Source organism: Amphritea opalescens (assembly GCF_003957515.1).
In the GTDB taxonomy this organism is placed as follows: Bacteria; Pseudomonadota; Gammaproteobacteria; order Pseudomonadales; family Balneatricaceae; genus Amphritea; species Amphritea opalescens.
Window position 1 is genome coordinate 288357 of record NZ_RQXW01000001.1, and the last position, 57671, is coordinate 346027.

Sequence of the window (57671 nt, forward strand, 5' to 3'; positions counted from 1 at the left end):
CTCTATTGAGAGTTCGGGGGTATTAGACAACTATACTGTTACTCAAATATCCACAGCTGCGGCCAATTTTCCTGACATTCCAGTCGTTGTAAATAATGGCAAAATAATATTGCCAAGTGACAAGAAAGAACTCAAAGAAGTGCTTCACTTTTTATTAGAAGATATATATAAAGGGCCATTGTCTGGTAGCGATTACTTAACTAACTCTAAACGTGTTCGGTAGCATGCTAACAAGTCACTACACTCGGAAATGTTACTCGCCTCTCTCTCAAAATTTTGATGAGTGAGGCGTTAGCAGCCAAAATTGACACAGCAATAGTCAATAATTTGATTAATTAGTTAAGAAGACTATATCTTATGGGTTTTTTAAAAAGAGTATTTATTAAAAAAATTGTTGACGACCTTATTTCAATAAATGGGACTGAATTCGAATATTTCTGTAAGCCAGTTTTTGAAATTATAACTGGTGAATCGTCCATTCATAAAGGCAGTAATCTTTTTGCCAAGCCTATTAGTCGCACAGTTGATTTCTCAAATAATAATTTCGAAGTTGTTGGGCAATGTGGTACAGATAATAACTATTTTGATGTTTTTGGAAAAAATTTTGATGACCTGATAAAGTTAAAAGTAGAAAGTACGAAGCCTATCAAGGATGTTTTATCAGCGTTAAAAAATAGCGTTCAATGTTCAAAAATCATCCTTTTTGCTAATCAAGAGGCAAAAGGAGGTAGACTTGATAGTGTAAACAAAGTTATTCGGCATATTGGGATTGAAAAGGATGTGGTGATATTTGACTCAGAGGGTATCGCACAAATTATTGCTGATAATATTGGTAATCAAAAATTTATTTTGTCGTTAATTGACTATCTACCTACAGCTAGTCAGATCTACTCCGCGATTTCTATGCAAAACGATCTTCCTACATTGCCATCTGACTTTATAACTAGGGAAGATGAATCTCCTATTTTAGAATTGGTAAGCAGGAATAAAGTTTCTATTATTCATGGCGTAAGCGGAATTGGTAAAAGCAAGATTGCACTTGGAATTGCTCACAAACTTAAGGGTGAATTTGACTCAATATTATGGGTGAATTTAGGTGAAAATGAAGATTTAAACTTCAAGTCAGTTAAAGTTGGTGACTTTGATAAGAATCTAAACTTAGCTAATCTCTGCGCCACATACAAAACTCTTGTCATTCTCGACAATTTCTCAGGTAACGTTTCTGATGTTGAGGTTGAATTTGAAAAAATTTCTAGAGCTGAAAGTAGAGTACTAATTACTTCACTGGGAAGGTCTGCGAGAAGGGAGATCTGTTTTCATCTGTCGGAAATGAATATCGAGGAATCGAAAAAATTTATAAATAGAAATATAGATATTGATAGTAAACATGTTGACGAAATTGTTGATCATATAGGAGGCCACCCTCTCTGTTTGGAACTTGTGTGTCAGATAATCAGAGAGGAAGAATATAGTAGCTCAGAATTAGATAATTTCCTTGTAGAAATATCTCAAATATCGGAAGAAGTTGTTAGAGGTAAATCCCAGACAATATCAGATCTGGTAATTGGAAAGTATTCAGAAAAGTTTCACAGAGAGTTTGCTTTAATCTCTCTAATAGATTCTGAGCAAATTAGCAATTTTATCTTTAATAAGATTCTCGGAATGAAGGCGATCAGGAATCTTGAAAAGTTGTCTCTAATAATTCGTTCAGGAATTAATCATTCTAGTATTCATTCTGTTGTTCTGCTTTCGATTAATAATTTGTCCAATCTTTCACATGAAAGAGAGCAGTTGAAAGATGAGATTTGCGAAGTTCTTTTGGTAGAAAATGAGTTTAAGAGATCTAGTTATTATAGTTTTTGCGTAATGCATAATAAGCTTTTAAATGAACTGTACAAGCAAGATTTAAGTGATATAAATCGAAAAGCTTTGTTATATGCAATAATTCAAACTACAGATAACTTAGTTTTCAAATCTGATCTGATAGATGAGGTTGAAAAATTCGATCTAAGCCATAACAACATGGAAGATCTGCTTTTGCTGATAGAGAAGCTAGAGTTAAGGTTGATATCAGTAGATAGAAAGCAGAATGAAGACGAATATCAGTTTGAAGCAGAACAGGTAATTAAAAAGCTAGATGAAATCAACTTGAATCTTACTGATAAATCAAACATAAGATTACTTGTTGAGCACCACATCGCAAAAATCTACTTCTGGAAAGGCGACGCTGCTACTGCGAAAAGATTATTTACAGATTTACTATGTAAGTTCCCAAATAGTGAGCAGTGTATGCTGCAACTGGCAAGAATTTACGATAACGAAAAATCATATGATAAGGTTGAGAAATACGTTGAAACTTTTTTGAGTAATATCAATCCAGAACAATCGTATTCAGTTGTTCTTTCTTTTTACGATTTAATATCTAACTCACAGTACACGTCTTGCAGAGAAAAATATATACAGAACCGAGTTGAGGACTTTGTTTCAGATATATCTGCAACATTGCGATCCTCGTTTGACCATCCATACAGAGTACTCAGTTCTCTATCAAGTTATCTTGGATATAATTTGCCAGAAGCGTTTGAGTCCCTTTGCTCAAACTTACCTGCTCCTGATAATGTAATTGAAAATAAAAAGCTTATGATGGCGTATGCTGATATACAGATGTCTTTATATCGTTTATATAAGTACAGTCAGCGCCAAGATAGAGAACAAAAACTAAATGAAACTTCTAAGCTTGCAGAGCAATACTATATAGAATGTCAGCCAGCTAATGATTTCGATAACCTAAAAGTTGCGAAGTTTTTTATCGAGATAGAGAAATACAAAAAGGCGAGATATTATCTTAATAAGATTGAAAAAAAAGACCCTTTTTATTATCAGAACGCTGCCAAGCAACTTAGGGGAGTTAATGATGACAAGGGGGCGATTATCGCTATTGATGAGGCAATCACAGGGGCTCAACGTGGTGATTGTAAAACTTGGTTTCTGTCGAGCTTTTTGAACGATAAAGCAGAAATACTTAATAGGTCAGACACGGATAAAGCCCTCGAAGTACTTGCTGAAGCAATCGAGAAGCAAAATAACCCTAAAACGAAGAAAGCTTGGCAAGCTAAGGCTGATCGATGGGCGGAACGCTGCTAACAAAGCGCTGTACTCGGAAAGATTATTCGCGGCGCTCCCAATTTTCCTGTGAACGCGGCGTTATGTGCGCTTGAACTATAGCCAACATAGGGAAACGTGATGACTCATTATTTTGGTTCTTGTCTGTGTGGCAATGCAAAATTTGAAGTGCAAGGACATTTCGATGGCTTTTACCTCTGTCATTGTAAGTATTGTCAAAAGGATACCGGGTCTGCTCATGCGGCCAACTTATTGTCGAAGTCAGCTAAGTTGACTTGGTTGGCGGGTTCCGATTCTGTGACTACCTTCACGCTTGCAGGTACTCGCCACAAAAAAAGTTTTTGTAAGGTTTGCGGTTCAGCCTTGCCAAGCACTCATGACACAGGTCTTTTAGTTATTCCCGCTGGGTGTTTGGACACGGAAGTATCAATCTCGCCAACAGCTCATATCTTTACCTCTAGCAAAGCTGTTTGGGACGAGGGGTTAGGGGACGTGCCAGAGTTCGAGGGGCTGCCAGAGTGAGCAGCTATCACATAATGGAGTTACCTGTGGTGTAGCGGCTGCCCACTTGCTGCCCTTTAACGTCTAACTTTAAACAGAGCGACGATGCCAGCCTTTCAACGCTAATCATCGTCTCTCTGTATTGGTCGGCCGTTGAGTTCGGTCAACCGGTTAGGTGTTCGCGGCGATAATGTCCCGTAACACCATCGGCAAGATGCCTTTATGACGTATTTGATCCAGTTCCGATGAGGTATCTACACGGGAAAGCAGTTCTATTGTCTGCGATGATCCATCCGCACGGCGAATCGTCAGCGCCACAGAGCCCCTCGGTTCTAGTGTATTGATACCCTTCAAATCAAAGGTTTCTGAGCCATCCAGATTGAGAGAGGCGCGCGTGACCCCTTGCGGCAGTTGCAGTGGTAAAACACCCATGCCGACTAGATTGGATTTATGTATCCGTTCAAAGCTTTCAGCAATAATCGCCTTAACGCCCAGCAAAGCAGGCCCTTTAGCGGCCCAATCCCGTGACGATCCTGTGCCATAGAGTTTGCCGCCAAACACCAGAGTAGGAGTGCCTTCTTCACGGTAACGCGCAGCAGCATCGTAAATCGACATTTGTGCGGGTTCACCTTCAGACGGGTGGTAGCTAGTGACCGCGCCAGTGGTGCCAGGTAGCATCAGGTTTCTAGCTTTACCATTACCAAAAATACTGCGTAGCATCACGTGGTGGTTGCCTCGGCGTGCGCCGAGTGATGTCAGGTCGCTCTCGGCAACACCTTGTGAGATCAGGTACTCGCCAGGAGGGGAGTCGGGACGTATACGGCTCACCGGTGAAATATGGTCGGTGGTTGTATTGTCATCACACATCACCAGCATGCGCGCCCCAGAGATATTGTTTAACGCGTCCTCGGGTGGCTCCACTGAGAAACCATCAAAGAAAGAGATTTCTTGGATGTAGGTTGAATCGGGATCCCAGTCATAAACGGGGCCGGTCGGCGATGCCAATTTCTGCCATGTATCAGGACCGTCGAGAGAGTTCTCATAGGTTTCTCTGAAGGCTTTCGGGTCCATGCATGCATGCATGGTCTGAGTGATTTCGGCGTTGCTCGGCCAGATATCTTTAAGGAAAACATCGTTTCCTTTTGCATCCTGACCGATGGGCTGAGTACTCACATCGATATTGACGTTGCCCGCAATGGCCATGGCAACCACCAGCGGTGGTGACATCAGGAAGTTGGTATCAACATCTGGATGTACGCGGCCTTCAAAGTTCCGGTTACCGGATAAAACAGAGGCGGCGATAATATCGTGGTCCTGCAATGCTTTTTCAATACTCGGTGCCAGAGGGCCAGAATTGCCCACGCAGGTTGTACAGCCATAACCGGCGGTATTAAAGCCCAGTGCATCCAAGTGCTGTTGTAGTCCCGCCTTGGTTAAAAAGTCGGTTGCAACCGGTGACCCCGGTGCCAAGGATGTTTTAACGCCATCTGGGACTGTCATTCCAAGCTCATTAGCTTTCTTGGCAAGCAAACCCGCCGCAATCAATAAGCCCGGATTCGATGTATTGGTGCAGGAGGTAATCGCGGCAATCACAATATCGCCGTCTTTTAACGCCCGTTGAGGTAAGGGGACGTAAATACCGGCGTCGTCTGCTTTCATCGGCGTCACGTTAACCACTTCAGGTTTGCGATCGCCTTCGGCCGCCGCTTGTCTGAAAACATTGCCAAGCTCAGCCAGCGGTAGTCTGTCTTGAGGTCTTTTAGGACCGGCCACCGATGTCTCAACCGTGGAGAGATCCAGCTGAAGAAGATCTGTGTAGCAAGGTAGGGACTGGCCTGGTGTCCAAGTCATGTTTTGTGCTTTATAAAAAGCCAGTGGCAGATCGCCATCACGACCTGTTGCTCTCAGATACTCGGCAGAGACTTCATCAAATGGGAAGAATCCCATAGTGGCGCCATATTCAGGCGACATGTTGGCGACGGTTGCACGGTCAGGCAGGGAGAGGTTGGCACAGCCTTCACCAATGTATTCAACAAACTTGCCTACAACACCGCCCGGATAGTTTCGCAACATTTCAGTGATCGTCAGCACCAAGTCCGTCGCCGTGACGCCTTCTCTTAATGCGCCGGTGAGTTCAACGCCCACCACTTCGGGTGCCAGCATCTGCATCGGTTGGCCAAGCATCGATGCTCCGGCTTCAATGCCGCCAACGCCCCAGCCCACAATACCTAAGGCGTTCGCCATTGGCGTATGGCTATCCATACCAATGAGTGTATCCGGTGCCATCAGTCCTTTGATGTTGAGGTAGCCCTGTGCCAGATACTCTAGGTTAACCTGATGCACAATGCCGGTTTGTGGGGGAATAATTCTGATGGTGTCGAATGCCTGCGCACCCCATTTAAGAAAGGCATAACGTTCTACGTTTCTGGCGGCCTCCAGCTCTCCATTGATTCTGAGAGAAGCAGGGCTGCCGGTATTGTCCATTGTTACCGTATGATCGATTACAAGATCTGCGCGGACTAGAGGTTCAATGATCGCGGGGTCCATGCCCATGCGTTGAACGGCTGAACGCATCGCAGCAAAATCCACAATGGCGGGTGTGCCACTCAGATCATGCATCAGCACGCGACCGGCCGTAAAAGGGATTTCGATCGGCTTTTTGCCTTGAGCTTCTGTCCAGCTTCCTAGCGCCTGAACCTGCTCAGCGGTGACGCCGTTTTGGCCCACATTTCGCGCGATACCTTCTAGGATAGGGCGAAGAGAAAAGGGCAGATCATCAAGGTTTATACCAAATCGTTCAGCGGTATCTGGAAGGCTATGGTAGCTATGCGCCGTTCCGGGAAGTGTTTTAATGGAACGGGATGGATCAAAATCGATAGGACTTGTCATATTTTATACCTCACGCAGATGGGACATTGATGAACCTATAACCTGTTTGGCACGAGCCGCCGATCATTGTTGGAGCGACTCGATCTTCTTATGGGTCATATATTCAGTCGTCAAACGAACCGCTATTACCTGCTGTATCAATGGTTACTTTATTAGAATTGTCGACAATTCTAGAGGATAAGTAGCTTAAAGCAAGATTATTGGCCGTTATTTTGTCTTAATTACATACAATCTAAGACTATTGGCTAGTGTCCGCCGCCTGTTTTGGGAATGTGTTAAGGCTTAGTTCCTTTGCGCTATGCGAAATGACGGGGCTGCTGAGTTGAATGAATAAAGGGGCATCGGCTGACTCAACGCTAGGTAGCGAGCGATCTCGTGCCCTGATCAGTTCAAGCGAGTGCGGGGGAGGCTGGGTGCAGGTCGATCGTGCAACTTTCTCTGCCTGAGTGATGGGTTAGTGCCTATTAATTGTCTGTTGGTTGCTACAGAGATACTCACCCTAGCCGTGCCCGATGGTTTCGACGGTTCGAGTTCTTCTGAAGTGGGCCAGAATCTAGCCATGATTGATGCTGTCTGAGTGATTGATGCAAACACCGTAGAAAAAGCCCGTTAAATCGCTGTATAATGTAAGGCGATTGAACCACTCTGGCCAACTCTGAAAATTAAGTATCCGCCTAATGGATTGATGTACTTAGTTAAAGAAGGCCTGCCATATTTGCAAAATAAACATGGATGCCTACCACCAATGTATACCATCTGAAACACGTTAATTTTGCTATTATTTATTTTATTTATATCGACTATAGGCTTAATTTAAATTGTTTTTATTGAGCTGTTTATAACTTTCCTTATAATCTGTCGCCGATTCATAATTAGAATTAACTGAGACGAGACGCCTGACGCTATGAGTTACTACTCTGACTACCTAGAAGAAATAGAGATTCGTAAAAACGACCTTGGCCTGCATCCTAAACCGATTGATAGCGCTGAGCTACTTTCTGAAATCATTGCCCAGATTAAAGACGTTGGTAATGAGCATCGCGAAGAATCTTTGAACTTCTTCATCTACAACACGCTACCGGGTACTACGCCAGCGGCTGTTGTTAAAGCGGCTTTTCTGAAAGACATCGCTCTGGGTAAAGAAACTGTTGCAGAGATCTCTCCTGAATTTGCACTTGAGCAACTATCTCACATGAAAGGCGGTCCTTCTGTTGAAGTACTGCTGGATATCGCGCTGTCTGACGATGCTCAGGCGGCTGCTGCGGGTGAAGTTCTGAAGTCTCAGGTATTCCTGTATGACGCAGACTATGCTCGTCTGGCTGACGCTTTCAAAGCGGGCAACGCCATCGCTAAAGAGCTTCTGGAAAGTTACTCCAAAGCTGAATTCTTCACCAAGTTAGATGACATCCCAGAGAAGATTAAAGTCATTACCTATATTGCTGCTGAAGGTGATATCTCTACAGATTTACTCTCTCCGGGTAATCAATCGCACTCCCGTGCTGACCGTGAACTACACGGCCTGTGCATGATCTCGCCAGAAGCTCAGCAGGAAATCGCTGAGATGGGCAAGCAAAACCCTGATGCTAAAGTGATGCTGATCGCTGAAAAAGGCACCATGGGTGTTGGCTCTTCCCGTATGTCAGGTGTTAACAACGTGGCACTGTGGGCGGGTGAAAAAACCTCTCCATACATCCCATTCATCAACAACCGTCCGGTCGTTGCAGGTACTAACGGTATCGCGCCTATCTTCCTGACAACGGTTGGTGTAACCGGTGGTATCGGTCTTGATCTGAAAAACTGGGTTAAGAAAACCGACGCGAATGGCGAAGTTGTTCGTAACGAAAGCGGCGATCCAGTACTGGAACAAGCCTACTCAGTCGCGACAGGTACCGTTCTGACGATCGATACTAAAGCTAAGAAGTTGTACAACGGCGATGAGGAACTGGTTGATATCTCTGATGCTTTCACACCACAAAAAGTGGAATTCATGAAAGCTGGCGGTTCTTACGCGGTCACCTTCGGTAAGAAGCTGCAAACGTTCGCTGCTGAAACCTTGGGTGTTGAAGCGCCTGCTGTTTACGCGCCATCTAAAGAGATCTCTAACGAAGGTCAAGGCCTGACCGCTGTTGAGAAGATCTTCAACCGCAACGCAGTAGGTGTTGCCTCTAAGACGCCTTTGCACACAGGCTCTGATGTTCGCGTTAAAGTAAATATCGTCGGTTCTCAGGATACGACTGGTCCTATGACCTGTCAGGAACTGGAAGCGATGGCAGCTTCTACTATCTCTACTAGCGTTGATGGTGCTTTCCAATCCGGTTGTCACACTGCCTCTGTATGGGATAACAAAGCGAAGGCAAACACGCCTAAGCTGATGGCGTTCATGAACGCGTTTGGCGTTATCACCGCACGTGACCCGAAACATGTTTACCTTTCAATGACTGACGTTATTCACAAAGTATTGAATGACATTACCGTTGACGACCGCGCAATTATCATCGGTGGTGACTCTCACACCCGTATGTCTAAGGGTGTGGCGTTCGGTGCTGACTCCGGTACGGTTGCGATCGCACTGGCAACAGGTGAAGCGGCTATGCCAATCCCTGAGTCTGTCAAGGTTACCTTCAAAGGTAAGATGCAGCCTCACATGGATTTCCGTGACATCGTACATGCGACTCAAGCACAAATGCTGAAGACGTTTGGTGGTGAAAACGTATTCCAGGGTCGTGTTATTGAAGTACAGATCGGTACGCTGTTGGCTGACCAAGCCTTTACTTTCACTGACTGGACTGCAGAAATGAAAGCGAAAGCTTCTATCTGTATCTCTACTGACGACACGCTGATCCAGTCTCTGGAACTGGCTAAGTCCCGTATCCAGATCATGATCGATAAAGGTATGGATAACGAAGCGGCTATGCTGCAAGGTCTGATTGACCTGGCAGACAAGCGTATCGCTGAAGTGAAATCCGGCGAAGCGCCAGCTCTGGCTCCGGATGACAACGCTAAGTATTACGCTGAGCTTGTTGTTGATCTAGACGTTATCAATGAGCCAATGATTGCTGACCCAGACGTTAACAACGAAGACGTTTCTAAGCGTTACACCCACGATGTGATTCGTCCTGCGTCATACTACGATGGCCGTAAGGTTGATCTAGGCTTCGTTGGTTCTTGTATGGTTCACAAAGGCGATATGCAGATCATCGCTGCAATGCTGCGTAACCTAGAGAAGAAAGGTCCTGTTACCTTTAAAGCGCCATTGGTTGTTGCGCCACCGACTTACAACATCGTTGACGAACTGAAAGCCGAAGGTGATTGGGCGCTGCTGGAGAAATTCGCTGGCTTCGAATTCTCTGATGCGCATCCAAAAGAAGCAGCACGTACCAAGTACGAAAATATCATGTACCTGGAACGTCCTGGATGTAACCTGTGTATGGGTAACCAAGAAAAAGCAGAGCCGGGTGACACCGTGCTGGCTACCTCTACCCGCCTGTTCCAAGGCCGTGTTGTTGAAGATGCCGAAGGGAAGAAAGGTGAGTCGCTGTTGGGTTCTACCCCAATGGTTGTGCTGTCTTGTGTCCTAGGTCGCTTCCCAACACTGGAAGAGTACAAAGAAGCGGTTGAAGGTATCGATCTGACTACTTTCACGCCGCCGACTCACGACTTGAGTGTCGCGCATACTATCCCTGCCGCACGTATCTAATTATTGATAAGGTGCTAACAGAAAAGCCCTGATTCTTCAGGGCTTTTTTATGTCTGCGGGTTGGCTTTTCGTGCTGATTCCTGCCGATTAAGGTCTCATTAGCCGCGCTTTTCGCCAAACGTACAGCACGTCGTTTTGTGGCAGATATCGATTGTGTTCCATCCATCAGGATGACCTTCATCGATATAAACTGGCGAACGGCTTTAGCGCGCTATCTCTCTGCTACAAGTGATGTCAGAAGGTTTTTAGCTCAGTTTTTACTTCAGAACTTTCTGCTAACTTTCCGCTAACTATCTGCGCCATCTCTATCGGCAATCAGGGGCAAAAAAAATCCGATGTTGATATCAACATCGGATTTTTATCAGGCCTTTTTATCATTCACATGCTTAAGTGAACAGCATGCTATCAATAGGCGATTTAACGGTTAAGCCGTGACGATAACGTTTGACGCTTTATCGATATAGGAGTCGATTTGATCGAAGTTCAGATAGCGATAAACATCAGCCGCCATGCTGTCGATCTTAGTCGCGTATTCCATATATTCGTCAACCGATGGGATCTTACCAAGCAGTGCGGCTACCGCTGCCAGTTCAGCAGAAGAGAGGTAGACGTTAGCGCCATTACCCAAACGGTTCGGGAAGTTACGGGTAGAGGTTGATACCACGGTTGTGTTATCGCCTACACGCGCTTGGTTACCCATACAGAGGGAGCAACCAGGCATCTCGATACGTGCGCCGGCTCTACCGAAGATGTTGTAGTAGCCTTCCTCAGTCAGCTGAGCAGCATCCATTTTGGTAGGCGGTGCAATCCACATACGGGTTGGGATGGTTGCGCCAGATGCTTCCAGCAGTTTACCCGCAGCACGGAAGTGGCCGATGTTAGTCATGCAGGAACCGAGGAAGACTTCATCGATATGTGTGCCAGCAACATCAGACAGCAGCTTAACGTCATCAGGATCGTTAGGGCAGGCCAGGATAGGCTCTTTAACGTCATCTAGATTGATTTCAATGACCGCTGCATACTCAGCATCGGCATCGGCTTCCATCAGTGTTGGGTTAGCTAGCCACTCTTGCATACCTTTGATACGACGCTCGATGGTACGCGGATCGCCGTAACCTTCAGAGATCATCCACTTCAACATGGTGATGTTAGAGTTGAGGTATTCTTTGATCGGTGCTTCGCCGAGCTTGATAGAACAAGCCGCCGCGGAACGTTCTGCGGCAGAGTCAGACAGTTCGAACGCCTGCTCAACTTTCAGATCTGGCAGACCTTCAATTTCAAGAATACGACCGGAGAAGATGTTTTTCTTACCGGCTTTAGCAACGGTCAGCAGACCCTGCTTGATGGCGTAGTAAGGGATGGCGTTAACCAAGTCACGCAGGGTAATACCCGGCTGTAGTGTGGTGCCCTTAAAGCGAACCAAGACAGACTCCGGCATATCCAAAGGCATAACACCGGTGGCCGCCGCAAAGGCAACCAGACCAGAACCCGCGGGGAAAGAGATACCGATAGGGAAACGGGTGTGGGAGTCACCACCGGTACCGACAGTATCGGGCAGCAGCATACGGTTCAGCCAAGAGTGAATAACACCGTCACCAGGGCGCAGTGAAACACCGCCACGGTTCATGATGAAATCAGGTAGGGTGTGGTGGGTCTGAACGTCAATGGGCTTAGGATAAGCCGCCGTGTGACAGAATGACTGCATGGTTAGGTCAGCAGAGAAGCCCAAACAAGCTAAGTCTTTCAATTCGTCACGGGTCATCGGACCGGTGGTATCCTGAGAGCCAACCGTGGTCATCTTAGGTTCGCAGTAGGTGCCAGGACGGACGCCATCAACGCCGCAGGCTTTACCCACCATTTTCTGCGCCAGTGAGAAACCTTTGCCGGTATCGACAGGTTGCTCCGGTTTGCGGAATAGATCGACAGGGCCTAGGCCTAAGGCTTCACGGGCGCGTTCAGTCAGACCGCGACCGATGATCAGAGGGATACGGCCACCGGCACGTACTTCGTCCAGAATAACCGGTGTTTTAAGACTGAATTCACTCAGTAATTCACCGGTTTCAGCGTTTTTAGCGACGCCTTCGTATGGGTAAACGTCAACGACGTCGCCCATGTTCATTTTTTCAACATCCATTTCGATCGGCAGGGCGCCAGCATCTTCCATGGTGTTGAAGAAAATAGGCGCAATCTTGCCACCGAAGCAGTAACCGCCAGCACGTTTGTTGGGTACGTGTGGAATATCGTCGCCGAAGAACCAGAGTACAGAGTTAGTGGCTGATTTACGTGAAGAACCGGTACCCACAACATCACCGACATAGGCAACTGGATGGCCTTTAGCTTTAACCTCTTCGATCTGTTTCAGAGGACCAACGCTACCCGGTGTAACAGGCTCGATACCATCACGTTCCATTTTCAGCATGGCATTTGCGTGCAGTGGAATGTCGGGACGGGTAAAGGCATCTGGAGCAGGAGAGAGGTCGTCGGTGTTGGTTTCGCCGGTGACCTTAAAGACGGTAACGGTGATTTTCTCAGGCAGTTCTGGCTTAGTGGTAAACCACTCACCGGCGGCCCATGATTCCATGACTTGCTTAGCAAAGGTGTTGCCGGCATCTGCTTTATCTTTGACATCATGGAAAGCATCAAACATCAGCAGCGTGTGCGACAGGGCTTTAACGGCTGTCGGTGCTAACGCTTCTTCATCGAGAGCCGCAATCAATGGTTGGATATTGTAACCACCCAGCATCGTACCGAGTAGTTCAACGGCTTTAACTTTGTCAATCAGTGGGGATTCGGCTTCGCCCTTAGCGATAGCGGCCAAGAAGCCTGCTTTAACGTAAGCGGCTTGGTCAACACCGGCGGGAACGCGGTTTTCTAACAGTTCTAGGATAAATGCTTCTTCGCCAGCGGGGGGATTCTTCAATAGCTCAACCAGTGCAGCGGTTTGATCTGCATCCAGCGGTTTGGCTGGCACGCCTTCTTGGGCGCGTTCTTCTACATGTTTACGATAAGCTTCAAGCACGATATACACCTCATCTGTTATCTCTACCAGAGGGTACTTCTGTGTGACGATCTGGCAGTCGATCGACATAGAAGACGTCGATCTTAAATTGGCGGGGTAAATTCTAGCCTAAACCGGCTATATAGTTAAGATTTATAGGTATTCTTGCAGCTAATACTTTCTGTTTAGTCTGGCCTATGCTAGGGCTAAGTGGATGTATTGGCGAGTGGATTCGATATTTTTCACTTCATGATGTAGATCAAGCTTAGCGCGCTATCCTGAGTCAAGGGGTATTGATTTATGTATCATGCCTCAATAGTCAATCAGATCTTGATGGCTGCATTTATTAATATGTTTCATTTAGCATTATCGTTTGTATCGGGTTAGTCCGGCTGTTGTACGTTTTAGCCGGAGCTGATTCATCTAAGCAGTATGAGGACAGGCTTGTGAATTCACCTATTTGGGCTGCCGTTTCCGGTTGGGAACTGAACGCTGAGCTTGAAGGGCCAAATGCCCTGAATATCGAAACCCTCTTTATCGCGCTAGAAGGTAAAGGGCTGATCTACGATGGACCTCATAAGTCGATATTGTTGCAGCACTACAATCGTTTTGTTGCCGCTAATCCGAACAATCTTCGTCATCAGGTGCAGCGGGTTTATCTGGCGATCTTATGCCATGACTCAGATGAGTTGGTCGGCGCATTAGTCGATCTATTGATAACCCTTGATGGGCGCGGTAAGGCTTTACAGCAGCGGTTATTAGAGCAGGGTGAATCACTATTGAGTGAAGCTGACCTTGCGCTGTTTAAGGATAGTGTTGCGCAGGGCGACAACCAACAGTTGTTGTCGTTGAATAAGCCGAAGTCGGTGCTGTGCAACGGTGATTTTTCGCTTCATTAAATTGAATTTACTATTTTGGCTTAACGGAGTGGGCGGTCGTGGGAGTATCTCATATCAAACTGGCTAAGCGGACAGTCAACAGCGTTCTTCAGCTGAGTATTGTTGGTTTCGAGTTGCAATCGAAGACCGCGATAGAGCTGTTTTTTATGCAACATCAGCACTTATATACGCTGGTGCCCGTCGATCATGCTGAGGTGTTGGTTTTTGATATGGAACACCCAGCGGTTAAACCATTGGTTGAACAGTACCGCGGCCTGCGACCGATCGTTGCCGTGACCGCTACTGAACAGCAGTTCCCCGGATTTGTGACCCTGCGTAAACCCCTTGAGGGCAAGCGGCTGTTACAAGCGATTCAGCAGGCCTTTGATCTCTTTTCGCCCGATAAACCACTCGATAAGCAACCCGATAAGCCGCAGAGCTTGCGTCGCAGTGTCAGTAGCGAAGGCGAAAAAGCATTTCAAGCGTATCAAAAGCGTTTAGCTGCCGAGCGTCAGGCGATCGCCGACTATCAGGCGAGCAGTACCGATCACGAACTCAGCGTCGCTGATATACGCCAGCGTTTTCAGCTGAACCCCGATGACAGATCGAGCCGCCACGCGCTTGCTGATGGTAATGATTCGCCGTCTGAAGCTGTTAACTTAGAGGCTTCTGCTAACGCTGATCATCCGGTCATCACACCGGCAACGGACATTGCACCTGAATCCGCATCTGAATCCACACCGCTGTCTGCTTCCGATACTGATATCGAGATTGAATATAAAGCCGAGGGTGAAACACCGGATCATCAGTCGGTGGATAGCAAACCGAAACTGACCTATCAGATGGTCTATGAATGCTGCGGTAATGCACCGGACGTTGATTTGGCTGAGCCTGATCAGCGCCGTCGAGTGTTCTTCAAAAAAGATTCCACACTGTTAGCTATTTTGCTTGAGGTGGTTAACGAAGGTAAGGCACGTAGTTTGCCCGTCGAAGTGGTCGGGTTGCCGGGGACATTAACCTATCTACCAGAACCCCAGCAATTTATGTTTGATTTTAGTGACGACCTTTGGATACCACTGGCGCTCACGCGTTTTGGTTATCAGGAGTTGACGTTAAGTGTGTGTCCCGATCTTGAGGTTGATCGTGCGAGTGTCACGGTGATCAACCGAGATGAGTTGATCTGGAAGCTGGCGTTATGGACATCAAAGGGCCGGCTGGACCGTATGATTGATCCGCAGCGGCCTTATCAGTTGAGCGGGTCTGTGGATATTGATCGACTCTTGCCGATTCCCCATCTTGCCACGATGGCTAAACTGTGGGGGCGACATCGTTTATCGGCGATTGAAGTCATTAAAGCGCTGAAAATTCATCAGCGTTATGTGTTTGCCTTTATGACGGCGGCCTATGCCTTGGGCGCGCTCGAGTAATCATTGTTTTTAGAGCCGCCCACAGACCGTTGTTATCACGGTGGTGAGGGCTTTTATTATTAATCTGTGTCGGAGAGATTTGGGTGGGAGATTATAATCAGGACTCTATTCGTTATATCGCAATTACCCCAAGCGGAGCCTACTTTGCAACCTTAAACTCGGCCTCGGATGATGCGCGGGCCATGTTGTTGCAGCTGCTATCGACCGATTTTGAACTGCTTTATTCGCTGGAGTTGGTTGCCGAGCTTGCCGATCTGGATGAAACGCAAGCGATGGGATTGTTTCAACAGTTACTCGACCGTGGTTTTGTGGCCCTATCTGAGACGCCGCCTGAGATTCAGCGGGGGCCGCTTGAGGACATTCTGCCCGCGCTGTTACAGCAGGTATCCAGTAGCGGTAAGGCGTTATTGGCCGATGATCAGGGTTTTTGTCTTTCATCGGCCGGTTACTCGGTTGAGCAGTCGGAAACCTTAGCAGCTCTGGCGGCCGATCTGCTGTCACTGCAGGAGCGGCATAAACATATTCTGACTAGCGATCTAGGGCTGGCAGGGGATTCCTGGGGTGTTATGAATGCCGCGGGGCAGAGTCAGGTCGGTTGTTGGGTTGTTTATATCGGGCATCAGCGCTTTACGCTGGTGATCGCCGATATGCCTAAACTAAACCAACAAGCATTTGCTGAAATTTTAGCGAGCCTAGCGCGTCGCTATCTGGACTATTAATCATTGGAATTTAATAAGCTTCCATAACGGAAGCCTTTACGGAAGGAGTTTTTCTATGCGTTCTGAGATGCTTACCTCTATTTTGAGTGATCTCAACGGCACTTCAGCAGATATTGAAGCGTCAGCCGTCATCTCGACAGATGGGTTGATGATTGCTGCGTTGCTGCCATCGAGTATGGATGAAGACCGCGTCGGTGCGATGAGTGCTGCCATGCTGTCATTGGGCGAACGCACCGCCAAAGAGCTTGCCCGTGGTGAGCTTGAGCAGGTCTTGGTGAAAGGGGATGAGGGTTATATTTTAATGACCCACGCAAACCAAGATTCAGTACTGACGGTGGTGGCGAAGCCAAATGCACGTTTGGGATTGATTTTTCTAGACGTGAAACGGGCGGCAGAAGCCATCGGTAAGATCCTTTAATTGTTAATCTTAGGCGCTTAATCATGGATGAAACCGATATCAAGGATGATAACGGAGCCTGAGTGAAGAAGGCAGGAAGTATGTCTGAACAAGATACTGGTGAGACAGGTACCGTCGAGATTACCTATTTTGATGGTACTAAGCGCACGGCAACGGTTGTTGATCGAGAGGTGCCTTACCCCGATGGCAAGTTGATTGTGTCTCGTACTGATCCGAAGGGTGTGATTACCCATGCGAATCAGGCGTTTATTGATATGTCCGGTTACTGTGAAAGTGAGTTGATCGGCGCTAACCACTATATTCTCCGTCACCCTGATATGCCGGCGGTCGCTTTTAAAGACCTCTGGGATACCATTGGGCGAGGTGAAAAGTGGCATGGCTATGTTAAAAACCTCTGTAAAGATGGCTCATATTACTGGGTGAAAGCCACGGTTATTCCGAATGTTCGTAATGGCCAGTTAGTTGGTTACACCTCTGTGCGCCGTAAACCCTCTCGACGTAAGATCGAAGAGAGTGAAGCGCTGTATAAAACCCTGTTGGCTGAGGAGTGAAGACGATGACATTCAATCTTTCGGTCAGCCCGGATTTTGCGCCTGACCATATTTCAGGTTGGTATTTTTTCAATACCTGGTTGCAGCGCACACTCGATATCGGCATTCATTTAGAGCTTTATGATAGCTTTGATGCGCAACGCAAAGACATTCGCGCGGATAAGTTTGATCTCATCTATGCCAACCCCTACGACGCTTCGATGTTAGTCAGGGAGTTGGGGTTTCAAGCCGTGGCACGGCCAGCCAGTCAGCCTGATGAAACCGTGATTGCGGTTAATGCCGAGTCTGATTTTCATTCGGTTGAAGATCTTGTCGAAGGCTGTCGCGTTGCCACCACCGATGATCCTGACGTGCATACGATGGGGATGATCATGTTGGAATCTGCTGATTTAGATAGCAGCAACGTCGAGATCAAGCAGCATAGTAGCTATGTCGTGGGCGCTAAAAACCTGTTAAATGGTGACGCGGATGTCGGTTTCTTTTTAAAGGATGCCTATGATGAGCTATCTGAACTGATTCGTTCCCGTATGCGAGTCTTGGTGCGTAGTGAAATCAGTGTGGTGCACCATAGTTTACTAGTGGGACCTCGGATGGCGGAACATATTCCGGCACTGCAGACCGCGCTGCTAACCATGCAGGATGACGCCAAGGGCAAAGGTGTGCTTGAAAGCATGGGTATCTCCTCTTGGGAGCCGATGGATGTCGAGCAGACCGAGTTTATGATCGATCTCATCGATACCCTGATAGACTAGTCAATGCGCCCCGCTTGGGGCGTATTTTTAACGACAGTTTACCCATGAGTGCTACCCTGTTCGTATCAGGCAGGTTGTGCTTGTTGTCTTCTCTGTAATACCTTGTTTCTGTAATACCTCGTTTCTCTGTAATATCTTGTTTTTCCTCTGCTTTACTTTTCTTAGTGCTGTTTTAGATTAGGCATCAGCTCACCATGATCGGCTATGCCGTTAATCGAAAGTTCACGGCTATACCTCACGAAGGCGTATAATGATGCTTCAATCATCCGTCTGTTCTATCGATATAAAGAGAAAATAGTTAACAGATGGCTAAGTAATATTGTACCGTTGTTCTCGCCCCGTCTTTGCAGATGAGTGAGATTAGCGCTGGAAATCCAGTGCTAACCTGACTTTTTTGAGGATAAAAGATGAAAACTATCATAGTAGTAGGAGGCGGGGCGGGCGGTCTCGAGTTAGCCACCCAACTGGGTCATAAGTTGGGTAAAAAGAAACGCGCCAGAATTGTTTTAGTCGACCGTAATCGCAGTCATATTTGGAAACCCTTGTTACACGAGGTCGCGACCGGCTCATTAGATATGAGTAGTGACGGCGTGGTCTATCGTGCCCATTGTGCGGCACATCATTATGAGTTTCAGTTGGGCACCATGATCGGGCTCGATCGGGTGGCGAAAAGTATCCGCTTAGAATCCCTAAAGGATGATGAGGGTAAGGAGGTCTTGCCGGAAAGGGAGCTTACCTTCGATACGCTGGTCATGGCCGTAGGCAGCGTGAGTAATGATTTCGGTACCCCAGGCGTCGCTCAACATAGTTACTTTCTCGATTCCCATCAGCAAGCGGAACGCTTTCATCGGGCGCTGTTAAACCAGTTTATGCGGATCAATCAAAGCGCGGCGGATACCGAACTGCGGCTAGCCATTGTGGGCGGTGGCGCGACCGGTGTTGAGTTGGCGGCAGAGTTAAATCATGTGGCCGATCTCTTTAAGTTTTATGGTATGCCGGAGATGTCCGCGAAACGCTTGAAGGTCGAGTTGATCGAAGCGGGGCCGCGCATCCTGCCAGCGTTACCTCAACGGATTGCACTGGCCGCTAAAAAAGAGCTGAGTGGTTTAGGTATTACCATTCATGAAAATGTCAGAGTCACCGAAGCCACAGAGGAAGGTTTTATCACCGGCGATGGCCAATTGATTGCGGCGGACCTTCAGGTATGGGCTGCAGGTGTGAAAGCGCCGGACTTTATTAAAACCATCGATCTATTTGAGACCAACCGCAATGGTCAGATCGTGGTGAAACCTAGTTTACAAAGCAGCGTCGATGATGCGGTTTATGTTATCGGTGATTGCTGTGCCTGTGAGCAGCCAGATGGCAGCTGGGTGCCACCACGCGCGCAGTCGGCTCATCAGATGGCGTCATTGGTGTATAAGAATATTCTTCTTGAGGCGCAGGGTAAGCCGTTACAGAACTACCTGTATAAAGATCATGGCTCACTGGTGAACCTGAGTCGCTATAGCACCGTGGGGAGCTTGATGGGCAACCTCACGAATGGTTCTATGTTTGTTGAAGGGCGTATCGCGCGGTTGGTGTATATCTCACTTTACCGTATGCATCAGGTGGCGATACATGGCTGGTTGAAGGCCTCGGCTATCTATTTTGCGCAGAAGATTGGCGGTACCGTTAAGCCTAAAATGAAGCTTCACTAAGATTAGTGATGGGTCGTTAATGCCGCGGTTGGCAGGATAATAAAAAACCCGGATCAGTTAGACTGGTCCGGGTTTTTTAGTGCTTAAGCGTTATCCGTTAAGAGTCAACGGATAACGGTTTAGGCGCGAGTCGATTAAGACAGAGCAGCCAACGCAGCGTTCAGCGTTTTACTTGGGCGCATGACTTTCTTAACTTCTTCGCGGTTAGCGTGGTAGTAACCACCCAAATTAGCAGGTGTACCCTGAACAGCACTCAGCTCGGCAACGATCTGAGCTTCGTTGTCAGTCAGTGTTTTCGCCAGTGGTGCGAACATAGCGGCCAGCTCTGGATCTTCAGTCTGAGCGGCAACGGCTTGCGCCCAGTACATACCGAGATAGAAGTGGCTGCCACGGTTGTCCAGTTCACCGGTTTTACGTGAAGGAGACTTGTTGTTCTCCAGCAGTTTGCCAGTGGCTGAATCCAGTGTTTTCGCTAGGATGTCGGCACGCTTGTTACCTTCTTTGATGCCCATCTCTTCCAGAGAGACAGCCAGAGCAAGGAATTCACCAAGAGAGTCCCAACGCAGATGGTTTTCTTCTTCAACCTGTTGTACGTGCTTAGGCGCAGAACCACCAGCACCGGTTTCATACATACCGCCGCCTTTCAGCATCGGTACGATGGACAGCATTTTAGCGGACGTACCCAGTTCCATAATAGGGAACAGATCGGTCAGGTAATCACGTAAAACGTTACCGGTAACAGAGATAGTGTCGTTACCACGGATCATGCGGTCCATACTGTAACGAATCGCTTGGTTGTAAGTTTTGATTGTAATATCAAGACCGTCGGTATCGTGGTCTTTCAAGTACAGGTTAACTTTCTTGATCAACTCAGCATCGTGGGCACGTTTGTAATCCAACCAGAAGACAGTCGGCATACCAGATTGACGGGCACGGGTAACGGCCAGTTTAACCCAGTCACGCACAGCGTCGTCTTTGGTTTGGCAAGCACGCCAGATATCACCTTTCTCAACATCGTGTTGCATCAACACAGTGCCGTCAGCAGCAACAACACGCATAATGCCGTCTGCCATCATTTCGAACGTTTTGTCGTGAGAACCGTACTCTTCTGCTTTACGTGCCATCAAACCAACGTTAGGGACAGTACCCATAGTGGTTGGATCGAATGCGCCGTTGGTTTTACAGAAGTTGATCATTTCCTGATAGATACGGGCGTAGGTGCTTTCAGGCATCACGGCTTTAGTATCTTTTGGCTTGCCATCAGGGCCCCACATTTTGCCGCCATTACGGATCATGGCTGGCATAGACGCATCAACGATAACGTCAGAAGGGACGTGCAGGTTGGTGATACCTTTAACAGAATCAACCATCGCCATTTCAGGGCGGTGCTCTAAGCACTCATGGATCGCTTCTTCGATCTCTTCACGCTTAGAGGTAGGCAGTGTTGCGATTTTGTCGTAGACGCTGCTGATACCGTTGTTAGGGTTAACGCCCAGTTCTTCAAACAGATCGCCGTATTTATCAAACAGCTCTTTGTAGAATACGGTAACCGCGTGACCGAAGACGATCGGGTGAGACACCTTCATCATGGTGGCTTTAACGTGCAGAGACCACATCACACCGGTCTCTTTAGCGTCTTGCATCGTTTCTTCAAAGAACGCGCGCAGGGCTTTACAGCTCATGAGCATGCTGTCGAGAATCTCGCCCTTTTCTAGGCTCAGTTCTTTCTTAACTTCAACATTACCGGCCTGATCAACGAACTCAAGACGGACATCGCCGGCTTGATCCATCGTGATTGACTGTTCGCTATGGAAGAAGTCACCTTCACGCATGTAATCCGCATGGGTGCGTGAAGCTTTGCTCCACTTGCCCATAGAGTGTGGGAATTTACGGACAAAGGCTTTAACAGCGCTTGGCGCACGACGGTCAGAGTTACCTTCACGTAGAACAGGGTTTACTGCAGAACCGAGGATTTTAGAGTAACGAGCCTGAATGGCTTTATCTTCTTCGGTTTCAGGCGCTTCAGGGTAGGTAGGGATATCACAGCCCTGTGCTTGAAGTTCTGCGATGCAGGCTTTCAGTTGAGGGATTGAAGCAGAGATATTGGGTAGCTTGATGATGTTAGCGTGTGGGTCTTGAGTTAATGCCCCCAAGAATTTCAATCCATCTTCAGCTTTTTGTTCTTCGGTCAGCTTTTCGGGGAATGCCGAGAGAATACGGCTTGCTAGAGATATGTCGCTAATTTTAACGTCGATGCCGGCCGCTTTGGTAAATGTTCTTACAATTGGTAACAAAGAACAGGTTGCCAGTGAGGGTGCTTCGTCGGTCAGGGTCCAGTAAATAGTGTGATTCGTGGTAGTCATTGTATCCCCTTGTCATTTGGCTGGTAGCCAGAGGCTTAACAGAACAGCTTATGGCTATTCGTTACATCTTTGCGTAAGCCCGTAATTAATTATTCCGCGGGCGCATTATACGTCAAAAAATTACTAATACTGAAGTAGTTAGCACGATTCAGGGGGAAGATATCGACTAAAAGATAGTATGAATGTAGTTTTATTACCGTTGAGAGAAGAATTAATGACTGTTTTTCAACGCGAGCATAAAAAAAGGGATCCGTAGATCCCTTGTTCTTTTCGTGATGTTAATTAGCGATTAGGCAAAACATCTTTCAGTTTGTTGTGCATGTCCAACAGCGTTTTTTCGGTGGTTTCCCAATCGATACAGGCATCGGTAATGGATACGCCGTATTGTAGGTCCGCTGGATTCGCGGTCATTTTCTGGTTGCCCCAGCCAAGATTCGATTCAACCATCAGACCAACGATCGATTTATTGCCTTCAATAATCTGATTGGTGGCGTTTTCGACCACCAGCGGTTGCAGTGCTGGATCTTTGTTGGAGTTAGCATGGCTGCAGTCGATCATAATGTTTTGCTTCAGACCGGCTTTCTCTAATGCCTGTTCGCAGAGGGCCACATGCACAGAATCATAATTAGGCTCGCCATTACCGCCACGTAAGACAACATGGCCATATTTGTTACCCCGAGTACGAACGATGGAGACTTGCCCCTGTTCATTAATACCGAGAAAACTATGGGGATGGGCGACCGACTCGAGTGCGTTGATTGCCACGGTGAGACCGCCATCGGTACCATTTTTAAGGCCCACGGCACCGGAAAGCCCGCTGGACATCTCGCGGTGTGTTTGAGATTCGGTGGTGCGCGCACCAATAGCCGACCAAGCAATCAGATCTTGGATATACTGTGGTGAGATCGGATCAAGTGCTTCGGTTGCCAATGGCAGGCCAGCTTCAGCTAGTTGTAACAGGAGTTCACGGCCAATATGTAAACCCTCTTCAATTTGAAAAGAGTCATCCATACGGGGATCGTTAATCAGGCCTTTCCAGCCGACGGTGGTACGAGGTTTCTCAAAATAGACGCGCATAACCAGATAGAGAGTGTCCTGTACCTGCTCAGCAAGCTGCTTTAGCTTCTGACCATATTCGATAGCCGCTTTGGTATCGTGAATAGAGCAAGGGCCTACCACGATAAATAGCCGCTTATCTTCACCTTTCAGAATGTTCTTAATCGTTTGGCGACTTTCCATCACGGAAGTGGCCGCAGATTCTGATAGGGCTAATTTTGCTTTAAGCTGATCAGGCGTGATCAGTACATTATTACTCTCAATATTGAGGTTTTCGACTCGGTTATCAGACATCTCAATTTCCTAAAGTGCACAGCCTTTACTCTGTACACCCGTTAGCGCGTTCGTAAAGGAGGTACGTTGTAACATATTCAGGGGAAAGGTTTAAGTGCTGGTGGTCGCTATCGGATGATACAATTCGAATAAATAGAGAGAGTTTTGATCTGGCGAAGAATTCTGGCTATATTTCGGCAAGTTTTTCGCTATTTCACGCGGCGTTGAGCGAACTCCTCCGTTATCATGCTGTCCACTATCTGTTCGATCCGACTTACACATTAAGAGGTTACTGTGCCTGTAGTATTTCAATCCTTCGTCTTGCCACGATTAGGCGCCAGCATGGTCGCCGCGCTAATGTTGTTTCTGCTTCAGTTGAGTGCGCCGGTTCAGGCGGGTTTATTCGATAACGCCAACCCCTTTGCATCGCAAAAAGGCCCACTGCCGGTAGAGCAGGTGTATCTGCTCGACAGTGAACAGGTCGACGGGCAGGTCAAACTGATCTGGACCATTCAAGATGGCTACTACCTTTACCGCGACAAAATAGAACTGAGCTATGGCACCGAAGTGGCCGAGCTTAATCGTAGCTATTCTGATGCGGTCCAAAAAGATGATCCTTTATTTGGCCAAGTTTGGGTGTATCACAACCAAGCGTTAGTGAATCTGGATCTCACCAGCACCACCGGCCAACCGGTCGATAGCAAAATTTCCATTACCTATCAGGGCTGTTGGGATGGGGGCATTTGCTACCCACCGGTAACTACCACCGTTGACCTAAAGCAGCTGCCAGTGAGCACCGCAGCGGTGACGCCAGCGACTGATACAGCGCAGGTTAGTACAGCACCGGCGACCTATGCGCCCTTAGCGCAGAGCGAGCAGGATCGTTTTGCCGCTATGATCTCCGGCAGTAGTCTGTTGTTAACCTTGGGGGCCTTTTTTGTCGCCGGGCTCGCCTTAGCGCTGACCCCCTGTGTCTTTCCTATGATTCCTATTCTGTCGAGTATTATTGCCGGGCAGGGCCACCGCACCACGGCGATGCACGGCTTTATGCTATCGCTGGTGTATGTGTTGGCGGTGGCGGTCACCTATACCATCGCTGGAGTGATTGCTGGGCTGTTCGGTGAAAACCTTCAGGCAGCCTTCCAGAATGCCTGGATTATCGGCTTGTTTAGTTTTGTCTTTGTGCTGCTGTCGCTGTCGATGTTTGGTTTCTACGAGCTGCAACTGCCCAATGCCCTACAAAGCCGTTTAAACAACCTCAGTAACAGTCAAAAAGGTGGTTCTGTGATGGGGGTTGCGATCATGGGCCTGTTATCCGCCTTGATTGTTGGTCCCTGTATGGCGGCACCGTTGGCGGGGGCGTTGATCTATATCGGCCAGACCGGCGATCCGTTACTCGGTGGCGCCGCGCTGTTCAGCCTGAGCATGGGGATGGGCGTGCCCTTACTGATTGTCGGCGCATCGGCGGGTAAGTTGTTGCCTAAGGCAGGCGTGTGGATGGAGAGCGTTAAAGCTGGCTTTGGAGTGATGTTGCTGTTGCTGGCGGTGTGGATGCTGGATCGAGTGATCGACGATAGTATCGCGCTGCTGCTGTATGCGGTTATCTTGCTGGTGGCGGCGGTGTATATGAAAGCCTTGGATCGATTACAGGATGAGGCTCGAGGCTGGCGTGTGTTCTGGAAAGGTATCGGCGTGGTGTTGCTGTTATATGGCACCTTGCTCTTTGTGGGCGGTATGACCGGCGGCACCAGCTTGTTACAACCGCTGAAACATATTGCCGTGGCAGGGTCTGCTCAAGCGTCGACGGAGATGCACTTTGTGAAGGTGACCAACAAGAGCCAACTGGATCAGTTGTTAGCGGAAGCCAAAGCGCAAAATAAGCCGGTGCTGCTCGACTTCTATGCCGATTGGTGTGTGGCCTGTGTCGAGCTGGATCTGTTTACCTTTTCGGATGCAGGTGTACAGCAGGGGCTGAGCGGCTTCTCACGCATCAAAGTGGATGTCACCGCTAATGATGATGACGCAAAAGAGTTAAGCCGTGATTATAGTGTGATAGGCCCGCCTGCGTTGATCTTCTATGATCGTGCGGGCACATTGCAGGCGAATATGACCCTTATCGGGGTGATCGAGCCAGAGGTATTTATCAACCATATCGCTCGACTGCGTTAACAGTGGTTAGTGAGATTGTTAGTGAGGTTCTTTGTGCATAAGGCGCTATCAATCGCGAAGCAAAAAGCGAAATAAGCGACATAAAAAAAGGCTGATGCGTAAGCATCAGCCTTTTTTGTTGGGACCATTTGTTAGGCTTAACAACCTAACGCTGTCCTTTAAGCGAAGGTCATTTCCGGCACGTTGTCCGGCACAATCAATTTACCTTCGGTCTTCTCGATAATCTCTTCGACCGACACACCTGGTGCCCGCTCTTTCAGATGGAAAGCACCATCTTCAATTTCGAGGTAGGCGAGGTCGGTCAAGACTTTCTTAATGCAACCACGGCCAGTCAGTGGCAATGAGCATTCGGTCAATAGTTTCGATTCGCCATGCTTAGATGCGTGGGTCATGGTGACGATAATATTATCCGCACCGGCCACGAGATCCATTGCACCGCCCATGCCTTTAATCAGCTTGCCGGGAATCATCCACGAGGCGATATTGCCGTTCACATCCACTTCAAATGCGCCCAACACGGTGAGATCAACGTGTCCGCCACGAATCATGGCAAAGGATTCCGCTGAGGAGAAAATCGATGCACCTGTAGCAGCGGTAACCGTCTGCTTACCGGCGTTAATCATATCCGCATCAATTTCATCTTCGGTTGGGAAGGGACCCATACCCAGCAAGCCATTTTCGGATTGCAGCATTACTTCAATCCCCGCAGGGACATAGTTTGCAACGAGTGTAGGGATACCGATGCCCAGGTTTACGTAAAAACCATCCTGAAGCTCGCGTGCTACACGCTGAGCCATCTGTTCACGAGAGAGTGCCATTGTTTTTCCTCTTCTCCCTAATAGCCGTTATAACGCGACAGCTATTTGGAATACATTATTATTGTTTAGCCCTGACGTACGGTACGTTGCTCAATACGCTTCTCGAAGGTGCCTTTAATCACCCGATTGACGTAGATGCCGGGGGTGTGAATCTCGCTAGGGTTCAACTCGCCGGGTTCGACGATCTCTTCCACTTCAACCACGGTGATTTTGCCTGCTGTCGCGGCCATCGGATTAAAGTTCTGAGCGGTGTCGCGGTAAACCACGTTACCGTAAGTGTCGGCTTTCCAACCTTTAACAATGGCGAAGTCACCGGTAATGGATTCTTCCATAATGTAGTGACGGCCGTTAAATGCGCGTACTTCTTTACCATCACCTACTGGTGTGCCGTAGCCTGTTGCGGTGTAGAACGCAGGGATACCAGCGCCGCCAGCGCGCATCTTCTCGGCCAAGGTGCCTTGGGGTGTCAGTTCAACCTCAAGCTCGCCTGCCAGCAGCTGTTTTTCAAACAGTGCGTTTTCGCCAACGTAAGAGGAGATCATTTTTTTGATTTGACGATCAACCAGCAGAATACCCAGACCGAAGTCATCGATACCGCAGTTGTTAGATACAATCGTGAGGTCTTTGGTGCCCATCGTTCTGATCTGCTTGATCAGATTTTCAGGGATACCGCAAAGGCCGAAGCCGCCTGCGATAACGGTCATGCCGTCTTCCAGGCCTGCCATCGCTTCTTCGTAGCTATTTACTACCTTGTTGAAACCCGACATGTGTGCAACTCCGCATTAGCTGTTGTTGTTATAGGCAGGTACCCGGCTGGGACAATTCTGTTGCCAGAACTCCGGGTACCTGATGCAACCATTCTGACCCATATCGGCTGGCCTAAAAAGGTCAATCGAGTGGATCGGTGGGTTAAGTCTCATATACTGGCTATTATTTAGCAAATTTAATAATTTAAACTATTTATAAGATTTCTTTATAAATAGACTGTAAATTACCCTTTATCGAGAGAATAGAGTACATAAACGCGGTGAGATATGGCCAATATTACCCTTAAACAGTTGAAAGCCTTTGTGGCGGTTGCCCGCACCCAGAGCTTTACCGAAGCCTGTATACAGGTGCATCTGTCGCAACCGGCGTTGAGCATCGCCATTAAAAACCTCGAAGAGGAGGTTGGAGGTGCGCTCTTTAGCCGCACCACTCGGGCGATTGCGCTCACGCCGGAAGGGGAGGAGTTCTATCCGGTCGCCCGTAAAATATTGCAGGACTGTGATCTGGCCCTAGAAGATCTTAGCCAGCGGTTTGCCCTCAATCGAGGCCGAGTGGTGTTAGCGGCTATGCCATCGTTTGCCAGTAGCTTGTTACCGGGGCTGATCAGTGAGTATCGCACCCTCTATCCCGGTGTTAGTGTCACCGTGAATGATGTGATCGCCGAAGACGTGGTGGATACGGTACGCAATGGCCAAGTGGAGGTAGGCATTACCTTTGACCCTGGCCGTTCTGAAGATCTCTCTTTTATGCCCCTGTTTGATGATCGTTTCGTGGCGGTTGTTCCTGCACAACACACCTTGGCTGAGCATGACAAAGTCTCGTGGCAGGCACTGCTGAATAATGACTTTATCGCCTTGCAGCGGCCCTCCAGTATCCGTTTATTGATCGAAGCCAAGTTGCGCCAGTTAGGGATGCAGATGTCGCCGGAGTTTGAAACCCATCAGTTGGCCACCATCGGGCGCATGGTGGTCACCGGTTTAGGGGTGAGTGCAGTGCCGTCACTCTGTATTCAGCAGATGCGGGAGCAGGGCGCCGTCTGTCGTGAACTCCATACGCCGGTGATGTCCCGCCCAGTGGGCATCGTCACCCGCAAACGCTATCCACTTTCAACCGCCGCACGCAGCTTGGTTGATATTATTCAGGCATCGGCGGAGGAGCTTGCCCAAGAAGTGAGGTTGACTTGATTGGAGTGGTGATATGACCTAACGCTTTGATTTAACGGCATGCGACTATTAAAATTTAGGCAGGTTTATGGCAGGGACGTAGCCTCCATAGTGTCATCCATGGGGCTGATTAAGAGATTGCTTTGGTTTCTGCCATCTGCCCTTGATTGTGCGAAACTACGTCATCATAACGTTATGATGCTACAATGTTATAACGCTATCTAACCAAAGGTGATTTATGAGTACTTTATCCAAACGTTCGACTGTTTATTTCGAGCCTTCAATCCATAACGCTTTAAAACTCAAAGCGGCGTCTTCTAACACGTCAGTCTCTGAGCTTATCGATGAAGCTGTACGGCTGCTGATGCGCGAAGATCAAGAGGACCTCACCGCCGTGAGACAGCGAGCGAATGAGCCTGAAATATCTTACGAAGAACTGTTAAACAGTTTGGAAGCCGATGGAAAAATATAAAATCACTTTCAAGAAGTCTGTCACTAAGGACTTCAAGGCACTTCCTAAAGCTGATATTAAAAAAATATTGGCAAGAATCGACTCATTAGCTACAAACCCTAGAAGAGAAGGTGCGATCAAGTTAAGTGGTCAAGATCTATATCGTATTCGCCAAGGGCTTTACAGAATCATTTATGAAATCAGAGATAAAGAGCTTGTGGTACTGGTTATAAAGGTCGGCCATCGTTCGGATGTATATCAACGGAGTTAACCCGCATGACAACAAGGGCGATTAAAAAGGCAAAACCCATTGCTGCTTGTTCGCTTGGAACAGATGTCCGCAAGCACTGGTGTAGCGAGGCACGCCCTCGTGCCGATAAGCGTATGAAGCGATAACCTAATTCATGCATCCTTGCTCTCTCTATGGCGCCCAATCAAGGGTCTAATCAAGAGTTTAATCAATGACCGAACGATAAGCCTCGATAATGTGGCTCACATCCACGGTGCTGCCCTGTTGCATCCGTTGGTAGTGATTTAGCGTTGTCTGTAAATAGCGCTGAATGATGCCTTGTTGCTCCTCTGAATGGGCCTGCCATAGTCTGTCACCCACTGGACTGATAGGTCTACCGGCATTGCTGTCAGCTGACACCAGTATGATTTCGTAAAAGCGATGGTTCTCTTCGATCAAAGCTTCATCTTTCAAGCTGAAATTGAGTTCGATCAACGTCTGACGCAGGGCAAATTGATGGTGCACGGGGCAGAGTAGAAAATCGAGGCTCAAGCCTGCATGTGTTTGTTGAATGGCGCTAACAAACTGCTTAATAAGATCACCACCTACCCCCGCAATAATGATCAGTTGCCTGCTGCTGTGCTGTTCTAATGGCAATGCCGCGACATCAAGGCAGTGGGTAGTCCAGTTATCAGCGAGATCGGGGTAATGCTGTTGCAGTCGGTTTTCTAATTCAGTGATCAGTGCGGGGACGATATCCACAAAATGGATCTGAGCGCCGCTGTGTGAGAGTAGGGCAGCACCGAGATGGCCATGGTCACAACAGCAATCCCAGATATGGCTGTAGCCGGGTGTTACCATCCGTTCAATCTGGGTTAATCGTTTACTGAGTTTCAAGAAAGGGCCAGAGTTAGGTGAAAATGTGTATTGTAATGTCTTTCTGCTGTGTAGAGCACGCTACATTAGGTAAAAAAATAGCCCCGTACTGTGTACGCAGTCGAGGCTCTATCATTATTTAGTAATTATTTATTTCTGTATTTATTTGTCACTAATTTCGTGCAGAAAAGTTCTTGCTGCTTCTTTCCCTTTGAGTGAAAAACCAACTTCATGTCCCTGCTTATCTTTGATCACTAATAAATTTGAATCAGGCCAAAAGCTTCTTATTACCTTATCATCAGAGATCGATAAAATATTATCGCGGTGTATCTTATATTGGAGGTTGTATTGGTAGCTTCTGCTATCCCACTTGACCATATACGCACCATTATCAGTTATAAAAAAGACCCCCGAAAGTTGAGCTTCTTTACGATCATACATCACTGTAAATTCTTTGAAGTATACTTTTTCAGATCCATCTTTCACAACATCGAGTGCAATAGGTTCAAACACTGGAGTGTGCACAGGTCCGCTCATTGTTAGCATTGGACCAGGACCAGGGGCTGAACAAGCAGAGATTCCAATTACTGTGGCAGATATTAATAATATTTTTGAAAGTGCGTTCATTCGATCTCCTTATCTATGGGGAATTAAATTTAATGGCCAAGGTCTCATTTTACTTAGCTAAACTCAGCCCAAATCGGCGCGTGATCGGAAGGTTTTTCCATGCCGCGGATATCGTAATCGATATTGGCGTCGGTACAGCGCTGATAGAGTGAGTCGGTTGCCAGTACCGCATCGATACGCAGGCCGCGTTTAGGTTCGTCATCAAACCCCTTGCTGCGGTAATCAAACCAGCTAAACAGGTTGTCGGTATCGGGATGGATTTTACGGAAGGTGTCTTTGAGACCCCAGCCGAGTAAACGAGCTAACCATTCACGTTCTTCCGGTTGGAAGCTGGTTTTACCTGATTTGAGCCAGCGTTTACGGTTAACTTCACCGATGCCGATATCGATCTCTTGCGGGGAGATATTCAGGTCGCCCATCACCACCAAAGGCTGTTCGGGATCGCAGTGCTGTTCAAGATAGTCTTGTAGATCGTTATAGTATTTGCGCTTTGCGGGGTATTTGGTTTCATGGGCAATGTTTTCACCCTGAGGGAAATAACCGTTTAGCACCTTGACCCGAGTACCGTCGATATCGTATTCACCGATGATCATCCGTTTCTGGGCGTCGCTATCATCGCCGGGGAAGCCTTTCTCGATGCTGACCGGTGGCAGTTTGGAGATCAGACAGACACCGTAATGGCCCTTTTGGCCGTGAAACTCCACATGATAGCCCAGTGAGGTAATCATCTCTTGGGGGAACTCGTCATCATGTACTTTGGTTTCTTGAATGCCGATGACGTCGGGCTGATGTTTGTCGATCAGGGCTTTAATTTGATGTGGGCGGGCGCGCAGGCCATTGGTGTTAAATGAGATCAGTTTCATGCTACATCCAAAAGAAAATCGATAAGAGGTGCTAGATGGCGCCTACGTTAACCTTCAGGTAAAAAAAGTGCAATCGTGGGCGATTGAAAAACCCTATTACCAATTTTGTTGATCTTTATTGGCATCATGGCCCCACAGCAGGTAGATTAGGGCCCATATTGTGTTATCCGGCAGCGCCTGGTTTTGTCGCTCTGTCTGTTTAGTTAATTGTTATCAGTGTTAAGGGGATTTCTGTGGCAGAATTTGATTTTGATCTGTTTGTAATTGGGGCTGGCTCCGGCGGTGTGCGGGCTGGACGTATGGCGGCGGCGAAGGGTGTTCGCGTCGGTATGGCTGAAGATCGTTACTTAGGTGGCACCTGTGTCAACGTGGGCTGTGTGCCTAAGAAGCTGTTCGTGTATGGCTCTCACTTTACAGAAGATTTCGAAAACGCGGCTGGATTTGGTTGGACCGTAGGTAAAGCAACCTTTGATTGGCCAACCCTGCGAGACAACAAAACCAAAGAGATCGAACGTTTAAACGGTATTTACCGCAATATGCTGGTGAATTCCGGCGTTAATCTGCTGGATGGTCGCGCTAAAATCACTGGGCCGAACAGTGTTGAGGTTGCGGGTAAAGAATATACCGCCGAACGCATTTTGATCGCCACCGGTGGCTGGCCCTTTGTACCTGAGTTCCCAGGTAGCGAGTATGTGATTAGCTCCAACGAAGTGTTCTACCTCGATGAGTTTCCAAAGCGGGCGATTGTGGTCGGCGGTGGTTATATTGCCGTTGAGTTTGCCGGTATTTTTGCTGGTTTAGGCGCTGAAACATCACTGATCTATCGGGGCGATATGTTCCTGCGTGGTTTTGATCAGGAAGTGCGTGAGTTTACCGCTGAAGAAGTCGCGAAGAAAAATGTATCACTGCGTTTCAATAATAATATTGAGAAGATTGAGAAGCAGGCCGATGGTTCATTGTTGGCATCACTGACCGATGGCACTACCTTGGCAGCCGACACCATTATGTACGCGACTGGCCGTGTGCCGAATGTGATGGATCTCGGGTTGGAAAATATTAACCTAGAGCAAAAATCCAACGGTGCGATCGTTGTTAACGATCAGTTCCAGACCGCTGAACCCTCTGTCTATGCGATCGGTGATGTGATCGACCGTGTACAGCTGACACCGGTTGCACTGGCCGAAGGGATGGCATTAGTGCGTAATCTCTATGAAGGTAAGCAGCAACAGGTCGACTACGATCTGATTGCTACGGCGGTTTTCTGTCAGCCTAATATCGGTACGGTTGGCCTGTCTGAAGAAAAAAGTCGTGAACTCTATGAGAATGTCGATGTCTATTCTTCTAAGTTCAGAGCAATGAAACATACCCTTAGCGGTAGCGATGAGAAAACCTTCATGAAGATGTTGGTTGATCGCGATACTGACAAGGTGCTTGGGGTTCATATGGTTGGCCCCGACGCTGGCGAAATCATTCAAGGCATTGCAATTGCCTTGAAGGCGGGTGCTACTAAAGCGGTATTTGATTCCACTATTGGTATACACCCCACCGCTGCCGAAGAGTTTGTAACAATGCGTGAGCCCGTAAGTTAAGTGACCTTCATCGACTATTGCCCCGGCTGCTCTGCAGACCGGGGATTTTTTTTGCTTAAAAAAGAGAATAGGGTTGAACGATAGAGGTGAAAGATAGGGTGAAGAAAAGCAGTGAACGTCGATGCGTTAGGTCTATCTCACAGAGGTGAGATGCTCAGCTAGCGATTTGAACGTTATTACGACCCGCTTCTTTCGCTTTGTAAAGGGCCGCATCCGCGCGGGCGATGAGGTCTTCCGGTGATTCTTCTCTGTCCAGTCGCGCCACGCCGAAAGAGGCGGTGACCGAGCTAATGACTTCGCCGCTTTTCTTCTGTTTGATGCGAATAGCCGCGATACGGTGACGAACTTTTTCGGCCAACGCGCAGGCATCCTCAATACTCATGCCGGGCAGCAGCATAGAGAACTCTTCACCACCAAAGCGAACGGGCACCAATGGTTCAGTACATTCCTCTTTGATCAGTTTGGCAACATATTGCAGCACCTTATCGCCCATTTGATGGCCATAGGTATCATTAAACTTTTTAAAGAAGTCGATATCCACCATGATCAGCGTGACATCGGGGTTAGGATTTTCGGCGAGCTGGTTGATCTCCATATCGAAGACGCGACGGTTAAATAGACCGGTTAGGGGGTCGATAGTGGCGTCTCGGCGAGACTTATCTAACTCCTGTTTTAGGCTGCTAATTTCTGCCTGCGCATGATCGATCTTTGTCTGAAACTGGCGGGTGCTTTCGCTGATGGTTTCGGTGTTGCTGGCTAGGTTTTGGATAATGCTTTCGAGGGACTGATCGTCGTTACCCTTTTTCAAGGCGGCTAAGCTTTCTTGCAGCACCTCATTATAGGCTTCGGTATCCTGCACGGTCGTTGATGCAGAGCTTTCTAGATCACCCATCACCGACAAGAGTGCGCGTTGAACTACTTCGGCGTTTTCGGTTTCATCCTTAATGAGGAATTCACTAAAAAGCTGCTCACTGACACGGTTTGGACAGGTACCATAGATCTCCAGCACTTTATCCATCTGTTGATTGAGCTTGGGTAGTGTTTGGGAGACATAAGCATACCAAAGGGCGTAATTCAGAGGCGTAGGCGGAATGACGTTTTTCACCATGAGAGGAATGACCTGGCGAAGGTATTCTGTAGCTTGGTGGGAATTATCGGCGAACTTCATAGAACCTCATTTTGTCTATCTCGCTAAAACCTAGGATGTAACGTGGCCTAAACAATAACACTATTTTATCCGTCGGTAGTACTTTGATCTATCTGTGCTCATCGAATCTTGCTTAAATTTCGCGGGCAGTTCAAGTTAGCTCGGTTTTTGGCATCTTTTTTTTGAGCCTGTTTGATGGCTCAGGGACGACGGATTTAAGCCGTTGTTTCTTTGATGCGCAGTACTCAATCGGGAGGCATTGGTTGAGTAATCCGCGATGAAACAACTATTCTTTTTATGCAGTATGTTTAAATAGATAACGTTTGGCAGTGTATTCAGGGGTTGTTATGTCACCGATTTACGGACTTCATTTTCATAATATTAAGGGTGATCTCTTTGGCGGGTTAACCGCGGCGGTGGTTGCATTGCCCTTGGCCTTAGCGTTTGGTGTGTCCTCGGGTGCCGGTGCTATCGCGGGCTTGTATGGTGCGGTGTTTGTCGGTTTATTTGCTGCGCTCTTTGGTGGCACCCCGAGTCAGGTGTCTGGCCCAACGGGGCCGATGACCGTCGTGATGGCGTCGGTATTTACCCAGTTTGTGGCGTTGGACCCGGTCAATGGCGCTTACTATGCGTTTACCGTTGTGATGATGGGGGGGCTGTTGCAGACGTTGTTTGGTCTGCTGAGGTTGGGGAAATATGTCACCCTCGTGCCGTTTCCGGTGATTTCCGGATTTATGACCGGTATCGGCATCATTATCATCTTGTTAGAACTCGGGCCGATGTTTGGCTATCCATCCTCGTCTAATACCGTCGAGGCGTTAGAGCAGATTCCCCATTATATTACAGACGCTAATCTCGCCGCTCTGTTGCTAGGCAGCGTGACGTTGGGGATCGTGCTTTTTTGTCCGAACAAAATTGGTGATGTTATCCCGCCAACCTTGCTCGCACTAGTGGTCGGCACTCTGATCTATCAACTGTTTCATGGTGAGACCGATTTAGCGGTGATTGGTCATATCCCTACCGGTATGCCTAGCTTGATGCTGCCAACATTTTCACTCTCGATTCTCAGTGATATGTTGTTTGCCGCCCTCATGTTGGCGGTACTGGGCTCTATCGATTCGCTGTTAACCTCGCTGGTGGCGGATAATATGACCAAGGTGCAGCATGATTCTGATCGTGAACTAATCGGTCAGGGCATCGGTAATATGGTGGCGGGGCTTTTTGGTGGCTTGCCCGGCGCGGGAGCCACCATGCGCACCGTTGTGAATATCAAAGCGGGAGGGCGAACACCGCTGTCGGGTGGTTTTCACGCCTTGATACTGATCATTATTTTATTGGGCGCTGCGCCCTTAGCTGAAGATATCCCCCATGCGGTATTGGCGGGTATCCTGATCAAAGTGGGACTGGATATTATCGATTGGCGCTTCCTCTCTCGGTTGCATCGGGCGCCTCTGTTTGTCGCGGCATTAATGTTACTGGTGTTGGGATTAACGGTGATGGTGAATCTGGTGACCGCGGTGTTTGTCGGGATGTTTATTGCCAATGTGGTAACGGTGAAAGGCCTTGCCGATCATCAACTGGACAGCATCCGCGTGATCGATAGTCATGCCGGTAAAGATGAGCAGTTAACACCGCGTGAACGGGCATTGTTAGCTGAAACCCGTGGCCGAGTGATTCTGTATCAGTTTGATGGCCCGGTCAGCTATGCCGCGTCGAAAGGGCTAGCGGCAAAACTTCAGGGGCGTCGCCCCCATGATGCCCTGTTGATGGATTTTACGCGGGTGCCTTTGATCGATGTGTCAACGGCATTAGCGATCGAAGATATGATTGTGGAGGCGCAGACCCTAGGTAGGGATGTGCATATGATCGGCCTGAACCCTATCGTTAAAGATATCTTGCAACGCTTTAGAGTGCTTGATCTCATTCCACCGAACTGTTGTCACCATACCCGGGAAGCGGGGCTAGAAATGGCCTATGCCATGGTGTTTCGTGATGAACTTAGCTGACACTCAGACTGATCAGATGCTGAAAAGGGGTTAGCGCCTGTTTAAAATCGGCCAGCCGGTTGGCGGGCAGTTGTGCGGTGATTTGAATGCCGGTGCTAAAGCAGCGTTCACAATCGCTTAATTTAAACTGGCTAATGAGTTGTTCAAGGTCGCCGGTGAGTTCGTAGGGGGCGACGAGAACGATTTGCTGGGTTGGGGTGACCGTTTCAGTGGGTAGCGTTTGTAAGGCTTCCTGTACGGCTTGAGAGTAAGCTCGCGCGATACCGCCGGTACCGAGTTTGATACCCCCAAAGTAACGGGTCACGACGGCGCAGATATTCCCCATATGGCTGTGACAGAGAACATTCAGCATCGGCTGCCCAGCGGTGCCTTTAGGTTCTCCGTCATCGCTAGCGTTCCATTGATGGGCATCATTGGGGGCGCCGGCGATATAGCTCCAGCAGTGATGGTTTGCTTTGGGCTCTCTTGCCCGCACCGAGGCGATAAATTGGCTGGCGCTGTCGCGGTCAGTCACCGGCTGAATATCACAGATAAACCGACTCTTACGCACTTCGATTTCAGATCGCTGAGGTGCGGCTGGGCGACGATAGTCCATGTGCAAATATCCGTTACAAACGGGCTGGTTGGCTGCCGAGCCACAGGTGGATACCGCCGAACCAACTATGTTCACTAAAGAGACGATTAAGCTCAGTTTCTAGTGCCTTCAAGTCAATCGACTGGTTTTCTTCAGAGTTCAGCAGCATGAGTTCAATTTCAACCGCATCTCGGCGGTAAAACAGCGCCAAGCGGTTAATGCTGAGTTCTGGGTGGCCAGCTTGATCGAGAATCTCCCAGAGAATACCGCTGATTTCGGTTCTGAAGGGTAAGCTCATCGACAGGTCGTGGCCCTCTTCATCATCATAGGTATCGATATGAAAGATAACGTGGCCGATATCGTCAAATTGTGTCATTAACCGAGAAACCGCTTTGTCGCCGATAAAGTGGCCTTCTGAGGCGCTCAGGTGAGGGGCTACCTGAAGGTGCATCTCTAACTGGCTCTGACTACCCATGCTACGACTTTTAAAGCTGTGGACGCTTAGAACGCCCTCTACGCCCATGATGGCATCGGTGTAGGCTTTGATCTCTTCTTCAGGCAGCGCGGTGTCGACCAGTTCGAGAATGCTTTTCCAGGTGAGATCCCAGCCGACTTTAGCAATGATCAGTGCGACACCGATGGCGGCGACGGAGTCGAGCCAGCTAATGCCGGCCATCGCGCCGGCGACACCGAAAAATACCACGATGGACGAGAAGGCGTCGGTGCGGCTATGCCAAGCATTGGCGATAATTAGATCTGATTTGATCCGTTTGCCCACGGTGAGGGTATAGCGATAGATCAGTTCTTTGGCTGCCACCGAGATAGCGGCAATGACTAAGGCTGGCCACTCAGGGAGTTGTAATACTTCGTTGCGAATCAGGGTAAGCAGACTGTCATAAGCCATAGCGCCGGCGACAGCGACCAGTACGCAACCTAGAATAACGGTGCCAATAGTCTCGAAGCGAGCATGACCCCAAGGGTGTTCTTCATCCGGCTCTTGATGGGAGTATCGAATAATCCAGACCACCAGAATATCGGTGACCAGATCAGAGAGAGAGTGGATACCATCGGCGATCAATGCAGTGGAATGTGCCATCATTCCGAAAACAATTTTTAGTACCCCGAGTATGGTATCGATAATAGAACCGATGATGGTAATACGCTGGGCTTGTGACTGGTGGCTACGGGATTCAGGCATGGTGAAAACGAGTCCGATTTTTGACGAGGGCAATATGGTAAGTGGAACCGCTTGAATTGGCTAGTTGAAAGATATTATTTATAAATTTATTTATCAAAAAAAGGTTGACTTCTTTTCGTCACAGCAATGACGCGGAATTGAAACCTTTCTGGGATAAAAATCAGTAACCGCTGGGTTGAATGAGTTTTATCTAATATAAGTCATTGAAAAATAGGCAATAAAACATCTGGTTAAAAAATAACCATATTGTCTGGATCGGCTTGAATTCGGGAGTCGAGGAGAGGATAAAGCAGGGTACCCACAATGTTATCCACAATTAATGTGAGTAGATTGAGACAGCCCTTTGGTTATCTATAATCTGGCGGTTGTCCCCAAGGTCTGAGGACCCTATTATGGCCCCTCGCTAATCAAAAAAGGAGTAGGTAGAGATGGAAGGTGGCAATGCACTTTCGCTGTTATTACCGATAGCACTGTTTGTCATTATGTTGGGTATGGGGCTGACGTTGACGCTGGGGGATTTTATCCGTTTACGTTCTCGTCCGGTGGCGATTATCGCCGGTCTTTTACTGCAGTTGGTGTTACTCCCTTTGCTGGCGTGGCTGGTGGTGATGTTAATGGACCTGCCGGTGTTATTGGCAGCGGGATTATTGATCGTCTCTTTTGCGCCGGGTGGTGCGACCTCCAATATGATTAGCTACCTGTGTCGTGCCGATACGGCGCTGTCGATATCCTTAACGGCGATCACCAGCTTGATCATTCCGTTCTCACTGCCTTGGCTTACTTGGTTAACCCTTGAGTATCTGCTGGGGGAAGGGGTGCTGGTGGCGTTGCCGGTGTTGACCACCATTATGAAGCTAGTGGTGGTTACATTGGTGCCGGTGACGCTGGGGGTGGTGATCAATCATCGCTGGCCGCTACTGTGCGCGCAACTGCAACGGCCGATAAAAGTGCTGTCACTGGTGTTTATGGTGATCGTGGTGGTGATGATTAGCTGGGCGAATCGGCAGGTGTTACCGCAACTGTTGCCGGTATTAAGCCCTGCGATTATTTTGTTGGCGAGTAGTGCGATGATCTTGGCAGGGGTGTTGGCCCGCTATCTGTTGGGGCTGAGTACCGCCACGGCGCTCACGCTGAGTATCGAGACCGGCATCCAGAATGCGGGGACGGCCTTGATGGTTACCGGGGCGTTGCTGCAACAGCCGGAGATGTCGTTAGCCGTCTTGTTGTACGGCATCCTGATGCAGATACCGGCACTGCTGTTGGTGGTGTGGCGTAACTGGCCACTCAGACGTCCGTCAGTGTTAGTCGATACCCAATAATTTATGGGTTTGCAGGCTTAGCTTCCACTGGGGGTGCTGTAGGCAGAATTGAATCGTGTCCCGCGTATTCATCGGCTGCATAGGACCATCCATCGGCTGGAGATAGAAGTGGCTAAACGCGAGTGACTGAAACTGCTCAGGCTGGGCTAAGGGTTGGGGATATACCAGTTTCAGTTCATCGCCGCTTAACTGCACGAGTTCCGCATCGGCCTTAGGGCTGACGCAGATCCAGTCGATAGAGGCTGGGACCGCTAAGGTGCCATTGGTTTCGACCGCTATCTCAAAGTCTTCTTGATGCAGGGCGTCGATAAGGGCTGTGTCTAGCTGTAACAGTGGCTCACCTCCCGTACAGACAACGTAAGGCTTGCCCTGCTGTGTGTCTGGCAGTTCAGGCCAGAAGCTTCTTACCGCCTTTGCCAGCGCCTCAGCGGAGTTAAACTTACCACCATTCTGACCATCGGTTCCGACAAAATCGGTGTCACAAAAATCACAGACGGCTTTATGCCGATCCTGTTCTCGCCCAGACCACAGATTACAACCGCTAAAACGACAGAATACCGCCGGCCGACCGGCCTGTGCGCCTTCGCCTTGAAGGGTGTAAAACATCTCTTTAACGCTGTAAATTTTGCTCACTGAACTGCCCCGATCTGCTGAATGCGGCTAGTCTACACAGTGGTTAATGAAGTTTAAATAACAACTTGAGAAAGGATGAGAAAATGATCAAGAGATTATCCCAGATTGAGACCTTATCTTGCATGTGAGTGCAGCGCGATACGCAGCGTTTGGCTGTTCTTCGATTGGTCTTTAGTTGATCTTTGGCTGCTCGTTGGATTGGAGCTCAACCGGTCGGCGACCGGCTGAGATCTAGCGGGTTGTTTTAAGGGCGTTGTGCTTCACCGCCAAAGGCTTCGGTCAGGGCCGGAATCAAGCGGGTGAGTTCCAGAGACATCTGCACAAAATCAGCATCAAACTGGGCAAAAGCCTCTTCAGGGCTGTCTTGATCCATTTTTTCTTTCAGTTGATCCGATAACTTAATGCGCTTGATACACAGGTCATCTTGCAGGATAAAGTTCAGGCTTTCTTGCCACTCTAGGGCCAGCTTAACCACCCGTTTGCCCGCTTCAAGGTGATGGCGAATCTCGTCGCTTTCGAGATCCTGTCCTTTACAGCGAATAATACCGGTTTCAACGGCACTGTCTCTGAGCTCGCATTCGTCCAGTAGTTCTAGACCGGTGTAACGCTCCTGTGGTTGCTCCAGCCAGGTCGACATTACCGCCGATGGGGATTGATTCACATCAGGCAGAACCACCGGCAGAGAGCCCAGTAGGCTGCGCAGGTGGCTAAGCAGTTCTTCGGCGCGTTTATGGCTGCTGGCATCAACAATCAATAAGTTATGCTCTGGCGCGATTAATGCCCAGGTTGTTTGATACTTACTGAATGCACGGGGGAGCAGGTCGAGCACAATTTCATCTTTGAGCTGATCCTTCTCTTTTTTATAGACCTTACGCGCCTGCTCGTCCTCGATCAGCTTAACCTTGTTATCGAGTTGCTGACGAATGACTTGAGAGGGAATGATTTTATCTTCTTTCTGCGCGGCGATAAGCATAAAGCCATTGCCGGCATGGACGAGCATTTCGGAAAGGTCGCCACTCGGGCTTACCCAGCCAAAACGGCTCAGTTCTTGGCTACCGCAGGGGGTGAAGGCTTTCTCGCCGAGTTTTTCTTCAAGGGCTTCTGGGGTATAGGTAAACGGCTGTGTGAAACGGTAAAAAATGGCATTTTTGAACCACATGAGATGAGCCCTTAGTAACAGATAAAAATGAGACGCTATTGTAAAGCGATATCCACGCGAACAGAACCCATCGGCATATAATCGGTGCCCAATCCACGATTGAATGGATAAGGAGCAGGGTCAAAAATATGGCAGAGTATTGGGCTAGGATCGCGTGAGCGATGTTGCTGCGAAACGGTACTCGACTCAAGCCCGTGAAGGCTGGCCTTCGATAAGAGATGGCGAGTACCGCGGCGTTGATAGTCTAGTTGCCTAGAGCAGATCAGAGCCCTTCATAGGCTAGCAGGGTGAAAACAGGGATATTACTTTGCTGAATCAGTTCAGATCCGTGTAGATCGGGTAGATCAATCAGGGCCGCTGCTTCATACACTTCGGCGCCAAGTTCTTTAATGATGGTACTGGCGGCGAGGATGGTGCCGCCGGTGGCAATGAGATCATCAAAGATGAGTACTTTATCGCCTTCAGCGACGGCATCAATCTGCATTTCGACGGCGGCGGTGCCGTATTCTAGGGCGTATTCGCGATGAATTGTTTTACCTGGTAACTTGCCTTTTTTGCGCACCAGCACCAGTGGTAGGTTGAGTTGGTAGGCGATGATAGAGCCAAACAAAAAACCGCGTGCATCGATAGAAGCAATATGGGTGACTTCCGTATCGATATAACGCTGGATAAACGCATCGGCAATCATTCTGAGGGCTTTGGGGTCTTTAAACAGCGGGGTGATATCTCTGAACATAACGCCGGGTTCTGGCCAGTCGGCTATCGTACGCATGACTGACTTTATATAACATTCATCGAAACTCATCAGGATTACCTTAAAACAGTAGGGCTAAAATCGGCTAGGGCTATAAAAACGGGGTGCATGATAACAAGAATACCCGCTAAAGAGCGGGTATTCTTTTCATTGGAGCAAGGTTTACTCGAGAGGACAGGCTTTGCCGTCATGCTCTTGTACATCTTGAGGTTCACCGGATAGGCGATAGATCTCTTCTAGGTTGCACAGATCGATCTCTTTACCATCCACCCGTACTAGATCCATTTTTTGGAAGCGGGTAAATATGCGGCTAACGGTTTCTACCGCCAATCCGAGGTAGTTACCGATCTCGTTTCTGGACATGGATAAACGAAACTGAGTTTCTGAGTAACCACGCATTTTAAAACGGATCGAGAGTTTAATCAGGAAGGTTGCCACCCGCTGTTCAGCGTTTTTCTTGCTTAATAGCAACATCATCTGCTGATCATCACGGATCTCTTTACTCAGGGTGCGCAGAATCTGACGGCGCAGTTCCGGCATCTGACCTGAGAGTTCGTCGAGTCGCTCGAATGGGATTTCACAAACCGTGGTTGTTTCGAGTATTTTTGCTGATACTGGGTATTGATCGTTATCAAAACCACTCATGCCGACCATTTCGCCGGGGAAGTAGAAGCCGGTAATCTGCTCTTCGCCTTCATTGGTGAGGGTATATGTTTTAACGGTGCCGGCACGAATAGCATAAACAGAGGTAAAGGTTTCGCCTTGGTTGAAGAGGTGATCCCCTTTTTTGAGCGGCCGGCTTTTATCGATAATATTATCTAGCTTGTCTATCTCTGTCATATTAAGGGACATAGGTAAACATAAAGAACTGAGGCTGCAAGTATTACAGTGCACCTGTCTCAAGCTGTGTAGTTTCCCTTCTGAAGCCTTATGGTTGCCCATAATGATGTCCTGTTCCGTTGATTTATTAGATAACGCTGATACGTGATTATCTACTAAATCGCCCGCAGGGTGAAGTATTTCCCACATCAAATGATGCGGGAGAAACCTTTAGTCGGTTCTTGTTTCGGGATATAGGCATCAAACGCCATACAGATGCGGCGGATAAGCAGCCGTCCTGCAGGGGTGACTTCGATGTTGCTGGGGTTAAGGTTGACCAGCCCATCATGGGTAAAGCGCTGCAGTTCTTGCAGCGCTTCAGCAAAGTATTCACTAAAGTTTATGTCAAACTGCTGCTCTATAGTGGTCATATCTAATTCAAAATGGCAGATCAATTGAGTGATCACTGCGCGACGGATACGGTCATCGGTGCTCAGGGTTACGCCCCGTTTTATGGCGTTATTCCGGGATTCAACCGCAGCGGTATAGGCGCTCATATCATGTTCGTTTTGATAATAAACGTCGCCAATCTGGCTGATGGATGACACGCCCATCGCGACAAGGTCACAATCGCTATGGGTGGTATAACCCTGAAAGTTGCGATGCAGTTTGCCGCTTTGTTGTGCCAGTGCTAGTTCGTCATCGGGCTTGGCGAAATGATCCATGCCAATGTATACGTAACCGGCGGCTATGAGCTTGCTGATGGTGGTTTCTAAAATCGCGAGTTTGGTTTCTGGGCTAGGCAGATCTTCAGCTTTTATGTGGCTCTGGGAGCGAAAACGGTCAGGCATGTGGGCATAGTTGAATACCGACAGCCGGTCGGGGCTGAGCGCGATAATGCTATCCAATGTTTTGCTAAAGCTTTCCAGTGTTTGATGCGGCAGACCGTAGATAAGGTCGATATTGATTGAGCGGAAACCTAGACGGCGGGCTTCGTGAAGAACATCGGCAATCTCTTCAAGCGGTTGAACGCGGTTAACGGCCTGTTGTACTTTGAGTTCAAGGTCTTGAACGCCAAAGCTGACACGGTTAAAACCGACCTCGCGCAGCACTTTGAGCATCTCATGGTCCACTTCACGGGGATCGATTTCGATCGAATAGTCACCGGAATCATCATCGAGTAAGGTGAAGTGTTGTCGCAGCTGTTGCATCAGTTCAACCATCTGCTGGTTGCTGATAAAGGTGGGCGTGCCGCCTCCTAGGTGAAGCTGTTCCACGGTCCGGTCATCGGCATACCATTGGGATAACTCGGCCATCTCTTGGTAGAGGGTGTCGAGGTAGGGTTGAGCCTTTTTGCGATTCCGAGTAATCACTTTATTGCAGGCGCAGTAATAGCAGACATGGGCACAGAAAGGGATGTGCACATAGAGTGATAAAGGGGCTTTTTTATCCGCTGTTTGCTGGCCAGTATTGACCAGATCTTCAGCCGATAGATCCGGATTGAACTGAATCGCAGTTGGGTAAGAGGTGTAGCGAGGGCCGGACAGGTCATAACGGCGGATCAGGTCGAGATCCCATTTAATCAGGTTGTTCTGGTTCACAACAATTCTCACTCTTACTGCAAAGGGAGGCGATTATAAGGCTTTTCCCCAAACCTGTATTGATATCAATCAATAAAGGGTAAGCCGAGGCCTCGCCAAGGGATGGTGTAGAGGCCAAACAGGATGATGAGCAGTCCTGCCACGGTTTGTGCCTTTTTGTTTTTCAGCAGGGCCTGTACCTGATTGGCCAGAAGGCCCGTGGCCAGCATCGCGGGAACCGTTCCCAAGCCAAAGCAGGCCATCATCATCGCCGAGACTTTCCAGTCACCGGCGGTCGCACTCCAGATTAAGGTGCTGTACACCAGTCCGCAGGGCAGCCAGCCCCACAGACCACCAAGGGCGAGTGCTTGTAGCGGGTTGCTGACGGGGAGTAATCGGCGGCTAAGGGGTTGGATATGACGCCAAAGGTGGTTGCCCTGTTTTTCAATCAAGGCTAAGCCGCGCCATATTTGCGCCACATAGAGGCCCATTAAAATCAAGATGACGCCGGCAAAGGTGCGTAACAGGATCGCGGTTGTGGGCGAGCTAATCAGCCAACCAAGGCTGCCTAGCAAGGCACCAGCAATGGTATAGCTGGTAATTCGGCCTAGGTTAAAGCCAAGCAGCAGCAGGGCGGGATGTTGGTTTTTTCGGTCGATCCCCATCGCCACCGCGCTGGAGATGCCGCCACACATGCCAAGGCAATGGGCGCTGCCGAGTAAACCTAATAGTAGTGCGGTGAGGGCTGAGACTTGTTCTGTCATTGGGGTTTATCAGTTGGTGTGTGGGCAGGCTTGTGGATCTTTGCTTCGTCGGGGATGAGATCCTCATCATCATCATACAGAATGCTATGGGCTGGAGATTCTAGATCGTCGAGTTGGCCGCTGTTCACCGACCAGAAAAACCCCCAAATAGCGATGCTCGCAAGAATAATAGCGATAGGGATAAGCAGATAGATAATCGACATGGCAGTGCTTCACTTAGATTGTTGAAACTATTCTACCTGATCAGTGCGACCAAGTTTAGTCAACCGTAGGGCATTGCCGACGACGACTAGGGAGCTGATAGACATACCGATGGCGGCCATCCAAGGGGCGATCATGCCCGCGGCAGCTAGGGGGAGGGCTATCAAGTTATAAAACAGTGCCCAGCTAAGGTTCTGACGAATATTCGCCCGAGTGCGTCTAGCGAGCTTTAAGGCTTGAGGAAGGCGCATTAGCTCGCCGGAAATTAACACCGCATCCGCATTGGTTTTTGCAAGATCGGTCGCCGAGCCCATAGCAATCGAGGTCTGAGCCCCTGCGAGCACGGGAATATCATTAATACCATCGCCGACCATGATCAACTGTGCGCCGTCATCCTGAAGTTGTTGGATGTGCTGTAGTTTCTCTGCTGGACTGACGCCGGAGATAACCTTGTCGATCTTCAGTTGATGGGCGATATGGCCTACCGCGGCAGAACTATCACCGGTGAGCATCTGTACTTCAAGCCCCATCCGTTTGAGTTGTTGCACGACCTGAGCGGCTTGTTTACGGGCGGGATCACTCAAGCCAAACCACGCAAGCGGCTCTGTTTCACTGGCCAGTAATAGCCATTGGCACTGGTCATCGGGCGCGTGATTGAAATCCAGAGGGGTATCGCAATATTGACTGGCAAACTGAGGCTTGCCAATGAAAAAGCGTTGACCGTTGATATAACCTTCTAAGCCTTGGCCGACATGATTGGTGAGCTGCTCTGCCGGCACGATCGAGGTCGCATGTGACGCCCGGTGGAAAGCCCGTGCAATGGGGTGTTCGGAGTGGGCTTCCAGTGCTGCGGCAATCTCAAGGCATTGCTGCTCGGTGAGTTCGGCAAGGGTCTGTGTGTTTTGCAGTGACAGGTTGCCTTCGGTCAGGGTGCCGGTTTTATCGAATACAATATGGGTCGCTTTGGCGAGGCTTTCTAACACATGGCCTCGGGTAATCAACAGGCCGTGCTGTCGTAGTGTACCCGTCGCGGCTGTTAGCGCCGTGGGGGTCGCCAGTGATAGGGCGCAAGGGCAGGTAACAACCAACACCGATAGGGTGACCCAAAAGGCATGACCGGGATCGACCTGCCACCAATAAAGACCGACCGTCGCGGCAATGATCAGAACGGCCGAGACAAAATAACCGGATACCTTATCGGCCAGCCGGGCGACTTTGGGTTTTTCTTCATGGGCCCGTTCAAGCAACCGAACGATCGAAGAGAGTTGCGAGCTGGCTCCGACCTGAGTGACGGTTAGATGGATCGGGTTTTCTACATTGATGGTGCCGCCGACCACGCTATCGCCTTCCCTTTTGGTTAGCGGAAGGTATTCACCCGTGAGGGCCGATTCATCGATGCTACTGCTGCCTTGAACAATATCGCCATCGGCGGGAATCGTATGGCCGGGTTTGACAAGAATTCGGTCGCCCTGTTGTAGCTCATTGGCGGCGACAATTTGCTCCCCGTCAGGAGTACAGAGAATCGCGCTGGCGGGCAGGAGGTTAAGGAGCGCATTACCCGCTTTGCCGGTGCGATGTCGGGCTTTCATTTCGAGGAAACGACCGATCAGTAGGAAGAAGGTAAACATACTGACCGAGTCATAATAGACTTCGCCACTGGCGGTTATGGTGGCCCAGATACTGGCGGTATAGGCACCGCCAATCGCGATGGAGACGGGGAGGTCCATGGTGAGGTGGCGGGTGCGAAGATCTCGGTATGCCGCTTGGAAAAAAGGTCTGGCGGCATAAAATACTACGGGCGTGGCTAATACGAGGCTCGCCCAGCGAATAAAGTTTTCATAATTGCTTTCAAGGCTGCCATTGGCGCCGGTATAGAGGGCCACGGCCAGCATCATGATCTGCATAGTGAAGACCCCGGCGATGCCTAATCGGCGCATCGCTCGTTTGGTCTCCTGCTCGAGTAGCTGTTCCTCTTTATCCGGGTGATAAGGATGACCCTGATAGCCGATGCTGTGCATGGCGAGGAAGATATCGCTGAGTTTTATCTGTTCATCATCCCACTGTACGCGGGCACGATGATTGGTCAGGTTGACACTCGCGAGTTGGACACCCTCAAGCGAGCTTATATGGTGTTCGAGCAGCCAAACGCAAGCGGCGCAGGTGATGCCTTCGATGACAAGGGTGGCCTGTTTGCTGCCATCGGCTAATTCGGAGACAAAATGTTTCTGTACGCTGGCGTGGTTATATAACTCGAACTCAGCCTTTAATTGTTCTGTGACGCTGAGAGCCTCAGGTGAAGAGGCTTCATTGGTGCGGTGCTTATAGTAATTTTCTAGCCCGCCGTCGGCGATAACCTGAGCAACCGCCTGACAACCGGGACAGCACATCTGGCGAGGCTGTCCGTCGATCGTGGTGAAATACTGGCTGCCAGAGGGGACATCGAGTCCACAGTGGAAACAGCTAAGATGGTTGTGCTTATTACCTTCAGGGGCGTTCATTACTGCTTACGGGTTACCAAAGGTGAAGCTTTGCTGATCGTAAGGGGGTTGGGCTTCATTGACCAGCTCCCATTGTTTATCTAGCGGGCTGATAATCAAACGTTTATTACCTTTAAGAACGCTTTGTAGTTCGCCACCATAGTAACCGGGGCGAATCTGGTTCAGGGTTACGTTGATATCAAGGCTCGCCTTGGTCGGATGACCAATCACTAGCTTTAATTGCGCGGGTAAAGACGCATCGGTAGAACTCAAAAGTTCTAAGTTGATATCGCCAGCAACCGTATCGAATCGAAGTGTCCCGTTAAGGCCTAGCGCTTGGGCTGCTTCTTTTAGGCTGCTGCCTTCGTGAAATGATTTGGCGCTTTTCGTGTACTCCTCAAGGACGACACCATCATTGGTCACCACCGATGCGGTAATATAAACAGTGGAGTAGAGGACAGTGGCAATGAGTGGCGCCAGAATAAACCATAGCCAAGGTTGTTTATACCAGGGGCCGATATCTTGATCAGTCATATGTTTCCTTAAAAAGAAATAGCTGCTCGGAAGCAAATCCGGCAGCTATTCTAACTCAGACAATTGGCGGTGGGTAGCTTAACGCTTCACAGGACTAATAAAGCGGTTTTCTTCGCTCACCAAAATGCTTGGATCATCGATCGCTTGTACCTTGAAGGTAATGTCATAGTTTGGACGTTCGAGGAAGCGAGGATCCGCTTGAAGGCTGATCGGGTGTACCAATAGCTCTCCAGAACGGATTAATACTTCTCGCTCACCTGCCATGGTAATACCGTCAATACCTGATACATCGATGTTGAAACGATGATCAACCTGTGACTTATTCGCCAGCTTGAGGGTATAGACGTTTTCGATCATGCCGTTAGAGGCTTGCACATACAGTTGGCCTCGGTCGCGGATGATATCAACTTCAAGCGGTACCCTGCTGTACAGGGTGTAGCTGAAGGTGATAAACATGACGCAGAGAGCCACGAAATAAGCGATTAGGCGAGGGCGAAGAATATGGGTCTCGCCGCCTTCTAAGGCATGTTCGGTGGTATAGCGCACCAGTCCACGTTCATAGCCCATGCGATCCATGATGTCATCACAGGCATCGACGCAGGCACCACAGGCGACACACTCATATTGCAGGCCGTTGCGAATGTCGATGCCCACAGGGCAGACATGAACACAGTTACCGCAATCGATACAGTCACCTAAGCCTTCCGCTTTATAGTCTGCATTTTTCTTACGTTTACCACGATTTTCACCGCGTTGTTCATCGTAAGAGATGACCAATGTGTCAGCATCAAACATAACACTTTGAAAGCGAGCATAAGGGCACATATAAATACATACCTGCTCACGCATCCAGCCCGCATTGGCATAGGTTGCGACGGTTAAGAAGCCGATCCACCAGCTTTCCCAAGGGCCAAGGTCCCAGGATAAAACCGAGGGGACTAATTCACGGATAGGCGTGAAATAACCGACAAAGGCAATGGCCGAGGCCGCGGCAATGATGATCCAGACGGTATGCTTAGCCGTTTTTCTGGCGATCTTCTCGAGACTCCAGCCGGCCTTATCAAGGCGCATGCGCTGATTGCGGTCGCCTTCGGTGACGCGCTCAGCCCAGATGAAGAACCATGTCCAGACGAATTGAGGACAGGCATAGCCACACCAGAGTCGTCCGGCAAACACAGTTACAAAGAACAGGGTAAACGCTAGGATAATAAGCAACCAGGAGAGCAACATGAAATCCTGGGGCCAGAAGGTGAAAGCAAAAATATGGAACTGTCGGCTGGGTAGGTCAAACAGGATTGCCTGATGACCATCCCATTGAATCCAGGAGAAACCATAGAACATGATCAGCATTATGATGCCGGAGATGGTTCTTAAATTTTTAAAGAACCCTTTGTAGTACTTTACATAAATATGTTCACGCTTGGCGTATAGATCGCCACTTCCATCGCCATTTTTTGACTTTGGCGTTACATCCTTAACTGGTATTTGATTCATACCATTCCTCACCATCAAATAGTCGAAATACTAACACTCATAGCCTCCCCATTATCTTGAGGTGGTCTATTAGTGAATTCGAATATTATACGCAGTTTAAGACTGCATATAAGCTGCAGCACAAAAAAAGGCGATATGATTTGCATCATATCGCCTTTTCATTGATCTAAGCCTTACTTGTTAGACAAGCTGTAAACGTAAGCGGCGATGAGTTTAATCTTGTCATCGCTGAGTAGCGCTTTATGTGCTGGCATAACACCGTTACGACCGGTACGGATTGTGTGGCTGATCTGCTCGAAAGAGCCACCATACAACCATGTATTATCGGTCAAGTTAGGCGCGCCCAATGCTTGAGTTCCTTTACCGTCAGCACCATGACAGGCGGTACATAACGCTTGGAACTGTTGCTGGCCGCGAGCAGCCATATCAGCATCATGCTCAGCACCGCTGAGTGACAAGATGTAGCTAGTCACATCACGAACACCTTCTTCACCTAGGACAGGGCCCCAAGCAGGCATAGCGCCTTGACGACCTTCGGTGATGGTTTGTTGAATAGTGGCAGGAGCACCACCGTACAACCAGTCATTATCGGTTAGGTTAGGGAAGCCGTGGGCACCCGCACCTGTTCCGCCATGACATACCGCACAGTTATTTGCGAACATCCGTTGACCGATTTTCAGGCCGTCAGGCTTATCCTGTAAGTCTTCAATCGACAGAGATGCATACTTAGCAAACACTGGCTTGTATACCTCTTCAGCATGCGCCATTTCTTCTTCATACTGACCGACGGATGACCAACCGTAAAAGCCTTTTACGTTGCCCAGACCGTATAGGCCGAGATAGGCAACGGCGAAGATAACGGTTCCCACAAACATCTGGAACCACCAACTTGGCAGCGGATTGTCATACTCTTCGATACCATCAAAGGAGTGCCCAGTAGTTTCCTCTGTGGCATCCTTATAAGGCTCGCTTTTACGCGTGGCAAGCAGCAACAAGGTACAACCTAGTATAACTACCAGGGTAATTGTCCATACCCATGCGTTCCAAAAAGGACTCATTTTTCATTTCTCCCGTTATTGGTTATATCAGTGCCTGTAGAGCCTTCGCCGGGAGAACTTTCATTCTCATTCTCATCCTCGTCAGCGAAAGGCAGCTTTGATGCTTCATCAAATCGTTTTCGGTTACCCGGTAATAACACCCAGATAAATAAACCGATAAAGGTAATCAGCATCAGCAGAGGCAGATATGGACCATAAACTTCGTAGCTCACTCGAATTACCGCTTGTTGGTATATTGAGAGTGGAGTTTACCCAGTGCCTGCAGGTAGGCGATCACGGCATCAATTTCAGCCTTGCCTTCTACTTGCTCACGCGCTTTGCTGGCATCTTCTTCGGTGTATGGAACACCTAGTTTAGCCAGTACTCGCATTTTGGCAGCCGTATCTTCACCAGACAGTTTGTTTTCAAACAGCCATGGGTAAGTGGGCATTTTGGATTCCGGTACTACATCGCGTGGGTTGTAGAGATGGGCACGATGCCAGTCATCACTATAACGACCGCCTACACGGGCCAGATCAGGGCCGGTACGCTTAGAGCCCCATAGGAACGGATGTTCCCAGACGCCTTCATTTGCCGTTGAGTAGTGACCGTAACGCTCAGTTTCAGCACGGAAAGGACGAATCTGTTGAGTGTGACATACATGGCAACCCTCACGGATATAGATGTCACGCCCTTCAAGTTCCAGCGGAGTATACGTCCGCAGACCTTCGATCGGCTTAGTTGTCGCATTGGTGAAGAACAGAGGTACGATTTCTGCAAGACCACCGCCACTGATTACCAGAATAATCAGTAGAATCATCAGGCCAATGTTCTTTTCAATCGTTTCGTGTTTGATCATGTTATGTGCTCCTCTGATCCTTAAGCTGTTTGCGCAGACGGGCTAGCAACAGGTGCTTTGCTGTCTTTACGAACAGTTTGCCATACGTTGTATGCCATCAGGATCATACCGGCCAGGAAGAATGCACCGCCCAGTGCGCGAACCATATAGCCTGGGTGACTGGCTTCTAGTGCTTCTACGAAGCTGTAAGTCAGAGTGCCATCTTCGTTCACTGCACGCCACATCAAGCCTTGCAAGATACCGTTAACCCACATCGCACAGATGTACAATACAGTACCGATAGTTGCTAGCCAGAAGTGAGTGTTAATCAATCCAACACTGGCCATCTGAGTTTTACCCCAGAGCTTAGGAACCATGTGATAAATAGAACCGATAGAGATCATCGCAACCCAGCCTAGAGCACCCGCATGTACGTGACCGATAGTCCAGTCAGTGTAGTGGGAGAGGGCGTTAACGGTTTTGATTGCCATCATTGGGCCTTCGAAGGTAGACATGCCGTAGAACGACAGAGATACCACTAAGAAGCGCAAGATAGGATCGGTACGCAGTTTGTGCCATGCACCTGACAGCGTCATCATACCGTTGATCATACCACCCCAAGATGGCGCCAACAGAATCAGAGACATAACCATACCCAGTGTCTGAGCAAAGTCAGGCAGAGAGGTATAGTGCAGATGGTGACCACCCGCCCACATATAGGTTGCGATCAGAGCCCAGAAGTGAACAACAGACAGACGGTAAGAGTAGATAGGACGTCCAGACTGCTTAGGTACGAAGTAATACATCATGCCTAAGAAGCCAGCGGTCAGGAAGAAGCCTACCGCATTATGGCCATACCACCACTGAACCATTGCATCGACTGCACCTGGATAGACAGAGTAGGACTTGAACAGGGTAACAGGCATTGCTGCGCTGTTAACGATGTGCAGTACGCCTACTGTCAGGATGAAGCCCATGTAGAACCAGTTACCCACATAGATGTGAGATGTCTTACGCATCTTCACAGTACCCATGAAGACGATACCGTAAGCCACCCAAACAACCGTGAGCAACAGATCAATTGGCCATTCCAGTTCTGCATACTCTTTAGTAGAGGTAATGCCGAGTGGCAGAGTCACGACTGCGCACAGAATAACCAGCTGCCATCCCCAAAAGGTGAAAGCGGCCAGTTTGTCTGAGATCAAACGTGTTTGGCACGTACGTTGTACGACGTAGTAAGAGGTTGCGAACAATGCGCAGCCTCCGAATGCAAAGATAACGGCATTAGTATGCAATGGACGAATACGTCCAAAGCTTAACCAAGCTGTATCAAAGTTTAGTGCAGGCCATATTAACTGGGATGCGATTAGCACCCCTATGGCCATTCCGACGATTCCCCATACCACGGTCATGATGGCGAATTGACGCACCACCTTGTAATTGTAGGTTGGGTGTTCAGCTGCTGTGCTCATATCAGGCTCTCATCAACAAGCTATTAGAAAGGTTTAGAAATAGTAAATTTCCGTCGGCTATTATGTTGAAACAGCGGCCACATTTCAATGCGTCAACGGTATTAGTTGCGACATAGTGACGCAGTGCAAAAGCGGAGAAATGGGATGTTAAGGATATTTATAATGAGGGTATTTTATCTCTAACTTATTGAACTATATATTTATTTTATCTTTTTATATTTCTGAAACCCTTGTGGTTTTAGTGGTTTATTGCTGCTTTTAGCGAATGTTGATATATATCAACCCTATAGAGAAAGTGTCTAATTTGGCTTTTGTTGATATGGATCAAGCGAGAACTGAGGCATAATTTGTTGTTTTTTTAAGCATTGGAGGGGAAATGTTAATCGAAGGCTGTGCTAAAAAAGGGCGAATCTTGCTAGCCCATGGGGCGGGTGCGCCAATGGATAGCCCGTTTATGAACCAAATGGCCTCGGCCCTCTCGGCCGGTGATGTGGAGGTGATTCGGTTTGAGTTTCCTTATATGCAGCAGCGACGTATCGATAGTAAAAGGCGTCCGCCGGATCGGCAGCCCAAATTGCTGGCATATTTTTCTGAATTGATCGAAACCTATCGAGATGATCATCAACCACTGTGGTTGGCCGGAAAGTCGATGGGAGGGCGTATGGCGACGATGTTAGCCGATCACGAGGCGGTCGCCGGTTGTTTTGTCTATGGTTACCCCTTTTATGCTGCCGGCAAACAGGATGCTCCACGGATTGAGCATTTACAGTGTGCGGTTAAGCCGATCCATATCTTTCAGGGCACTCGGGATGCGATGGGGCGTAAAGAACTGGTTGACGGTTACTCTTTAGCACCGAGTGTGGTGCTGCACTGGCTTGAAGATGGTGATCATGACCTGAAGCCGCGTAAAATGTCGGGAATAACTCAGGACGAACACATGGCGAATGCAGTAGAATCCACGCTCGCCATTATTAACCACTATCATCGAGGTACTATCCTGTGAATCATCTTCTGCTCTATTGTCGTCCCGGCTTTGAAAAAGAGTGTGCTGCCGAGGTGCGTGAACAGTGTGAGCAGCAGGGCATTTACGGTTATTGTAAGTTAGAGGAAAACACCGGCTATGCGTTGTTTGTCAGTCATCAGCCGGATGGCGCTGCGCTGGCGGTTGAGCAGTTGCGATTTCATGATCTTATTTTTACTCGACAATGGATTGTCTGCCTGCCCATGATTGAGGGTGTAGATACTCAGGATCGGGTGGAATCATTGATGCCGCATGTGCGTGGTTTACCTCAATGTAGTGAACTCTGGGTTGAGCCTGCGGATACCACCGAAGGGCGCGAAATGCAGCGGTTTTGTAATAGCTTCGGTTCCGCTTTTAGCCAGGTGTTACGTAAGCAGGGCGTACTGCAGCGACAGGCCACTGACAGGCTGCATATTTTTGCACTGTCGGGCAGCTGTTTTTATATTGGCTATGCGCCGATTAAAAACTCAGCGCCTTGGCCGATGGGGATCATGCGCTTAAAATTCCCGCAGCAGGCGCCGAGTCGCTCGACCTTGAAGCTAGAAGAGGCGTGGCATTGGTTTATACCCGAGCATCAGTGGCACCAGTATATTAGCAGCGGTAAGCGCGCTGTTGACCTCGGGGCCGCTCCCGGTGGTTGGACCTGGCAACTGGTGAATCAAAATATGTTTGTCACCGCCATCGATAATGGGCCGATGGCCGACTCTTTAATGGAAACGGGGCAGGTAAAGCATCTAACCGAAGATGCCTTTGCGTTTCATCCACAGAAACCGTTTGATTGGATGGTGTGTGATATCGTCGATAAGCCGACGCGGGTGATCAAATTGATGACTCAGTGGCTGCAGGAGGGCTGGTGCCGTGAAACGGTGTTTAACCTCAAGTTGCCAATGAAACAACGTTATCCTGAAGTAAAGAGCTGCTTAGCGTATCTGCAAACCACGTTGAATGAAGCGGGCATTGATTATCGCCTTGCCGCTAAGCATCTTTACCATGATCGTGAAGAGATAACCGTGCATGTGCGGTTGTTGGGCTATCACGGTTAATGTTGTTTTCTCGGTGTGTATATCTCGCTGTGCCGGTATGGCCTCTGAGTTTTTCAGTGGTATCGCGCGTTAGTGTTTTAGCTCTGTGATTATGATCTCTTGTAGGAGCCGCCTCTGGCGGCGATGGTGGGCGGGCTCTTTCTTTTTGCTTGCAGTAAGAAACAGCCCGACACTCAATGACAACCGAAGCCCTTTTAGGGGGAAACAGCGCGCTTACTTTCAGTTAGAACGCTCTGCTCGTGCTTGCCTACGGCCCAGTCGTTAGCCAGCTTCCCGCGGCTGGTGTGACCTGTGAGTCCTTGCTGGCGGACAATTCCTTCCTCTTGGATGTGCAACTTCAGCATATAAGTGGTCTTGCCGACGGGAAATTTCACCGCGATCTCGTTGGCCATCTTACACGGCCCACACCAGATATCACCCAGCGCCTTCATGCCTGATTGCACGAATGCGCCATCGGCACCGATGTGTTCAGCAACGGTTTTCAGCACAAAGGTTGGACGATCCGCACCTTTGAGGCTATTGAGCATTTTGATCTCGCGCCCATCGAGGGAGAACGGCTTGATCGGCTGGCTACTGGGGTCTTTTAAGATGATAATATCGATGCCCGTAATCGGATCATTACCGCCATGGGCCATCGCGGGGGAGGCCATCATGATGCTCATTCCGAAGGCGGCTGCGCCGAGTAACAGTGTGCGTCTTAACGTCATGGTTCTGTCCTTTTTTTATTGAGATTTCAGCTTAAGCATACGGCTAGTGGAGCCTTTGACTGCTTGCTGGCGGATCATATCTTTTCCGTGAATGTGTAGATCAAGCATATAAGTGGTCTTGCCGACGGGAAATTTCACCGCGATCTCGTTGGCCATCTTACACGGCCCACACCAGATATCACCCAGCGCCTTCATGCCTGATTGCACGAATGCGCCATCGGCACCGATGTGTTCAGCAACGGTTTTCAGCACAAAGGTTGGACGATCCGCACCTTTGAGGCTATTGAGCATTTTGATCTCGCGCCCATCGAGGGAGAACGGCTTGATCGGCTGACTACCGGGGTCTTTTTTGATGATAATATCGATGCCCTCAATCGGATCACTGCCGCCTAGGGCCATCGCAGGGGAGGCCATCATGATGCTCATTCCGAAGGCGGCTGCGCCGAGTAGCAGTGTGCGTCTTAACGTCATGGTTCTGTCCTTTTTTTATTGGGATTTCAACTCAAGCATACGGCTAGTGGAGCCTTTGACTGCTTGCTGGCGGATCATATCTTTTCCGTGAATGTGTAGATCAAGCATATAGGTGGTCTTGCCGACGGGAAATTTAACCGCGATCTCGTTAGCCATCTTGCATGGCCCACACCAGATATCACCCAGCGCCTTCATGCCTGATTGCACGAATGCACCATCGGCACCGATGTGTTCAGCAACGGTTTTCAGCACAAAGGTTGGACGATCCGCGTCCTTGAGGCTATTGAGCATTTTGATCTCGCGCCCATCGAGGGAGAACGGCTTGATCGGCTGGCTACTGGGGTCTTTTAAGATGATAATATCGATGCCCGTAATCGGATCACTGCCGCCATGGGCCATCGCGGGGGAGGCCATCATGATGCTCATTCCGAAGGCGGCTGCGCCGAGTAACAGTGTGCGTCTTAACGTCATGGTTCTGTCCTTTTTTTGTGTCAATGCCGTGCAGTGTAAGGTCGTGTTAGGAACGGCCTGATGTTCCTTATTTCATCACCCATCGACGGCTCTTATGCGATAATCGGTCTCATGCATTGGATGTCATGGAGTAGATGGTGTTTATATTTTTACTCCACTTATACTGAACCATCAATGAATGGGTCATAATAAAGCAGCTTTGCAAGCTGGTGATCCAAGAATGCTCTACACTCGCTAAGTGTGTTGTATGCCGCTGAAACGTTGGCACTGGCCAACGCTGCGCCTCTGTGCCATCAGGTGACATGGATACCGATCTTCCGCCAAACCTGGATCTCTTTTATTAGCGATTTATTGGCAATAAATCCGTGGGCTTACATCCCTGTCTGCTCTGTATTACGAGCCGCTTTTTTTCGAATTTGACGAGGCTAGGTGCGATTTAATGCTTTATTAGGATTCGGATGATCTTGGCACGGCTTTGCTAGAGCAAATTATTCCCATTAATTTCAGTATAATAGCGCCGATATAGCGGATAAAAGGAGATCTGATCAAAAGATGGGTTTTTCTATACCGCCGAATTTGCGACAATATGGTTCCTGATGTATTTGAGGTGGAGTTGATGGTTGAAGTTAAAGCGGATCAGGTAATGGATGCAACCGGCCTGTTCTGTCCCGAACCGGTTATGCTATTGCACAATAAAGTGCGCGAAATGGCGATTGGTGAAGTGTTGCAATTAATGGCAACGGATCCATCAACACAGCGTGACGTACCAAAGTTTTGTACCTTTCTGGGGCATGAGTTGATCGACCAGAAAGAAGAAGATGATCAATATTTTTATCTGATCCGTAAAGGGGAATAACCCTGTTTCAGGTTCAGGCACTGATTTTTATAACTGGCCGCGTTAATCGGCCTATAGATAAATGGTTGAGAGAAACTTACTGTGACAGCAACAGATACTACGGATAAAACTAAAACCCGTACTCGTTCAAAGAACCGGGCAGCTAATCAAGCGGCTTTGCAGCTGCTGTGCGATGCCTATCCTGAGGTTTTCAATCGGGAA

Annotated in this window: 51 protein-coding genes (2 of these 51 cut by a window edge); 22 read left to right on the top strand and 29 right to left on the bottom strand. The window is 48.7% G+C overall.

The window, feature by feature from the left end:
- From EH243_RS01270 to EH243_RS01280, 3 genes are all read left to right on the top strand, one after another.
- A protein-coding gene (locus tag EH243_RS01270) for a Kiwa anti-phage protein KwaB-like domain-containing protein (protein ID WP_126156818.1) crosses the window boundary here: on the top strand, positions 1–223 show its 3' portion. It extends 665 nt beyond the left edge of the window; 223 of the gene's 888 nt are visible here — the last part of the coding sequence; its start codon lies beyond the left edge, outside the window; its stop codon occupies positions 221–223.
- A gap of 134 nt (positions 224–357) precedes the next feature.
- Positions 358–3144, top strand: coding sequence for a tetratricopeptide repeat protein (locus EH243_RS01275; protein WP_126156819.1), 2787 nt, complete (start codon positions 358–360; stop codon positions 3142–3144).
- 99 nt (positions 3145–3243) lie between these two features.
- Complete coding sequence (locus EH243_RS01280; RefSeq protein WP_126156820.1) at positions 3244–3645, top strand: GFA family protein; 402 nt, start codon at positions 3244–3246, stop codon at positions 3643–3645.
- Between the two features lie 150 nt (positions 3646–3795).
- Here EH243_RS01280 and acnA read toward each other — a convergent pair whose 3' ends face one another.
- Positions 3796–6513, bottom strand: coding sequence for an aconitate hydratase AcnA (gene acnA / locus EH243_RS01285; protein WP_126156821.1), 2718 nt, complete (start codon positions 6511–6513; stop codon positions 3796–3798).
- 904 nt (positions 6514–7417) lie between these two features.
- Between acnA and EH243_RS01290 the strand changes: the two genes are divergently transcribed.
- Complete coding sequence (locus tag EH243_RS01290; protein ID WP_126156822.1) at positions 7418–10210, top strand: bifunctional aconitate hydratase 2/2-methylisocitrate dehydratase; 2793 nt, start codon at positions 7418–7420, stop codon at positions 10208–10210.
- 424 nt (positions 10211–10634) lie between these two features.
- On the opposite strand, the gene acnB is transcribed toward EH243_RS01290, so the two are convergent.
- Complete coding sequence (gene acnB / locus EH243_RS01295) at positions 10635–13229, bottom strand: bifunctional aconitate hydratase 2/2-methylisocitrate dehydratase (protein ID WP_126157007.1); 2595 nt, start codon at positions 13227–13229, stop codon at positions 10635–10637.
- A 425-nt stretch (positions 13230–13654) separates the two neighbouring features.
- On the opposite strand from acnB, the gene EH243_RS01300 reads away from it, so the two are divergent.
- The 7 genes from EH243_RS01300 to EH243_RS01330 all read left to right on the top strand — a co-directional run bounded on the left by EH243_RS01300 (position 13655) and on the right by EH243_RS01330 (position 19650).
- Positions 13655–14107 carry a hypothetical protein gene (locus tag EH243_RS01300; protein WP_126156823.1) on the top strand — a complete coding sequence of 151 codons (453 nt, stop codon included), beginning with the start codon at positions 13655–13657 and terminating at the stop codon, positions 14105–14107.
- Between the two features lie 38 nt (positions 14108–14145).
- The gene (locus EH243_RS01305) at positions 14146–15513 is read left to right on the top strand and encodes a hypothetical protein (protein WP_126156824.1); all 1368 of its coding nucleotides are present in this window, start codon (positions 14146–14148) and stop codon (positions 15511–15513) included.
- An 83-nt stretch (positions 15514–15596) separates the two neighbouring features.
- Complete coding sequence (locus EH243_RS01310; RefSeq protein ID WP_126156825.1) at positions 15597–16232, top strand: hypothetical protein; 636 nt, start codon at positions 15597–15599, stop codon at positions 16230–16232.
- 55 nt (positions 16233–16287) lie between these two features.
- Entirely contained in the window at positions 16288–16650 is a 363-nt protein-coding gene (locus EH243_RS01315; RefSeq protein WP_019622314.1) for a roadblock/LC7 domain-containing protein, read from the top strand.
- Between the two features lie 80 nt (positions 16651–16730).
- Entirely contained in the window at positions 16731–17201 is a 471-nt protein-coding gene (locus tag EH243_RS01320) for a PAS domain-containing protein (RefSeq protein ID WP_126156826.1), read from the top strand.
- A gap of 5 nt (positions 17202–17206) precedes the next feature.
- Complete coding sequence (locus EH243_RS01325; RefSeq protein ID WP_126156827.1) at positions 17207–17953, top strand: phosphate/phosphite/phosphonate ABC transporter substrate-binding protein; 747 nt, start codon at positions 17207–17209, stop codon at positions 17951–17953.
- Positions 17954–18360: 407 nt separating this feature from the next.
- A complete protein-coding gene (locus EH243_RS01330; RefSeq protein WP_126156828.1) occupies positions 18361–19650 on the top strand; it encodes an NAD(P)/FAD-dependent oxidoreductase in 1290 nt (429 codons plus the stop codon).
- A 134-nt stretch (positions 19651–19784) separates the two neighbouring features.
- Here EH243_RS01330 and EH243_RS01335 read toward each other — a convergent pair whose 3' ends face one another.
- Together EH243_RS01335 and EH243_RS01340 are read right to left on the bottom strand one after the other, a co-directional pair.
- Positions 19785–22013, bottom strand: coding sequence for an NADP-dependent isocitrate dehydrogenase (locus EH243_RS01335; protein WP_126156829.1), 2229 nt, complete (start codon positions 22011–22013; stop codon positions 19785–19787).
- Between the two features lie 282 nt (positions 22014–22295).
- Positions 22296–23363: a 3-deoxy-7-phosphoheptulonate synthase gene (locus tag EH243_RS01340; protein ID WP_126156830.1), complete on the bottom strand. Its 1068-nt coding sequence runs from the start codon at positions 23361–23363 to the stop codon at positions 22296–22298.
- A gap of 273 nt (positions 23364–23636) precedes the next feature.
- Here EH243_RS01340 and dsbD point away from each other — a divergent pair, with 273 nt between their 5' ends.
- Positions 23637–25511: a protein-disulfide reductase DsbD gene (gene dsbD / locus EH243_RS01345; RefSeq protein ID WP_241234961.1), complete on the top strand. Its 1875-nt coding sequence runs from the start codon at positions 23637–23639 to the stop codon at positions 25509–25511.
- Positions 25512–25669: 158 nt separating this feature from the next.
- Here dsbD and EH243_RS01350 read toward each other — a convergent pair whose 3' ends face one another.
- Both EH243_RS01350 and EH243_RS01355 read right to left on the bottom strand, forming a co-directional pair.
- Positions 25670–26329 carry a CoA transferase subunit B gene (locus EH243_RS01350; protein ID WP_126156831.1) on the bottom strand — a complete coding sequence of 220 codons (660 nt, stop codon included), beginning with the start codon at positions 26327–26329 and terminating at the stop codon, positions 25670–25672.
- A 65-nt stretch (positions 26330–26394) separates the two neighbouring features.
- Positions 26395–27096 (bottom strand): CoA transferase subunit A, encoded by a 702-nt coding sequence (locus EH243_RS01355; RefSeq protein WP_126156832.1) that lies wholly within the window; start codon positions 27094–27096, stop codon positions 26395–26397.
- Between the two features lie 267 nt (positions 27097–27363).
- Here EH243_RS01355 and EH243_RS01360 point away from each other — a divergent pair, with 267 nt between their 5' ends.
- The 3 genes from EH243_RS01360 (at position 27364) to EH243_RS01370 (ending at position 28982) form a co-directional block, all read left to right on the top strand.
- Positions 27364–28281, top strand: coding sequence for a LysR family transcriptional regulator (locus tag EH243_RS01360; RefSeq protein ID WP_126156833.1), 918 nt, complete (start codon positions 27364–27366; stop codon positions 28279–28281).
- A 217-nt stretch (positions 28282–28498) separates the two neighbouring features.
- A complete protein-coding gene (locus EH243_RS01365; RefSeq protein ID WP_126156834.1) occupies positions 28499–28732 on the top strand; it encodes a ribbon-helix-helix domain-containing protein in 234 nt (77 codons plus the stop codon).
- Positions 28719–28982: a type II toxin-antitoxin system RelE family toxin gene (locus EH243_RS01370; RefSeq protein WP_126156835.1), complete on the top strand. Its 264-nt coding sequence runs from the start codon at positions 28719–28721 to the stop codon at positions 28980–28982. The genes EH243_RS01365 and EH243_RS01370 overlap by 14 nt, the downstream gene beginning before the upstream one ends.
- A 183-nt stretch (positions 28983–29165) precedes the next feature.
- On the opposite strand, the gene EH243_RS01375 is transcribed toward EH243_RS01370, so the two are convergent.
- The 3 genes from EH243_RS01375 to xthA all read right to left on the bottom strand — a co-directional run bounded on the left by EH243_RS01375 (position 29166) and on the right by xthA (position 31306).
- Positions 29166–29837, bottom strand: coding sequence for a tRNA (adenine(22)-N(1))-methyltransferase (locus EH243_RS01375; RefSeq protein ID WP_126156836.1), 672 nt, complete (start codon positions 29835–29837; stop codon positions 29166–29168).
- Positions 29838–29978: 141 nt separating this feature from the next.
- Complete coding sequence (locus EH243_RS01380; RefSeq protein WP_126156837.1) at positions 29979–30443, bottom strand: hypothetical protein; 465 nt, start codon at positions 30441–30443, stop codon at positions 29979–29981.
- A 53-nt stretch (positions 30444–30496) separates the two neighbouring features.
- Positions 30497–31306: an exodeoxyribonuclease III gene (xthA, locus tag EH243_RS01385; RefSeq protein WP_126156838.1), complete on the bottom strand. Its 810-nt coding sequence runs from the start codon at positions 31304–31306 to the stop codon at positions 30497–30499.
- A gap of 233 nt (positions 31307–31539) precedes the next feature.
- Between xthA and gor the strand changes: the two genes are divergently transcribed.
- Positions 31540–32895, top strand: a complete 1356-nt coding sequence (gene gor, locus EH243_RS01390; protein ID WP_126156839.1) for a glutathione-disulfide reductase — start codon at positions 31540–31542, stop codon at positions 32893–32895.
- Between the two features lie 154 nt (positions 32896–33049).
- Here gor and EH243_RS01395 read toward each other — a convergent pair whose 3' ends face one another.
- On the bottom strand, positions 33050–34063 hold the full coding sequence (locus EH243_RS01395) for a GGDEF domain-containing protein (protein WP_126156840.1): 1014 nt from the start codon (positions 34061–34063) through the stop codon (positions 33050–33052).
- Between the two features lie 326 nt (positions 34064–34389).
- Here EH243_RS01395 and EH243_RS01400 point away from each other — a divergent pair, with 326 nt between their 5' ends.
- Positions 34390–36048 (top strand): SulP family inorganic anion transporter, encoded by a 1659-nt coding sequence (locus EH243_RS01400; protein WP_126156841.1) that lies wholly within the window; start codon positions 34390–34392, stop codon positions 36046–36048.
- On the opposite strand, the gene EH243_RS01405 is transcribed toward EH243_RS01400, so the two are convergent.
- Both EH243_RS01405 and EH243_RS01410 read right to left on the bottom strand, forming a co-directional pair.
- Positions 36041–36643, bottom strand: coding sequence for a YigZ family protein (locus tag EH243_RS01405; RefSeq protein WP_126156842.1), 603 nt, complete (start codon positions 36641–36643; stop codon positions 36041–36043). The genes EH243_RS01400 and EH243_RS01405 overlap by 8 nt on opposite strands.
- Positions 36644–36656: 13 nt before the next feature.
- A complete protein-coding gene (locus tag EH243_RS01410; protein ID WP_126156843.1) occupies positions 36657–37820 on the bottom strand; it encodes a cation diffusion facilitator family transporter in 1164 nt (387 codons plus the stop codon).
- A gap of 428 nt (positions 37821–38248) precedes the next feature.
- On the opposite strand from EH243_RS01410, the gene EH243_RS01415 reads away from it, so the two are divergent.
- On the top strand, positions 38249–39139 hold the full coding sequence (locus tag EH243_RS01415; protein WP_126156844.1) for a bile acid:sodium symporter family protein: 891 nt from the start codon (positions 38249–38251) through the stop codon (positions 39137–39139).
- Here the strand turns inward: EH243_RS01415 and queE are convergent.
- From queE to ccoN, 14 genes are all read right to left on the bottom strand, one after another.
- Positions 39122–39763: a 7-carboxy-7-deazaguanine synthase gene (gene queE, locus EH243_RS01420; RefSeq protein WP_206441473.1), complete on the bottom strand. Its 642-nt coding sequence runs from the start codon at positions 39761–39763 to the stop codon at positions 39122–39124. The two genes, EH243_RS01415 and queE, sit on opposite strands and share 18 nt — an antisense overlap.
- Before the next feature lie 253 nt (positions 39764–40016).
- A complete protein-coding gene (gene rdgC / locus EH243_RS01425) occupies positions 40017–40931 on the bottom strand; it encodes a recombination-associated protein RdgC (protein WP_126156845.1) in 915 nt (304 codons plus the stop codon).
- A gap of 262 nt (positions 40932–41193) precedes the next feature.
- Positions 41194–41736: an adenine phosphoribosyltransferase gene (locus EH243_RS01430; RefSeq protein ID WP_126156846.1), complete on the bottom strand. Its 543-nt coding sequence runs from the start codon at positions 41734–41736 to the stop codon at positions 41194–41196.
- A 111-nt stretch (positions 41737–41847) separates the two neighbouring features.
- A complete protein-coding gene (fnr, locus tag EH243_RS01435) occupies positions 41848–42627 on the bottom strand; it encodes a fumarate/nitrate reduction transcriptional regulator Fnr (RefSeq protein WP_126156847.1) in 780 nt (259 codons plus the stop codon).
- An 86-nt stretch (positions 42628–42713) separates the two neighbouring features.
- The gene (gene hemN, locus EH243_RS01440) at positions 42714–44105 is read right to left on the bottom strand and encodes an oxygen-independent coproporphyrinogen III oxidase (protein WP_126156848.1); all 1392 of its coding nucleotides are present in this window, start codon (positions 44103–44105) and stop codon (positions 42714–42716) included.
- 65 nt (positions 44106–44170) lie between these two features.
- On the bottom strand, positions 44171–44848 hold the full coding sequence (locus EH243_RS01445) for a sulfite exporter TauE/SafE family protein (protein WP_126156849.1): 678 nt from the start codon (positions 44846–44848) through the stop codon (positions 44171–44173).
- A complete protein-coding gene (ccoS, locus tag EH243_RS01450) occupies positions 44845–45051 on the bottom strand; it encodes a cbb3-type cytochrome oxidase assembly protein CcoS (RefSeq protein ID WP_126156850.1) in 207 nt (68 codons plus the stop codon). The genes EH243_RS01445 and ccoS overlap by 4 nt, the downstream gene beginning before the upstream one ends.
- 27 nt (positions 45052–45078) lie before the next feature.
- Entirely contained in the window at positions 45079–47547 is a 2469-nt protein-coding gene (locus tag EH243_RS01455) for a heavy metal translocating P-type ATPase (RefSeq protein ID WP_126156851.1), read from the bottom strand.
- 6 nt (positions 47548–47553) lie between these two features.
- Complete coding sequence (locus EH243_RS01460; protein WP_126156852.1) at positions 47554–48060, bottom strand: FixH family protein; 507 nt, start codon at positions 48058–48060, stop codon at positions 47554–47556.
- 78 nt (positions 48061–48138) lie between these two features.
- On the bottom strand, positions 48139–49554 hold the full coding sequence (gene ccoG, locus EH243_RS01465) for a cytochrome c oxidase accessory protein CcoG (protein ID WP_126156853.1): 1416 nt from the start codon (positions 49552–49554) through the stop codon (positions 48139–48141).
- Between the two features lie 173 nt (positions 49555–49727).
- The gene (ccoP, locus tag EH243_RS01470) at positions 49728–50612 is read right to left on the bottom strand and encodes a cytochrome-c oxidase, cbb3-type subunit III (protein WP_126156854.1); all 885 of its coding nucleotides are present in this window, start codon (positions 50610–50612) and stop codon (positions 49728–49730) included.
- Positions 50609–50824 (bottom strand): cbb3-type cytochrome oxidase subunit 3, encoded by a 216-nt coding sequence (locus EH243_RS01475; RefSeq protein ID WP_126156855.1) that lies wholly within the window; start codon positions 50822–50824, stop codon positions 50609–50611. Before EH243_RS01475 ends, ccoP begins: the two co-directional genes overlap by 4 nt.
- 5 nt (positions 50825–50829) lie before the next feature.
- On the bottom strand, positions 50830–51450 hold the full coding sequence (gene ccoO, locus EH243_RS01480) for a cytochrome-c oxidase, cbb3-type subunit II (RefSeq protein ID WP_126156856.1): 621 nt from the start codon (positions 51448–51450) through the stop codon (positions 50830–50832).
- Positions 51451–51470: 20 nt separating this feature from the next.
- A complete protein-coding gene (ccoN, locus tag EH243_RS01485) occupies positions 51471–52901 on the bottom strand; it encodes a cytochrome-c oxidase, cbb3-type subunit I (protein WP_126156857.1) in 1431 nt (476 codons plus the stop codon).
- A gap of 376 nt (positions 52902–53277) precedes the next feature.
- Here ccoN and EH243_RS01490 point away from each other — a divergent pair, with 376 nt between their 5' ends.
- Together EH243_RS01490 and rlmM are read left to right on the top strand one after the other, a co-directional pair.
- The gene (locus EH243_RS01490; RefSeq protein WP_126156858.1) at positions 53278–53904 is read left to right on the top strand and encodes an alpha/beta fold hydrolase; all 627 of its coding nucleotides are present in this window, start codon (positions 53278–53280) and stop codon (positions 53902–53904) included.
- Positions 53901–54965: a 23S rRNA (cytidine(2498)-2'-O)-methyltransferase RlmM gene (rlmM, locus tag EH243_RS01495; RefSeq protein ID WP_126156859.1), complete on the top strand. Its 1065-nt coding sequence runs from the start codon at positions 53901–53903 to the stop codon at positions 54963–54965. Before EH243_RS01490 ends, rlmM begins: the two co-directional genes overlap by 4 nt.
- Before the next feature lie 194 nt (positions 54966–55159).
- On the opposite strand, the gene EH243_RS01500 is transcribed toward rlmM, so the two are convergent.
- From EH243_RS01500 to EH243_RS01510, 3 genes are read right to left on the bottom strand one after another with little or no spacing between them, the layout of a single operon-like run.
- Entirely contained in the window at positions 55160–55672 is a 513-nt protein-coding gene (locus tag EH243_RS01500; protein WP_126156860.1) for a hypothetical protein, read from the bottom strand.
- Between the two features lie 15 nt (positions 55673–55687).
- The gene (locus EH243_RS01505) at positions 55688–56143 is read right to left on the bottom strand and encodes a hypothetical protein (RefSeq protein ID WP_126156861.1); all 456 of its coding nucleotides are present in this window, start codon (positions 56141–56143) and stop codon (positions 55688–55690) included.
- Between the two features lie 15 nt (positions 56144–56158).
- The gene (locus EH243_RS01510) at positions 56159–56614 is read right to left on the bottom strand and encodes a hypothetical protein (protein ID WP_126156862.1); all 456 of its coding nucleotides are present in this window, start codon (positions 56612–56614) and stop codon (positions 56159–56161) included.
- A gap of 616 nt (positions 56615–57230) precedes the next feature.
- Between EH243_RS01510 and tusA the strand changes: the two genes are divergently transcribed.
- Both tusA and EH243_RS01520 read left to right on the top strand, forming a co-directional pair.
- Entirely contained in the window at positions 57231–57470 is a 240-nt protein-coding gene (tusA, locus tag EH243_RS01515; RefSeq protein ID WP_241234962.1) for a sulfurtransferase TusA, read from the top strand.
- Between the two features lie 81 nt (positions 57471–57551).
- Positions 57552–57671 carry the start of a ProQ/FINO family protein gene (locus tag EH243_RS01520; protein ID WP_126156863.1) on the top strand. It continues 330 nt past the right edge of the window, so only the first 120 of its 450 coding nucleotides appear in the window; the start codon lies at positions 57552–57554; its stop codon lies off the right edge, out of view.

Bases quoted from the DNA above. Each gene is read 5' to 3' on its own strand.
- EH243_RS01320 (WP_126156826.1), top strand. From the start codon at position 16,731: ATGTCTGAACAAGATACTGGTGAGACAGGTACCGTCGAGATTACCTAT.
- EH243_RS01445 (WP_126156849.1), bottom strand. From the start codon at position 44,848: ATGACAGAACAAGTCTCAGCCCTCACCGCACTACTATTAGGTTTACTC.
- EH243_RS01290 (WP_126156822.1), top strand. From the start codon at position 7,418: ATGAGTTACTACTCTGACTACCTAGAAGAAATAGAGATTCGTAAAAAC.
- EH243_RS01415 (WP_126156844.1), top strand. From the start codon at position 38,249: ATGGAAGGTGGCAATGCACTTTCGCTGTTATTACCGATAGCACTGTTT.
- rdgC (WP_126156845.1), bottom strand. From the start codon at position 40,931: ATGTGGTTCAAAAATGCCATTTTTTACCGTTTCACACAGCCGTTTACC.
- EH243_RS01410 (WP_126156843.1), bottom strand. From the start codon at position 37,820: ATGCCTGAATCCCGTAGCCACCAGTCACAAGCCCAGCGTATTACCATC.
- EH243_RS01370 (WP_126156835.1), top strand. From the start codon at position 28,719: ATGGAAAAATATAAAATCACTTTCAAGAAGTCTGTCACTAAGGACTTC.
- EH243_RS01335 (WP_126156829.1), bottom strand. From the start codon at position 22,013: ATGACTACCACGAATCACACTATTTACTGGACCCTGACCGACGAAGCA.
- EH243_RS01490 (WP_126156858.1), top strand. From the start codon at position 53,278: ATGTTAATCGAAGGCTGTGCTAAAAAAGGGCGAATCTTGCTAGCCCAT.
- EH243_RS01460 (WP_126156852.1), bottom strand. From the start codon at position 48,060: ATGACTGATCAAGATATCGGCCCCTGGTATAAACAACCTTGGCTATGG.
- EH243_RS01430 (WP_126156846.1), bottom strand. From the start codon at position 41,736: ATGAGTTTCGATGAATGTTATATAAAGTCAGTCATGCGTACGATAGCC.
- EH243_RS01395 (WP_126156840.1), bottom strand. From the start codon at position 34,063: ATGAAGTTCGCCGATAATTCCCACCAAGCTACAGAATACCTTCGCCAG.
- EH243_RS01330 (WP_126156828.1), top strand. From the start codon at position 18,361: ATGAAAACTATCATAGTAGTAGGAGGCGGGGCGGGCGGTCTCGAGTTA.
- EH243_RS01355 (WP_126156832.1), bottom strand. From the start codon at position 27,096: ATGTCGGGTTTCAACAAGGTAGTAAATAGCTACGAAGAAGCGATGGCA.
- acnA (WP_126156821.1), bottom strand. From the start codon at position 6,513: ATGACAAGTCCTATCGATTTTGATCCATCCCGTTCCATTAAAACACTT.
- EH243_RS01350 (WP_126156831.1), bottom strand. From the start codon at position 26,329: ATGGCACTCTCTCGTGAACAGATGGCTCAGCGTGTAGCACGCGAGCTT.
- EH243_RS01380 (WP_126156837.1), bottom strand. From the start codon at position 30,443: ATGAACGCACTTTCAAAAATATTATTAATATCTGCCACAGTAATTGGA.
- fnr (WP_126156847.1), bottom strand. From the start codon at position 42,627: ATGGGCAACCATAAGGCTTCAGAAGGGAAACTACACAGCTTGAGACAG.
- EH243_RS01500 (WP_126156860.1), bottom strand. From the start codon at position 55,672: ATGACGTTAAGACGCACACTGTTACTCGGCGCAGCCGCCTTCGGAATG.
- EH243_RS01510 (WP_126156862.1), bottom strand. From the start codon at position 56,614: ATGACGTTAAGACGCACACTGTTACTCGGCGCAGCCGCCTTCGGAATG.
- EH243_RS01455 (WP_126156851.1), bottom strand. From the start codon at position 47,547: ATGAACGCCCCTGAAGGTAATAAGCACAACCATCTTAGCTGTTTCCAC.
- ccoP (WP_126156854.1), bottom strand. From the start codon at position 50,612: ATGAGTCCTTTTTGGAACGCATGGGTATGGACAATTACCCTGGTAGTT.
- ccoN (WP_126156857.1), bottom strand. From the start codon at position 52,901: ATGAGCACAGCAGCTGAACACCCAACCTACAATTACAAGGTGGTGCGT.
- EH243_RS01505 (WP_126156861.1), bottom strand. From the start codon at position 56,143: ATGACGTTAAGACGCACACTGCTACTCGGCGCAGCCGCCTTCGGAATG.
- tusA (WP_241234962.1), top strand. From the start codon at position 57,231: ATGGTTGAAGTTAAAGCGGATCAGGTAATGGATGCAACCGGCCTGTTC.
- EH243_RS01400 (WP_126156841.1), top strand. From the start codon at position 34,390: ATGTCACCGATTTACGGACTTCATTTTCATAATATTAAGGGTGATCTC.
- ccoS (WP_126156850.1), bottom strand. From the start codon at position 45,051: ATGTCGATTATCTATCTGCTTATCCCTATCGCTATTATTCTTGCGAGC.
- ccoG (WP_126156853.1), bottom strand. From the start codon at position 49,554: ATGAATCAAATACCAGTTAAGGATGTAACGCCAAAGTCAAAAAATGGC.
- EH243_RS01280 (WP_126156820.1), top strand. From the start codon at position 3,244: ATGACTCATTATTTTGGTTCTTGTCTGTGTGGCAATGCAAAATTTGAA.
- EH243_RS01365 (WP_126156834.1), top strand. From the start codon at position 28,499: ATGAGTACTTTATCCAAACGTTCGACTGTTTATTTCGAGCCTTCAATC.
- EH243_RS01325 (WP_126156827.1), top strand. From the start codon at position 17,207: ATGACATTCAATCTTTCGGTCAGCCCGGATTTTGCGCCTGACCATATT.
- xthA (WP_126156838.1), bottom strand. From the start codon at position 31,306: ATGAAACTGATCTCATTTAACACCAATGGCCTGCGCGCCCGCCCACAT.
- EH243_RS01275 (WP_126156819.1), top strand. From the start codon at position 358: ATGGGTTTTTTAAAAAGAGTATTTATTAAAAAAATTGTTGACGACCTT.
- EH243_RS01360 (WP_126156833.1), top strand. From the start codon at position 27,364: ATGGCCAATATTACCCTTAAACAGTTGAAAGCCTTTGTGGCGGTTGCC.
- EH243_RS01315 (WP_019622314.1), top strand. From the start codon at position 16,288: ATGCGTTCTGAGATGCTTACCTCTATTTTGAGTGATCTCAACGGCACT.
- ccoO (WP_126156856.1), bottom strand. From the start codon at position 51,450: ATGATCAAACACGAAACGATTGAAAAGAACATTGGCCTGATGATTCTA.
- EH243_RS01340 (WP_126156830.1), bottom strand. From the start codon at position 23,363: ATGTCTGATAACCGAGTCGAAAACCTCAATATTGAGAGTAATAATGTA.
- EH243_RS01405 (WP_126156842.1), bottom strand. From the start codon at position 36,643: ATGGACTATCGTCGCCCAGCCGCACCTCAGCGATCTGAAATCGAAGTG.